This is a genomic window from Pseudomonas sp. GW821-FHT11G12, from assembly GCF_058808055.1.
Genome location: NZ_JBXARH010000002.1, coordinates 169,050 through 226,720, shown reverse-complemented (window position 1 = coordinate 226,720; position 57,671 = coordinate 169,050). Strand labels below are relative to the sequence as shown.

Annotated in this window: 47 protein-coding genes (2 of these 47 cut by a window edge); 27 read left to right on the top strand and 20 right to left on the bottom strand. The window is 61.4% G+C overall.

Annotated elements, in window-relative coordinates; genetic code table 11:
* The 4 genes from AC1RR7_RS08700 to AC1RR7_RS08685 all read left to right on the top strand — a co-directional run.
* Window positions 1-994 carry the 3' portion of an ankyrin repeat domain-containing protein gene (locus AC1RR7_RS08700; RefSeq protein WP_493157132.1) on the top strand. It extends 896 nt beyond the left edge of the window, so the window shows 994 of its 1,890 coding nt (coding positions 897-1,890); the start codon falls outside the window, past its left edge; its stop codon occupies window positions 992-994.
* 164 nt (window positions 995-1,158) lie between these two features.
* The gene (locus tag AC1RR7_RS08695; protein WP_007954279.1) at window positions 1,159-2,184 is read left to right on the top strand and encodes a histone deacetylase family protein; all 1,026 of its coding nucleotides are present in this window, start codon (window positions 1,159-1,161) and stop codon (window positions 2,182-2,184) included.
* Window positions 2,181-3,281, top strand: coding sequence for a polyamine ABC transporter substrate-binding protein (locus AC1RR7_RS08690; protein WP_096817142.1), 1,101 nt, complete (start codon window positions 2,181-2,183; stop codon window positions 3,279-3,281). Before AC1RR7_RS08695 ends, AC1RR7_RS08690 begins: the two co-directional genes overlap by 4 nt.
* Before the next feature lie 117 nt (window positions 3,282-3,398).
* Window positions 3,399-7,997: a dermonecrotic toxin domain-containing protein gene (locus tag AC1RR7_RS08685; RefSeq protein WP_493157130.1), complete on the top strand. Its 4,599-nt coding sequence runs from the start codon at window positions 3,399-3,401 to the stop codon at window positions 7,995-7,997.
* Here AC1RR7_RS08685 and pdxR read toward each other — a convergent pair.
* Complete coding sequence (pdxR, locus tag AC1RR7_RS08680; protein WP_273537368.1) at window positions 7,994-9,547, bottom strand: MocR-like pyridoxine biosynthesis transcription factor PdxR; 1,554 nt, start codon at window positions 9,545-9,547, stop codon at window positions 7,994-7,996. The genes AC1RR7_RS08685 and pdxR overlap by 4 nt on opposite strands.
* A gap of 92 nt (window positions 9,548-9,639) precedes the next feature.
* On the opposite strand from pdxR, the gene AC1RR7_RS08675 reads away from it, so the two are divergent.
* The 5 genes from AC1RR7_RS08675 (at window position 9,640) to AC1RR7_RS08655 (ending at window position 16,243) form a co-directional block, all read left to right on the top strand.
* Window positions 9,640-10,263 carry an FMN-binding negative transcriptional regulator gene (locus AC1RR7_RS08675; RefSeq protein WP_192559339.1) on the top strand — a complete coding sequence of 208 codons (624 nt, stop codon included), beginning with the start codon at window positions 9,640-9,642 and terminating at the stop codon, window positions 10,261-10,263.
* A 10-nt stretch (window positions 10,264-10,273) separates the two neighbouring features.
* Window positions 10,274-10,720, top strand: a complete 447-nt coding sequence (locus AC1RR7_RS08670) for a GNAT family N-acetyltransferase (protein WP_493157127.1) — start codon at window positions 10,274-10,276, stop codon at window positions 10,718-10,720.
* A gap of 12 nt (window positions 10,721-10,732) precedes the next feature.
* Window positions 10,733-11,404 carry a GNAT family N-acetyltransferase gene (locus tag AC1RR7_RS08665; protein WP_273537372.1) on the top strand — a complete coding sequence of 224 codons (672 nt, stop codon included), beginning with the start codon at window positions 10,733-10,735 and terminating at the stop codon, window positions 11,402-11,404.
* A 212-nt stretch (window positions 11,405-11,616) separates the two neighbouring features.
* Window positions 11,617-14,574: an autotransporter outer membrane beta-barrel domain-containing protein gene (locus tag AC1RR7_RS08660; protein WP_493157124.1), complete on the top strand. Its 2,958-nt coding sequence runs from the start codon at window positions 11,617-11,619 to the stop codon at window positions 14,572-14,574.
* Between the two features lie 595 nt (window positions 14,575-15,169).
* Window positions 15,170-16,243, top strand: a complete 1,074-nt coding sequence (locus AC1RR7_RS08655; protein ID WP_493157122.1) for an autotransporter outer membrane beta-barrel domain-containing protein — start codon at window positions 15,170-15,172, stop codon at window positions 16,241-16,243.
* A gap of 104 nt (window positions 16,244-16,347) precedes the next feature.
* Here AC1RR7_RS08655 and oadA read toward each other — a convergent pair whose 3' ends face one another.
* Together oadA and AC1RR7_RS08645 are read right to left on the bottom strand one after the other, a co-directional pair.
* Window positions 16,348-18,156, bottom strand: coding sequence for a sodium-extruding oxaloacetate decarboxylase subunit alpha (gene oadA, locus AC1RR7_RS08650; protein WP_096817122.1), 1,809 nt, complete (start codon window positions 18,154-18,156; stop codon window positions 16,348-16,350).
* A gap of 11 nt (window positions 18,157-18,167) precedes the next feature.
* Window positions 18,168-19,583, bottom strand: coding sequence for an acetyl-CoA carboxylase biotin carboxylase subunit (locus tag AC1RR7_RS08645; protein ID WP_096817120.1), 1,416 nt, complete (start codon window positions 19,581-19,583; stop codon window positions 18,168-18,170).
* 191 nt (window positions 19,584-19,774) lie between these two features.
* Between AC1RR7_RS08645 and AC1RR7_RS08640 the strand changes: the two genes are divergently transcribed.
* Complete coding sequence (locus AC1RR7_RS08640; RefSeq protein WP_096817118.1) at window positions 19,775-20,737, top strand: LysR family transcriptional regulator; 963 nt, start codon at window positions 19,775-19,777, stop codon at window positions 20,735-20,737.
* Here the strand turns inward: AC1RR7_RS08640 and AC1RR7_RS08635 are convergent.
* The 3 genes from AC1RR7_RS08635 to AC1RR7_RS08625 form a co-directional block, all read right to left on the bottom strand.
* The gene (locus AC1RR7_RS08635) at window positions 20,679-20,885 is read right to left on the bottom strand and encodes a PA3496 family putative envelope integrity protein (RefSeq protein WP_096817116.1); all 207 of its coding nucleotides are present in this window, start codon (window positions 20,883-20,885) and stop codon (window positions 20,679-20,681) included. The genes AC1RR7_RS08640 and AC1RR7_RS08635 overlap by 59 nt on opposite strands.
* A 108-nt stretch (window positions 20,886-20,993) precedes the next feature.
* A complete protein-coding gene (gene hexR / locus AC1RR7_RS08630; protein ID WP_007954250.1) occupies window positions 20,994-21,860 on the bottom strand; it encodes a transcriptional regulator HexR in 867 nt (288 codons plus the stop codon).
* A 150-nt stretch (window positions 21,861-22,010) separates the two neighbouring features.
* Window positions 22,011-24,884, bottom strand: coding sequence for a putative bifunctional diguanylate cyclase/phosphodiesterase (locus AC1RR7_RS08625; RefSeq protein ID WP_493157120.1), 2,874 nt, complete (start codon window positions 24,882-24,884; stop codon window positions 22,011-22,013).
* Window positions 24,885-25,143: 259 nt separating this feature from the next.
* Between AC1RR7_RS08625 and uvrD the strand changes: the two genes are divergently transcribed.
* From uvrD to AC1RR7_RS08605, 4 genes are all read left to right on the top strand, one after another.
* On the top strand, window positions 25,144-27,327 hold the full coding sequence (gene uvrD, locus AC1RR7_RS08620) for a DNA helicase II (RefSeq protein ID WP_493157118.1): 2,184 nt from the start codon (window positions 25,144-25,146) through the stop codon (window positions 27,325-27,327).
* An 80-nt stretch (window positions 27,328-27,407) separates the two neighbouring features.
* Window positions 27,408-27,848: an EamA family transporter gene (locus tag AC1RR7_RS08615; RefSeq protein WP_016984014.1), complete on the top strand. Its 441-nt coding sequence runs from the start codon at window positions 27,408-27,410 to the stop codon at window positions 27,846-27,848.
* 175 nt (window positions 27,849-28,023) lie between these two features.
* Window positions 28,024-28,899 carry a Tim44 domain-containing protein gene (locus AC1RR7_RS08610; RefSeq protein ID WP_102620644.1) on the top strand — a complete coding sequence of 292 codons (876 nt, stop codon included), beginning with the start codon at window positions 28,024-28,026 and terminating at the stop codon, window positions 28,897-28,899.
* Between the two features lie 138 nt (window positions 28,900-29,037).
* Entirely contained in the window at window positions 29,038-29,445 is a 408-nt protein-coding gene (locus tag AC1RR7_RS08605; RefSeq protein WP_007995855.1) for an SMI1/KNR4 family protein, read from the top strand.
* A 22-nt stretch (window positions 29,446-29,467) separates the two neighbouring features.
* On the opposite strand, the gene AC1RR7_RS08600 is transcribed toward AC1RR7_RS08605, so the two are convergent.
* Window positions 29,468-31,231 (bottom strand): cation:proton antiporter, encoded by a 1,764-nt coding sequence (locus tag AC1RR7_RS08600; RefSeq protein WP_085708788.1) that lies wholly within the window; start codon window positions 31,229-31,231, stop codon window positions 29,468-29,470.
* 283 nt (window positions 31,232-31,514) lie between these two features.
* Here AC1RR7_RS08600 and AC1RR7_RS08595 point away from each other — a divergent pair, with 283 nt between their 5' ends.
* Window positions 31,515-31,997: an acyl-CoA thioesterase gene (locus tag AC1RR7_RS08595; protein ID WP_003229693.1), complete on the top strand. Its 483-nt coding sequence runs from the start codon at window positions 31,515-31,517 to the stop codon at window positions 31,995-31,997.
* A 43-nt stretch (window positions 31,998-32,040) separates the two neighbouring features.
* Here AC1RR7_RS08595 and pdxY read toward each other — a convergent pair whose 3' ends face one another.
* Window positions 32,041-32,913, bottom strand: coding sequence for a pyridoxal kinase PdxY (gene pdxY, locus AC1RR7_RS08590; protein ID WP_085708787.1), 873 nt, complete (start codon window positions 32,911-32,913; stop codon window positions 32,041-32,043).
* 117 nt (window positions 32,914-33,030) lie between these two features.
* On the opposite strand from pdxY, the gene AC1RR7_RS08585 reads away from it, so the two are divergent.
* The gene (locus tag AC1RR7_RS08585) at window positions 33,031-33,444 is read left to right on the top strand and encodes a DUF3301 domain-containing protein (RefSeq protein WP_096817106.1); all 414 of its coding nucleotides are present in this window, start codon (window positions 33,031-33,033) and stop codon (window positions 33,442-33,444) included.
* A gap of 1 nt (window position 33,445) precedes the next feature.
* Here the strand turns inward: AC1RR7_RS08585 and AC1RR7_RS08580 are convergent, their stop codons facing one another.
* Window positions 33,446-34,417 (bottom strand): CobW family GTP-binding protein, encoded by a 972-nt coding sequence (locus AC1RR7_RS08580; RefSeq protein ID WP_493157115.1) that lies wholly within the window; start codon window positions 34,415-34,417, stop codon window positions 33,446-33,448.
* A gap of 25 nt (window positions 34,418-34,442) precedes the next feature.
* On the opposite strand from AC1RR7_RS08580, the gene AC1RR7_RS08575 reads away from it, so the two are divergent.
* Window positions 34,443-34,799: an NADH:ubiquinone oxidoreductase gene (locus tag AC1RR7_RS08575; protein WP_096817102.1), complete on the top strand. Its 357-nt coding sequence runs from the start codon at window positions 34,443-34,445 to the stop codon at window positions 34,797-34,799.
* Between the two features lie 4 nt (window positions 34,800-34,803).
* On the opposite strand, the gene AC1RR7_RS08570 is transcribed toward AC1RR7_RS08575, so the two are convergent.
* Both AC1RR7_RS08570 and zigA read right to left on the bottom strand, forming a co-directional pair.
* A complete protein-coding gene (locus AC1RR7_RS08570) occupies window positions 34,804-35,454 on the bottom strand; it encodes a DUF1826 domain-containing protein (RefSeq protein ID WP_273541204.1) in 651 nt (216 codons plus the stop codon).
* Entirely contained in the window at window positions 35,454-36,659 is a 1,206-nt protein-coding gene (gene zigA / locus AC1RR7_RS08565; protein ID WP_493157113.1) for a zinc metallochaperone GTPase ZigA, read from the bottom strand. Before zigA ends, AC1RR7_RS08570 begins: the two co-directional genes overlap by 1 nt.
* A gap of 224 nt (window positions 36,660-36,883) precedes the next feature.
* Here zigA and AC1RR7_RS08560 point away from each other — a divergent pair, with 224 nt between their 5' ends.
* Window positions 36,884-37,258 carry a glutamine synthetase gene (locus AC1RR7_RS08560; protein WP_096817097.1) on the top strand — a complete coding sequence of 125 codons (375 nt, stop codon included), beginning with the start codon at window positions 36,884-36,886 and terminating at the stop codon, window positions 37,256-37,258.
* Here AC1RR7_RS08560 and AC1RR7_RS08555 read toward each other — a convergent pair.
* Window positions 37,255-38,454, bottom strand: coding sequence for an N-acetylmuramoyl-L-alanine amidase (locus tag AC1RR7_RS08555; protein ID WP_493157111.1), 1,200 nt, complete (start codon window positions 38,452-38,454; stop codon window positions 37,255-37,257). The genes AC1RR7_RS08560 and AC1RR7_RS08555 overlap by 4 nt on opposite strands.
* An 84-nt stretch (window positions 38,455-38,538) precedes the next feature.
* Between AC1RR7_RS08555 and folE2 the strand changes: the two genes are divergently transcribed.
* Genes folE2 through AC1RR7_RS08525 form a run of 6 tightly spaced genes read left to right on the top strand, consistent with a single transcriptional unit; the run spans window position 38,539 to window position 43,751 of the window.
* A complete protein-coding gene (gene folE2 / locus AC1RR7_RS08550) occupies window positions 38,539-39,435 on the top strand; it encodes a GTP cyclohydrolase FolE2 (protein WP_493157109.1) in 897 nt (298 codons plus the stop codon).
* The gene (locus tag AC1RR7_RS08545) at window positions 39,432-40,100 is read left to right on the top strand and encodes a metal ABC transporter ATP-binding protein (RefSeq protein WP_102620636.1); all 669 of its coding nucleotides are present in this window, start codon (window positions 39,432-39,434) and stop codon (window positions 40,098-40,100) included. The genes folE2 and AC1RR7_RS08545 overlap by 4 nt, the downstream gene beginning before the upstream one ends.
* Complete coding sequence (locus tag AC1RR7_RS08540; protein ID WP_096817091.1) at window positions 40,100-40,966, top strand: metal ABC transporter permease; 867 nt, start codon at window positions 40,100-40,102, stop codon at window positions 40,964-40,966. The genes AC1RR7_RS08545 and AC1RR7_RS08540 overlap by 1 nt, the downstream gene beginning before the upstream one ends.
* Before the next feature lie 11 nt (window positions 40,967-40,977).
* Complete coding sequence (locus AC1RR7_RS08535) at window positions 40,978-41,853, top strand: metal ABC transporter substrate-binding protein (RefSeq protein WP_493157107.1); 876 nt, start codon at window positions 40,978-40,980, stop codon at window positions 41,851-41,853.
* Entirely contained in the window at window positions 41,850-42,410 is a 561-nt protein-coding gene (locus AC1RR7_RS08530; protein WP_493157105.1) for a gamma carbonic anhydrase family protein, read from the top strand. Before AC1RR7_RS08535 ends, AC1RR7_RS08530 begins: the two co-directional genes overlap by 4 nt.
* Window positions 42,411-42,413: 3 nt before the next feature.
* Complete coding sequence (locus AC1RR7_RS08525) at window positions 42,414-43,751, top strand: dihydroorotase (protein ID WP_493157103.1); 1,338 nt, start codon at window positions 42,414-42,416, stop codon at window positions 43,749-43,751.
* Window positions 43,752-43,791: 40 nt separating this feature from the next.
* On the opposite strand, the gene AC1RR7_RS08520 is transcribed toward AC1RR7_RS08525, so the two are convergent.
* Window positions 43,792-44,310: a DUF3617 domain-containing protein gene (locus tag AC1RR7_RS08520; RefSeq protein WP_493157101.1), complete on the bottom strand. Its 519-nt coding sequence runs from the start codon at window positions 44,308-44,310 to the stop codon at window positions 43,792-43,794.
* Window positions 44,311-44,456: 146 nt separating this feature from the next.
* Here AC1RR7_RS08520 and cls point away from each other — a divergent pair, with 146 nt between their 5' ends.
* On the top strand, window positions 44,457-45,896 hold the full coding sequence (gene cls, locus AC1RR7_RS08515) for a cardiolipin synthase (RefSeq protein ID WP_273540399.1): 1,440 nt from the start codon (window positions 44,457-44,459) through the stop codon (window positions 45,894-45,896).
* A 1-nt stretch (window position 45,897) separates the two neighbouring features.
* Here the strand turns inward: cls and cfaB are convergent, their stop codons facing one another.
* From cfaB to hflK (AC1RR7_RS08490), 5 genes are all read right to left on the bottom strand, one after another.
* Entirely contained in the window at window positions 45,898-47,085 is a 1,188-nt protein-coding gene (cfaB, locus tag AC1RR7_RS08510) for a C17 cyclopropane fatty acid synthase CfaB (protein ID WP_096817081.1), read from the bottom strand.
* A gap of 177 nt (window positions 47,086-47,262) precedes the next feature.
* On the bottom strand, window positions 47,263-49,170 hold the full coding sequence (locus tag AC1RR7_RS08505; RefSeq protein ID WP_493157099.1) for a heavy metal translocating P-type ATPase: 1,908 nt from the start codon (window positions 49,168-49,170) through the stop codon (window positions 47,263-47,265).
* Window positions 49,167-50,225: a protease modulator HflK gene (gene hflK, locus AC1RR7_RS08500; protein ID WP_493157097.1), complete on the bottom strand. Its 1,059-nt coding sequence runs from the start codon at window positions 50,223-50,225 to the stop codon at window positions 49,167-49,169. The genes AC1RR7_RS08505 and hflK (AC1RR7_RS08500) overlap by 4 nt, the downstream gene beginning before the upstream one ends.
* Window positions 50,222-51,265 (bottom strand): protease modulator HflC, encoded by a 1,044-nt coding sequence (gene hflC / locus AC1RR7_RS08495; RefSeq protein ID WP_102622619.1) that lies wholly within the window; start codon window positions 51,263-51,265, stop codon window positions 50,222-50,224. Before hflC ends, hflK (AC1RR7_RS08500) begins: the two co-directional genes overlap by 4 nt.
* Window positions 51,262-53,220: a protease modulator HflK gene (hflK, locus tag AC1RR7_RS08490; RefSeq protein ID WP_493065580.1), complete on the bottom strand. Its 1,959-nt coding sequence runs from the start codon at window positions 53,218-53,220 to the stop codon at window positions 51,262-51,264. The genes hflC and hflK (AC1RR7_RS08490) overlap by 4 nt, the downstream gene beginning before the upstream one ends.
* A gap of 193 nt (window positions 53,221-53,413) precedes the next feature.
* On the opposite strand from hflK (AC1RR7_RS08490), the gene lpdA reads away from it, so the two are divergent.
* Window positions 53,414-54,814, top strand: coding sequence for a dihydrolipoyl dehydrogenase (gene lpdA, locus AC1RR7_RS08485; protein WP_096817076.1), 1,401 nt, complete (start codon window positions 53,414-53,416; stop codon window positions 54,812-54,814).
* Between the two features lie 37 nt (window positions 54,815-54,851).
* On the opposite strand, the gene AC1RR7_RS08480 is transcribed toward lpdA, so the two are convergent.
* Window positions 54,852-55,325 carry an Lrp/AsnC family transcriptional regulator gene (locus tag AC1RR7_RS08480; RefSeq protein WP_007954205.1) on the bottom strand — a complete coding sequence of 158 codons (474 nt, stop codon included), beginning with the start codon at window positions 55,323-55,325 and terminating at the stop codon, window positions 54,852-54,854.
* Window positions 55,326-55,469: 144 nt separating this feature from the next.
* Here AC1RR7_RS08480 and AC1RR7_RS08475 point away from each other — a divergent pair, with 144 nt between their 5' ends.
* Window positions 55,470-56,099 (top strand): LysE family translocator, encoded by a 630-nt coding sequence (locus AC1RR7_RS08475; RefSeq protein ID WP_102622622.1) that lies wholly within the window; start codon window positions 55,470-55,472, stop codon window positions 56,097-56,099.
* Here the strand turns inward: AC1RR7_RS08475 and AC1RR7_RS08470 are convergent.
* A protein-coding gene (locus AC1RR7_RS08470) for a tetratricopeptide repeat protein (protein WP_493157094.1) crosses the window boundary here: on the bottom strand, window positions 56,096-57,671 show its 3' portion. The gene runs 563 nt beyond the window's last position; 1,576 of the gene's 2,139 nt are visible here — the last part of the coding sequence; its start codon lies beyond the right edge, outside the window — the gene reads right to left on this strand; it ends in the stop codon at window positions 56,096-56,098. The genes AC1RR7_RS08475 and AC1RR7_RS08470 overlap by 4 nt on opposite strands.

Genomic DNA, 57,671 nt, shown 5'->3' with positions numbered 1-57,671 from the left:
CATTCCGGTCTATCTCAACCTCGCGGATCAGGCCTGGAAAGGCTATGAAAAAGCACCCGCCTACACGACCCAATACGCATTGGCGCAGGAGTACTACCGGATTTACTGCGGTCTGCGCCTGCAGCGAAATCTGAGCGTTCCGGAGCGCGTGGTTCAGAGGCTGGGACTAGCCCGGGCCGAACCTCAGGCCTGCCAGGCACAATGGCCATTGATCGAGGCCGTGGACCAGCAGGACGAGCCGCGTGTACGGCAGTTGCTCGACAGTGGCCTCCAGGCCAAAACCCTGGGCGAGGACGGCCGAAGTGCCTTGTTGCACGCACTGGATGCGCCGAACTTCGCCATCGCCCGCCTGCTGCTCGACCGTGGGGCTGAAACCAGCGGCATCAACGGCAGCGAACCGCTGGTGATGCAAGCATTCAACAAAGACCTCAAAGCCGACAAGGATCCGCAACAGGGCCAGCGAACCGAGTTTCTGCTCAATGCCGGCGCCGCCATCGACGAGCCCGATGCACGGGGTGAGACCCTGCTGATGCAACGTACATCGGGTAAAGATGACGAGCTGTTCAACTGGCTGCTCAAGCATCCTCAGAACCTCGATCGCCGACAAAGCAAAGAACAGAGAACCGCGTTGTACGAAGCGATCTACCGCAACAACTATTCGGCAGCAAAACGTCTGGTTGAAGCCGGTGCGCAACTGAATCTTGTCTACCCTGCCGGACGTTGCCATGAACGAGACCGCCTGGATTCGGTTCTGTACCTCCTCGCCAGCCAGGCCCCCAGAGGCGACATGGATCGAGAGATCGACCACCAGCAGGTCCTTGAGCTGTTCACGCTGATGCTGGAAAAAGGGGCCGACCCAACGCTGGGTGAGCCCTGTACGGACGATGCCTACAGCGCATTGCGCAAGATGCTGGAACAACGACAGCGTCCGGATTGGCTTGAGGTACTTGATCGCCATCAAGCCGCCATTGGCAAAACCGCTACTCGCCTCTGAATCCGAACGGCGCCTCTTCCTGGGGCGCCTTATCCATCCAAGGGGCGAATTTCGGTCAGTTCTTTTGGCCATATCGATCCCCTTTTGGCCGCTCCTGACGTTCTCCGATTCGCCCCGCGCCGCAACACTGGGGTCAACCGAATCAGCCCTGCGGAGAACAACAAATGCTGACGATCTACTCTGACGATCACCACCTGCACCATGGCCGCTGCGAATTGATCGACGGGCAACTCAAGCCTTGCTTCGAGATGCCGTCGCGCGCCGACCACGTGCTGCAACGGGTGAAAAACCAAAACCTCGGCCCGGTCGAGGCGCCGAAGGATTTCGGCCTCGGGCCGATCGAGCGCATCCACAGCCGCGACTACCTCGACTTCTTCAAAGGCGCCTGGGCGCGCTGGACCGAATTCAACACCGACGGCGACTTGCTGCCCTACACCTGGCCGGCGCGCACCTTGCGTCAGGTCAAGCCGACCAGCCTGCACGGCCAGCTCGGTTATTACAGCTTCGACGGCGGCGCGCCGATCACCGCCGGCACCTGGCAAGCCGCGTACAGCGCAGCGCAAGTGGCGCTGACCGCACAAGCGGAAATCCAGCGCGGTGCGCGCGGAGCCTTCGCCCTGTGCCGTCCGCCGGGACACCACGCCGCCGGCGATTTGATGGGCGGCTACTGCTACCTCAACAACGCCGCCATCGCTGCGCAGGCATTCCTCGATCAGGGCCACAAGAAAGTCGCGATCCTCGACGTCGACTACCACCACGGCAACGGCACCCAATCGATTTTCTACGAGCGCAGCGATGTGCTTTTCACCTCGATCCACGGCCACCCGGAAGCGGAATTCCCGTTCTTCCTCGGTTATGAAGATGAGCGCGGCGAAGGGGCCGGCGAAGGCTTCAACTTCAACTATCCGCTGCCGGCGGGTTCCGGCTGGGATGTCTGGAGTGCGGCGCTGGATCAGGCCTGCCAGGAGATCGACAACTACGGCGCCGACATCATCGTCGTGTCGCTGGGCGTCGACACCTTCAAGGACGATCCGATCTCGCAGTTCAAGCTCGACAGCCCGGATTACCTGGCCATGGGCAAGCGCATCGCCGCTCTCGGCAAACCGACCCTGTTCGTCATGGAGGGTGGCTACGCGGTGGAAGAAATCGGCATCAACGCGGTGAACGTGCTCGAAGGTTTCGAACAATGAACAGACTCAAGCACTTCATCGCGCCCGCGCTTTGTGCGGCACTGCTGAGCGGCGCCGCACACGCCGAAGAACGCACCCTGCGCGTCTACAACTGGTTCGACTACATCACCCCCAAGGCACTGGAAGATTTCAAGGCGCAGAACAGTCAGACCAAACTGGTCTACGACATCTTCGACACCAACGAAGCACTGGAGGCCAAGTTGCTGACCGGCAACTCCGGCTATGACGTGGTGGTGCCGTCCAACGTGTTCCTGGCCAAGCAGATCGAGGCCGGGGTGTTCCAGCCGCTGGATCGCAGCCAGTTGCCGAACTGGAACCACCTCGATCCGAAACTGATGAAGCTGATCGAGGCCAACGACCCGGGCAACAAGTTCGCCGTGCCTTACATGTACGGCACCATCCTGATCGGCTTCAACCCGGCCAAGGTCAAGGCTGCACTGGGTGACAACGCGCCGGTGGACAGCTGGGACCTGATCTTCAAGGAAGAGAACATCAGCAAGCTCAAGCAGTGCGGCGTCGCCCTGCTCGACTCGCCATCGGAGATCCTGCCGCTGGCCCTGCAACACCTCGGCCTCGACCCCAACAGCAAGAACCCGGCGGACTATGCCAAGGCCGAAGCCTTGCTGATGAAGATTCGTCCGTACGTGACCTACTTCCATTCGTCCAAGTACATGGCCGATATCGCCAACGGTGACATCTGCGTCGCGGTCGGTTATTCGGGCAGCTTCTCGCAAGCCGCCAACCGCGCCAAAGAGGCGAAGAACGGCGTGGTGGTCGACATGCGCCTGCCGAAGGAAGGGGCGCCGATCTGGTTCGACATGCTCGCCATCCCGAAAGGCGCGAAAAACCCGCAGGACGCCTACACCTTCATCAACTACCTGCTGCAACCGCAGGTGATCGCGCCGGTCAGCGACTTTGTCGGTTACCCGAACCCGAACAAGGACGCCACCGAACATGTCGATCCGGCAATCCGCAACAACCCCAACCTGTACCCGACGGATGCGGCGATGAATACGCTCTACACCCTGCAACCGTTGCCGCGTGATGCGGAACGGGCACGCACCCGGGCGTGGACCAAGATCAAGTCCGGCACCTGACGCGTAACAACTCACCAGACCCGCACCCGCGGGTCTTTTTTTGTCTGCGAGATCTATGTACCGCAGCGTGCCGCGGCCGGGATTTTAGTGTCCGGTTTTTCCTCCGTGGACATGACCATGACTGAATCTGCCGCAGCCACTACGCCCAGTGTTTCCCCACCCTTGTTGAACCAGAGCCGGCTGGTCGAACTGATCGGCCAAGGCTACTCGATGCATCAAGTGGCCTCGGCGCTGTTGCGCGAAGCGCTGAACAAAAGCCATCCCGACCAACACATCGATCCGGATCGCACCATGCTCGCAACCCCCGTGAGCGAAATCGACGCTACACAGAAGACCGGGGTCTTTGCCTTCGAGTCCCTGACCCATGCCTTTATCCAGCACTGTCTGCACAAGACTACGGCCGACTACATCGAAGGCGAGCACTTCCTGACCCGCACACCCGACGCCACTCCGCCCATCCTTCTGCCGGTGAGCATGGACGACGTCACCTCGCTGGTGAACGACCTTGCACCGTTTCTGTTCCTCGAATACCAGCAGCGCCAACTCGATTACTGGAATGAGTCCGCCGGCACCCAGCCGCGCTGGCAAGAGCTGTCCGACCTGTTGTGTTCGGCCGCGAATGTGCAGACGGCCAGTGGCTGGGATGCCGACGAGTGCGCACTGGCGCGATTTGTCGCTCAGCATCCGGAGCGGGCAGAACGCTCGACAGTGAACAGCGATTTCAGCGGGCTGAAAGCCTGCCTGATGGACATCGACCTGGTTGACGACAAGGACAGTACGCACCTGCTCATCGCAGGCGCACTGGTGCTGACTGCCACCGTCAAACAGCGGCAACGGATCCTGATGTACACCGTTGCCGATGGCTATGAGTCCTTCGAGTCGCTGGTCGCGCTGGGCGAAACATTGCCACAGCGACTCGATCCCGAGCTGTCCGAGCGCTCCCTGAAATGGCGCCTGATCGAACCCGAAGGGCATATCTTCGACGCCGTTGCACAGGCGCTGATCAGCAATCAGCTTGGCGCGATCGAGGCACTGGACCCCGCCAACCAGTCGATCAGTGCCCATGCCTCCCCCGCAAGACAGAGCCGCGGCCGTTTCAATCCGCTCGAACGAGCCCGGCTCGACCAGTTGGAAGAGGCCGTTCCCGATTGGCTGCAAGCCGGCTCCCTCCATGATCTGCAGGACTACAGTCGCTACATTGCCGAGCTCGGCACCTTGCGTGACGACGTCGAGAAGGGTGTTTTCAGGGATGACGACATTCCCCTGATCAAGCCCTACGCCGAACGCCGGATGCGCGAAGCAATCATCGCCGACAAAAGTGCCGTGGATGCCACCGACCTACCTTTGGACCACCTGCGAATCACGGTGACCAACAGCTTCGAAACCGGTGGTTTCACCCTGCCCAACCCGTTTGATCGGGTAACCGAGACCCTGGGTGAGTTCGCCCTGCAAAACGCCCCGCCCTATCTGGCCACGGTCGCCTTCGATGATGGCCACGCCGTACCGGCCTGGCTGACTGTGGATTTTCTGACCACCATCGCCGAAAAGGTCGACATCGGCGGTCATTACCCGCAACTGATCAAACGCGCACTGATCGATGACCCGATCCGGGCGGGCGAGCAAAAGACCCGCTACATGCGCCAGCTGCCGACACTCCTGCCGATGCTTGCACTGGAATGCAAGCTCAAGCACCAGGGCGACGTCGATCAGCGAAGTTATGACTACGTCTGCCAATTGATGGATGCCATCACCCGCAAACTTCCAACAGCCGAACACTCGGTGACGATCCGTCCGTTGGCATTCGTCCCTCGCCGCCGCTTGAGCAGGCGTTCGGACGTCGTCACCAACATGTTCATCATCTGTCCGCGAGACCATACCCAGGGCCCTTGCCTGTTGTACCGGCCGCTGCTGGACACACCGTTGATGCAGTTCGCCTCTCTGCAAAACCTGATGTACGCGCTGTATCAGGATGGCGAACTGCGCAATTCGGTATTGGCCTGGCTGGGCAGTGCAGCACTGAGTTTCGAGTACTCGCAGTACGCCTTCCCGGTCGGCCTGCCCTCGCCGTGGATCGTCACTCAACTGGCCACCGAACCGTTCATGCACCTTGACCTGACCGGCCCGATCGAACTGGCGGACACCCCCCTCGTCGGCGACATCCTTGCCTCGCTGTACACCGCCAACAGCCAGGCACTGGTCGATCTTGCAAACCGCCAGTCGCAGTCCAACAGCGAACGACGCTGGGCACTTCTGGCGGACAGCGGCTGGGCGATGTTCAGCGTTGCTGCGAACTTCATGAGCGGCGCGGCGGGTACCGCCGTCTGGGTCTGGCAGACCATCACGCAGATCCAGCAGGCGATCGATGCCCATGAACGCGACGACACCCTCGTGGCCTGGCAATCCACCGCCGATGTTCTGCTGACGCTCGGCATCATCCTGACCCAACGCGTCGTGGCGCGACGCAACCGCTCGTGGCTGCCACACCAGAAGGAATCCCGCGAAACGGCCCGACTGTCGCCGGAGAAAGAGGAGTCCGCACCAGAAGTCACACCGTCAGTCACGCTCGACCCGGTTGCCATCACTGGCGAGGTGCCTGCCGGGCATCTCACTCAACTCGAACAGGGGACACTGCTGCGACCCGACTCCAGCGCACGCTTCATCGCGATGCTCGACCGCTTCAAGATCTCCGCACCTGACTTGAGCGGGAAACGAGCCTCACCGGTCACTCACCTGTACACCCTCGACGGCAAGACCTGCGCCCGGGTCGGCACGCGCTGGTTCCAGGTGATCGCCCGGGCAGACGAGCCGGTGCACATCGTCGATCCGGCCGATCCACTGCGTATCGGCATGGCGCTGACATACGATGAAACTGCCGAGCAATGGCACTGGGACCCGAAACTGCGCTTGCGCGGCGGCATGCCGAAAAGCCGGATCGAGGCGTTCCGCCGCTCCAAAAAGCAGTCAATGGAGGCTGCCTGGTCTGAGCTGGAGCGATTTGAAGCCCGCGAAACCGAGGCGAAAACACAACTGCTGCGAGCGCTGGTGGCCCTTCCACGGGACACCAGCGAAGCCGGATTCGAGCACTCCGCGTCCATCTATCTGGACAGGGCCACAAAGCTGGGCAATGAGTACACCCAGGCGCTGGACCAACTCGAAAACTGGCGTCTGGCGGGTGGCGGTGGCTCGGTACACCAGGCCAGACTGATGAGCCTGACCGTGGGTCAGCACCGCTGTTTCGGCTCGTGGCTGCGGGTGAAAATGCGGATGTACGCCAAGACCACACAGATCTTTGTCGACAGCGCGAACCAACACACACTGGTACCGCGCAAGCAACAGATCGAAATCGCCACCGTCGCCACCGCGTTGAGCGACGAAATGATCACCACCCTGCAAACCCTGGATCACTCGCTGCAGGTATTGAACAGCCATTCGGCCAAGGCCAGAGAAGTGGCCACGAGACTGGAATTGCTGCTGCCAGACTTCAACACACTCGATCTCAAGGCCAATGAAATCGGCATGTCCTACGAGCGCTGTGTGGAGGAGAAACCGGGAGCCGCCATGAACGCCGCCCGCGCCGCGATCGGGATCATCACGGCCACGGCTGCCGATGCCAGTCATGAGCTGATCCTGCTGAGTAAAACCGCGGTGATCGCGGATGGACAGCCGGCGCGGATCGAACGTTTATCGCAGTGGAACGATCTCTTCGCCAGCCTCGGTGAACGCGTGGAGCAATTGCCTGCGGCCCATCCCGGCCAGTTCGTTCAGGCCAGGCTCGACAGGGTTCGCGAGCTGATCGGCGAGTTTCATGCAGTGGCTCGCGAACGCCTGACCACAGAATTGCCCGAACCGGAAGAACGACCCGCCCCCGTCAAGTCCCGGCCGCAGCCTTCAACGTCGCAGCCCAAGGTGAAGGTCACCAAAAGCCGTCCTCGCCCCGAAACAAGTGAACAGACCTCCATGGCCCAGAGCGGCGAGTCGGAGGCCGAGACAACGTTCGTCAAACTCACCGCTCAAAGGCCCGAACCGAAGGCGCCCGCCGATGACGAGGACCTCATTTCAGCGGCAATGGCGCTCGAAGCGAACATCGACAGCTTCAACAGCAAAACCCGCGAGGATGCCAGGCGTTCGGGGCGCATTCCCGCTGACATCCGCGACATGTTCGAACAGCAAGTCGACCGCCTCAAACAGATGGCCATCGATGTCGACAGCGCGATCACCCGAAGAAAAAATGCCAGGAAGGATCCTTGGCCCATCGCCTCCCTCATCCCAAGCCTGCGCGAAGGCGCAACCCGCACCCACGCCGACGGCATTGCGACCTACGCAGCCATGCTCAAACAACGCAAACCTCGGGAAACCTATTTCCACTGGCTGCACGACAACGGGCAGGTCAACGTGATCAAGGACCCACGCGGACGCATTCGCACCCGGCATCGCGGGGACTACTTTCAGGAGTACCGGATTCTCGACAAGGCCAACGCAAACAAACCGCTATGGGTCGCGCACTTTCATTACGACCAGCTCGGGGATGCGGATGAGCTGTACACCATTGCCCATCTGAAATTCGCCGATGCGTATCTGCAAACGCTGGATGACAAAACCCGCCAGACACTGGACACCTTCGACGCCGTCGACAATGCGCTACGGCGTATCGTCGATCCGCAGGTGCGCGACCTGTTCCTCAAACCACAGGCCGACGCTCGACCGAAAGATGATTAACTGCGCCAGACTTCGCGCAAGCGGGCCAGAGCCGACTCGATCGCCGGCTCCGGCACCGCCGCAAAACCGAGCACCAGACCGGCGCGCTGATCGATCGGCGTCGTCGAGTCCGGCAGCCAGTACTTGCTCAAGCCGTGGATTTCCACCTCGACGCTGGCGGCCTGTTCGATCAGTTGCTGTTCGCGGGCCACGCTGTCGACCGCCACCGTCAAATGCAGTCCGGCGGACACGGCCGGCAGTTCGCCGACACCCGCCAAACCCTGGGGCCAACCATTGATGAGCGCATTGCGCCGGCAGAGTGCAGCCCGGCGCATCCGCCGGATGTGCCGCTGAAAGTGCCCGGCCGCCATGAACTCGGCCATCACCGCCTGGGTGCTCACCTCGGAATGCCGGACATCCACCGCGCGCCGCTGTGCAAAGGCCTCCACCAACCCCGGCGGCAACACCAGATAACCCAGGCGCAGCGCCGGGAACGCGACTTTGCCGAAGGTGCCGACGTATAAGACGCGACCCTGGCGATCGAGCGCAGCCAACGGAGCCAATGGCGCGCCGGTGTAGCGATATTCGCCGTCGTAATCGTCCTCGACGATCCAGCCCCCGGTGCGCTCGGCCCAGGCCAGCAATTCCAGGCGTCGCGCCAGGCTCATCACCACCCCTGTCGGGTATTGATGAGACGGCGTGACATAAGCCACCCGGCAATCTTCGGCGGCAGACAGCGCTGCGCAATCGATGCCCTCCTCATCCACCGCAATGCCGTGCAATCGACCGCCGGCCAGCGCGAAGGCATGCCCCGCTGCGCGGTAGCCGGGATTCTCGATGCCCACGCCGGCGCCAGGCTCCACCAGCAACTGTGCACAAAGGCTGATTCCTTGCTGTGCGCCACTGGTGATCACAATTTGCTCAGCGGAGCACTGCATGCCCCGCGAACTGCGCAAATAGGCAGCGATCAGTCCGCGCAGCCGCGCATCGCCCGCCGGGTCGCCGTAACACAGTTGCTGCAAATCGGGTTTACGCCAGAACGCCGCATTCAGCTTGGCCCAGACGTCGAACGGGAACAGATCGAACGCCGGAACACCCACCCTGAAAGCCCGTGGCGGACCACTCGGCGGCGTAGGCAAATGGTTCTGTTCAAGCCGCTGCATCGCACCGCTGTGGATAACTTTGCTGGATAAATCCCCAGTGGAATCGACCGGTTTTGTGGATAAGGCTGTGGGTAAGCCTGTTGAAAACCCTGTGGATACTTTTGTGGATAATTTTTTCGTCGGTGTCGTCGATTGGGGCAACTGCGCCACATAAGTACCGTCCCCGACCCGCCCTTCGATAAAGCCTTCGGCATACAACTGATCGTAAGCACGCACCACGCTGTTGCGGGAAATCGTCAATGCCGCCGCCAGATCGCGACTGGCCGGCAGGCGTGTGCCGCTGGCCAGGCGTCCGTCGAGCACCCGCAGGCGCAAGGCCTGATAGAGCTGACGGCTCAGGCCTTTGCGGCGATCGAGTTCGATGCCGGCAGGGTTGAACGGCAGCGACAGCGTGGTCGAATCGGGCATGGCAATGGACCTATGAAATTGGTCATCAATGGCTCTTACAACAGACCAATAGCCTGCCTACGATGCAGGCATTCGCCAAGGAAAATTTCTCCATGTACACGCCCCGCGCCTTTGCCATCGACGACTTGTCCCAACTGCACGAACTGATCCTCGCCACCCGCCTCGCCATTCTGGTGACTCACGGCGAACAGGGCTTGCAGGCCAGCCATGTGCCAGTGCTGCTGCATCGTGAACAAGGCCCGAACGGCACGCTGTACGGGCATCTGGCCAAGGCCAATCCACAGTGGAAAGACCTGCGCGACGGCGCCGAGGCCATGCTGATTTTTCCCGGTGCCGATGCCTATGTCAGCCCGGGCTTTTACCCGAGCAAGGCCGAGCACGGCAAAGTCGTGCCGACCTGGAACTACGTTGCCGTGCACGCCTACGGTCACGCCGAAACCTTCAGCGATGGCGGTCGTCTGCTGGACATTGTCAGCACCCTCACCAATCGCCATGAGGCCGGCCGCGCCCAGCCCTGGTCGGTCGACGATGCACCGGCCGATTACATCGACGGCATGCTCAAGGCCATCGTCGGGTTTGCCATTCCGATCGACCGTCTCGAAGGCAAGCGCAAGCTCAGCCAGAACCGCAGTCCCGAAGACATCGCCGGCGTGCGCGAAGGCCTGGCCGCCAGCCCCGACTTCAACGATCAAACCCTCGCTCACTTGATGCGTTAAGGAAATCACCATGAGTCAGATCGACATTCGCCCGGTCAGCGCCGCCGATCACGCGGCCTGGCTGCCGCTGTGGCAGGCCTACCTGCGCTTCTACAACACCGAATTGCCGGAGGCCGTCAGCCAAAGCACCTGGCAGCGTTTTCTCGACCCGAACGAACCGACCCACGCGGCCCTCGCCTGGGCCGACGGCAAAGCGCTGGGCATGGTGCATTTCATCTACCATCGTTCGAACTGGAGCATCGAAAACTCCTGCTACCTGCAAGACCTGCTGGTGGAGCCGCAAACCCGTGGCACCGGCGTCGGTCGTCTGCTGATCGAACACGTCTACGCCACCGCCAAGGCCGACGGTTGCTGCAAGGTGCACTGGCTGACCCACGAAACCAACGACACGGCGATCCAGCTCTACGAGCGCATCGCCGAGCGTCCGGGTTTCATCCAGTTTCGCAAAGCCATTTAAGGAGCCACGCGCATGACGATTTCTCTCGCCGACTGGAAAGGCGTGCCGCCGCCCTCCACCACCCTGATCGAAGGCCGCTTCATCCGCCTGGAAAAACTCGACCCGGCGCGCCATGGCGACGACCTGTTCAACGCCCTGCAAGGCCCGGGCGCCGACCCGAAACTCTGGGACTATTTGCCCTACGGCCCGTTTCCGGAGCGCAGCGCTTTCAATGACTGGCTGAACAACCATGCTGCCCACAGCGACCCGTACTTCTTCAGCGTCATCGACCGCGCCAGCGGCCAGGTGCAAGGCATCCTCAGCCTGATGTCGATCGTCCCGGCCCAGGGCCGCATCGAAATCGGCCACGTCACCTTCGGCGCGCCGATGCAGCGCTCGCCGAAAAGCACCGAGGCGGTCTACCTGCTGGCCAAGGAATCCTTCGCCCTCGGCTACCGTCGCCTCGAATGGAAATGCAACAACGGCAACGCCCGCTCCAAATACGCGGCCGAGCGGTTGGGTTTCAGCTTCGAAGGCGTGTTCCGCCAGCACATGGTTGTGAAAGGCCAGAACCGCGATACCGCGTGGTACTCGATCCTGGACTCGGAATGGCCGGCGATTGCGACCGGGTTCGAGCGCTGGTTGAGCGATGAGAATCAGACGGCGGAGGGGCAGGTGAAAGGGTTGGTTGAGTGCCGCGGCTGAGTATGTAAACGCAAAGAAGGAAGCCCCCGACGGCGAGTGCGGCAGTTGAAGGGGTTTCCTGTCTGTTATTGCTTCATCTGCAACGAATTGCAGATGAAGCATCCAACCCGCAGACATATCTGCAAAAGAATGCACATAACCCAGACATCATTCTGTAAACCCCCTCCGCTATACAGAACGCCCTCGCTAATAACTAAAAGGACGTTCTCCCTATGCCGCTCCCGCCTCAGCGCCTGTCGCTCGCTACCGCCCTGTTGATCGCCACCGGCGCCGCCCACGGCAAGACCGTGCAGATCGACACCGCCACCACCGCGTCGCAGACATTGGGCGGCAACGACACCCTGACGATTTCGGCGCCGGGCAGCATTACCAACAGCGGCAAGGCCGTGAGTCTCAAGGATGGCACCAGCGGTGTCGGCGTGATCATCGATAACGCCGGCAAGATCATTTCCAGCGGTGGCCGGGCGATTGATAGCAGCGGCGATTTGACCCAGGCGCGCAATTACGCCATCTACAACCGCAGCGGCGGACAGATTCTCGGCTCCAACGACGCGATTCGCATCGACAGCAACTTCGTCAGCGGCAGCCTGTTGATCGACAACAGCGGCACCATTCGCTCGACCACCGGCCAGGGCCTGGATCTGGATGCGTTGCGCAGCAACGGGGTGAAAACCACCATCATCAACCGCGCAGGCGGGCTGATTCGCGGCGACGCCAGCGACGGCATGAAGACCGGCGCCAACGCGACCATCAGCAACTATGGCGAGATCTCGACCGGTGACTCGCACAACGCCGACCAGAAGTTCGACGGCATCGATATCGACACCGCGACCGGTGTCAGCGTGACCAACTACGGCGTGATTTCCGGCGGCCGACATGGCATCACCACCGACCTCGGGGCGACGCTGGTCAACTACGGGCAGATCACCGGGCGCAATGGTTCCGGTTTCGGTTCCGACGGCGACGGCACGGTGATCAACCACGGCACCATCACTGGTGCGTATTCCGGGTTGCAGCCCAACGGCGACGGTGACGGCGTGGACATCGACAAAATCGCCCACATCGAAAACTACGGCACCATTCAAGGCGTTGGCGCCGGCGGTGTGGACAAGGGCGGTTTCGCCAACGGCAGTGAAGGCATCGCGCTGGGCGGCGGTTACATTCTCAACGCCAAGAGTGCCCTGATCAGCGGTGCCAACAGCGCCATTCTGGTGGACGACGGCAGCGGTGGTTCGGGGCTGGCGGCCACCACGCTGGAAAACTACGGCACCATTCAAGGGCTCGACGGTTTCGGCGTGAAGTTCGTCGGTGAGTTCGCCGACAACGTGATCAACGGCGGCACGATCACCGGCAGCAACGGCCTGGCGCTGGACCTGGGCGGTGGCAACGACAGCCTGACCTTGCGCAACGGCAGTCGTTTTGTCGGCGTGGTCGATGGCGGCACCGGTTACGACCGGGTAGTGATGGACGACGCGGCGGGCGGCAGCTTCGGTGCCAGCCGCAATTTCGAATGGCTGGAGGTCAAACAAGGCGCCTGGACCCTCACCGGCAGCGGCGATTTCAGCGACGGCGGTGCCGTGCGCAACGGCGCCACCCTGATCAACCAGGGCGACATCGCCGGCAACCTGACCGTTGACGCCGGCGGTGTGTATGCCGGCGGTGGTTCTGTGGGCAACCTCAACCTGAATGGCACGTTGCGCACTGACACCCGCCTTGGCACTGCAACCGTCGTGCACGACTTGAACATGGGCAGCGCATCCACCCTCGCCTACGGCGTCAACGCCGATGGCAGCAGCGCGCCGGTCCAGGTCGGCGGCACGGCCAACCTCAATGGCGCGACGCTGGCAGTCAATCCCGGCAGCGGCACGTATCCGTGGCAGAGCCATTACACGGTGCTGCAGGCTGCGCAGGTCAACGGTACGTTTGGCGCGGTCACCAGCGACTACGCGTTCCTCACGCCAACCCTCGCTTACACGCCGACTCAGGTCGACCTGACCTACACCCGCAACGACGTGGCGTTCAATGAATTCGCCGCCACCGGTAACGGCAGCAACGCGGCCAACAGCCTGGCCTCAATGGGCAAGAACAATGCGCTGTACAACGCCTTGCTCAACACTACTCAAAGCAGTGCTGGCGCAGCCATCGAGCAACTGGCCGGCGCCAGCAACGCCAACCTGACCAGCGCCACACTCGGCGCCAGCAGCCAGGTCGGCAGCAGCATGCTCTCGGCGATGCAACAGATGGGCGGCAGTCCCGGCTTGATGGTCGGCCTCGATCAGCGCGACACACCGATCCTCGCCGCCAACGGCGTACCGGCCGCAGCCCGAAACCTGAATGATCCCAATGCTCAGGGCCGGCTCTGGCTGCAAGCCATCGGCGGCTACGGCAAGCTCGATGGCGAACACGGCAATGGCAGTCTGGAGCAGCGCACCAAGGGCAGCGTACTCGGTGCCGACTGGGCGCTGAATCCGCAATGGCGACTGGGCGTGCTCGGTGGTTATTCGAAGACCGATCTGGACGCCACCGGCGTCGATGGCAATGTCGAAAGCTGGCACGCCGGGGTCTATGCCCAGCATCAAAACGGCCCGATAGCCTTGCGTCTGGGCGCGGCCTACAGCGGTCATCAGGGCGAGAGCAAACGCACGGTCGCGTTCAACGGTTTCAGTGACCGCCCCAAAGGCGAATACGACGCCAACAGCCAGCAAGCCTTCGCCGAACTAGGCTACGCCATGGGCAGCGGGCGGCTCAGCGCCGAACCGTTCGCCAGCCTCGGCTACCAGCGCTATCACCGCGACCGCTATCAGGAAAAGGGTGGCGCGGCGGCGTTACAAATCGACAGTCAGACTCAGGACAACTTCAGCAGCACCGTCGGTCTGCGCCTGGCGCACCTGAACTCGCTCGAAAACGGTATGAGCCTGACCCCGCGCATGGCGGCAGGCTGGAAACACACGTATGGCGATGTCAGCAGCTCGACCCGTCAGGCGTTCGTCGTCGGTGGCACCGCGTTCAGCGTCGATGGCAGCTCGCTGGATCGTGACAGCCTGGTCCTCGAAGCGGGACTGGATCTGGGCGTTTCGGCGCGGCATACGCTGGGGTTTGGTTACAGCGGCGAGATTGGCAATAACAGTCGCAATCACGGGTTGATCGGGCAGTGGCAGATGAGTTTCTGAGGTTTCGCCAATCGATACTTCAGCGGGGGTTGTAGGCAAAGGCATCTGGTCGACCGGGTAAACCAGGGCAGGCTCATCACTCGCCACCGACCGGGCTACAAAAGCAGACGTCATCCCCTGCGCCCGGCTCGGAATCGCCCGGCATCGGTGTACCGGCCTCGACTTTTACAGTTTGGCCTCATCCTTCATGAGGCCAAACTGAATGCCCATTCAATGCAAATACAAGCTCCAACATCTTGTCCTGGCGGTTGCGCTGGCTATCGGTTGCGTAGAGTTTTCACTGGCGGAGCAATCAGAACCCGACGCGCACGTCGATATCGAGGTGAAGGTCAAAAAGCCGCGCAAGAAGAAGGAAATACCTGCTCCACTCAGTCTCGCCGAAGAAATACCGCGTGAAGAAAGGATCGTTCCGACACCCGAAACAAGCCCCGTCAGCACTGAGGTTCCGGCAGTACCCGCTCACACATCCGATGACATTCAACCCAAGAAAGTCGCCACGACAGAGAGCGGCAGCGCGCTCGAAGAAAGCATCGAAAAACCAACGCCCTTACCGGAACCGGTTCTGGCCGAAACGCCCGCAGCTCAACAAACCCAAGTGGTTGACCAACCACCGTCAACGGATTCCCCTCCACCTCCAGGCAATGCAGCCATCGCAGCCCTGCAAGCTACCGACGAGGCCACAGCCGCCCTCGCCTACGATCAACTCGCTGGCGGCAGCAACGCCAACCTCGCCAAGGCAACCCTGAGCAGCGTCACGCCGGTCAGCGCCAGCCTGCTGTCGGCCATGCACCCACTCGACAACATCCACGATACCCAAGGAAACGCACCTCGCCATGCAGCCGGAAGTGCCGACAGCGGCAGGGTCTGGCTGCAAGCCCTCGGACACGGCGGGAAACTGGATCGCGATGAGGAACCCATGCAGCACGCCACCAAGGGACTGCTACTCGGTGCGGACTGGCGCCTCGATGAAGCATGGCGCCTGGGATTGATGGGCGGCACCTCCGACACGCGCATCGACAGCAAAGAGCTGGACGGCGATCTCGACAGTTGGCACCTGGGCGCTTATGCCTTGCGCCAGACAGGTCCGTTGTCACTTCGGCTCGGTGCAATCTGGAGCAGCCATGAAGGCAGCACACGCCGCGAAGTCGCGTTCGGTCGCTTCCATGACCGGCTCAAGGGCAGCTACCACGCCAGCACCCAGCAAGCGTTCATCGAGTCGGGATACAACCTTGGCCGGGCCAACGTCAGCATCGAGCCGTTTGCCGGCCTCGGCTACCAACGCTACCAGCGTGACGGCTACACCGAGAAAGGTGGGGCTGCGGCGCTCAAGGTTCACGCCCAATCCCAAGGCAACTTCAACACCACTGTCGGCCTGCGCATGGCGAAAGTCAGCACGCTGGATAACGGCATGCGCCTCACGCCACGATTCAGCGCGGGGTGGAAACACGTTTACGGCGAAACCTACACCAGCACCCGCCAACGGCTGGCCACCGGCGGCCATGACTACACCGTTTACGGCGCCGAACTGGATCGCAACAGTCTGCAGCTCGACACCGGGCTGGATCTGGCGATCTCGAACAGCCACGCTGTGGGTGTCGGTCTGACCGGAGAAATCGGCACCGACAGTCGCAACCACGGCGTATCGGGCCAGTGGCGAATGGCGTTCTGAGCCCCGGTCGGGCGCTGCCGCTCACTGCGGCAGCGCCTGAAAGGCAAAAAAAAGGGGAGCACATGCCCCCCCGAGGTTTAAAGCGTTGTATCGAGGCCGTTATCTCAGCCTTCGATCTCGATCAGGATTTCGCCCGGGTTCACCCGGTCACCCTTGGCAACATGAATGGCAGTGACCTTGCCGGCAATCGCGGCCTGGACTTCGGTTTCCATCTTCATCGCTTCGGTGATCAGCACAGCCTGGCCCGCCTTGACGGTGTCGCCTTCCTTGACCAGCACATCGACGATGTTGCCCGGCATGGTGGTGCTGACGTGGCCCGGTGCCGAAGCCTGCTTGCGCTTGCTGCTGCCGCCACCGACGAATTCGTTGAGCGGTTCGAACACCACTTCTTCCGGCATGCCGTCGATGGACAGGTAGAAGTGACGCTTGCCTTCGGCCTTGACGCCGACACCGGTGATGTCCACGCGGTAGGTTTCGCCGTGGACGTCGATGACGAACTCGGTTGGCACGCCTTCGCCGCCGGCCGAAGCCACCTTGCCTGCTTCCGGGATCGGCAGCAGCACTTCCGGGGTGAGGGTGCCAGCGGCACGCTCTTCGAGGAATTTGCGGCCGATGTCCGGGAACATGGCGAAGGTCAGCACGTCTTCTTCGGACTTGGCCAGTGCGCCGATATCGGCACGCAGCTTGGTCATTTCCGGTTTGAGCAGATCGGCCGGACGTACGTCGATCACTTCTTCGCTGCCGATGGCCTGACGACGCAGCTTCTCGTTCACGGTGCCCGGCGCCTTGCCGTAGCCGCCTTGCAGGTAGAGCTTCACCTCGTTGGTGATGGTCTTGTAACGCTCACCGGCCAGCACGTTGAAGAACGCCTGGGTGCCGACGATCTGCGAAGTCGGGGTCACCAGCGGCGGGAAGCCGAGGTCTTCGCGCACGCGCGGGATCTCTGCCAGCACTTCGTTCATGCGGTTCAGCGCGCCCTGCTCTTTCAACTGGTTGGCCAGGTTGGAAATCATCCCGCCCGGTACCTGGTTGACTTGAACACGGGTGTCGACGGCGGTGAATTCGCTTTCGAACTGGTGGTACTTCTTGCGCACGGCGTAGAAGTACAGGCCGATTTCCTGCAGCAGTTCCAGGTTCAGACCGGTGTCGAACTCACTGCCCTTGAGGGCTGCGACCATCGATTCGGTACCCGGGTGGCTGGTGCCCCAGGCGAAGCTGGAGATCGCGGTGTCAATGTGGTCGGCACCGTTTTCAATGGCCTTCAACTGGCACATTGCGGCCAGACCGGCGGTGTCGTGGGAGTGGATGAACACCGGCAGCGATTGCTCGGCCTTGAGGGCTTTGACCAGCTCACCGGTGGCGTACGGGGTCAGCAGGCCGGCCATGTCCTTGATCGCCACCGAGTCGCAACCCATGGCTTCCATTTGCTTGGCCTGGGCGACGAACGCGTCGATGGTGTGCACCGGGCTGGTGGTGTAGGCGATGGTGCCCTGGGCGTGTTTGCCGGCAGCCTTCACCGCTTCGATGGCCACGCGCAGGTTACGCACGTCGTTCATCGCGTCAAAGATGCGGAACACGTCGATACCGTTGACTGCGGCCTTGGCGACGAACGCCTTGACCACGTCATCGCTGTAATGGCGGTAGCCCAGCAGGTTCTGGCCGCGCAGGAGCATTTGCAGACGGGTGTTGGGCAGCGCGGCGCGCAGTTGGCGCAGGCGCTCCCACGGGTCTTCTTTCAGGAATCGTACGCAGGCGTCGAAGGTCGCGCCGCCCCAGACTTCCAGCGACCAGTAGCCGACCTTGTCCAGCTTGTCGCAGATCGGCAGCATGTCTTCGGTGCGCATGCGGGTGGCGAGCAGCGATTGATGGGCGTCGCGCAGGATGGTGTCGGTTACGAAAATCTTTTTAGTCATTGTTCTATTCCTCACAGGCCTGCGTGGGCGGCGATGGCGGCGGCGATGGCCAGGGCCAGCTCTTCGGGTTTGCGCTTGATCGAGTAGTTGGTCAGTTCAGGATGACTTTCAACGAAGCTGGTATTGAACTGGCCGCTACGGAATTCCGGGTTGCGCAGGATTTCCTGGTAGTAAGCGGCGGTGGTCTTGACCCCTTGCAGACGCATGTCGTCGAGGGCGCGCAGACCACGGTCCATCGCCTCTTCCCAGGTCAGTGCCCATACAACCAGTTTCAGGCACATCGAGTCGTAGAACGGCGGAATGGTGTAGCCGGTATAGATCGCCGTGTCGGTGCGAACGCCCGGGCCGCCGGGGGCGTAGTAGCGAGTGATCTTGCCGAAGCTCGGCAGGAAGTTGTTCTTCGGATCTTCAGCGTTGATCCGGAATTGCAGGGCAAAACCGCGATGCTGGATGTCTTCCTGTTTCACCGACAGCGGCAGGCCGGAGGCGATGCGGATCTGTTCGCGAACGATGTCGATCCCGGTGATTTCTTCGGTGATGGTGTGTTCCACCTGCACCCGGGTGTTCATCTCCATGAAGTACACCTCGCCCTCGGCGAGCAGGAACTCCACGGTGCCGGCGTTCTCGTAACCCACGGCCTTGGCCGCGCGCACCGACAGGTCGCCGATGTAGGCGCGCTGTTCCGGGGTCAGTTGCGGGCTCGGGGCGATTTCGATCAGCTTCTGGTTGCGGCGCTGAATCGAGCAGTCGCGCTCGAACAGGTGCACCACGTTGCCGAAGCTGTCACCGAGGATCTGCGCTTCGATGTGTTTCGGATTGACGATGCATTTTTCCAGGAACACTTCTGCCGAACCGAAGGCCTTGGTGGCTTCGGAAATGACCCGGGGGAAATTCTGTTCGAGTTCTTCGCGGCTGTTGCAGCGACGGATACCGCGACCGCCACCACCGGAGGTGGCCTTGAGCATCACCGGGTAACCAATGCGATCACCTTCGGTCAGCGCCTCTTCAATGCCCGAGACGTTGCCTTCGGTGCCCGGCGTCACCGGTACGCCAGCCTTGATCATGCTGCGGCGTGCTTCGGTCTTGTCGCCCATGCGGCGGATGACTTCCGCCGACGGGCCGATGAATTTGATACCGCGTTCGGCGCAGATGTCTGCCAGCTCGGCGTTCTCCGAAAGGAAACCGTAGCCGGGGTGCAACGCATCGCAGCCGGTTTCCACGGCCAGGTTCACCAGCTTGCGCGGGTTCAGGTAACCGGCCAGCGGCTCGGCACCAATGCTGTGGGCCTCGTCCGCACGCTTCACATGCAAGGCATGCCGGTCGGCGTCGGAAAAAATCGCAACCGAGCGAATGCCCATCTCGGCGCAGGCACGCACGATTCGTACGGCAATCTCACCACGGTTGGCGATCAGGATCTTTGTTATCACTTGGAGGTTCCCTTGAGCCGGTGGTACCCACGACCTGCTAGACCCAGGTCGACGCGTGACCAAATGTTTCAATCTGGTCGCGCCTTCACACTAGCGCTCACAAGGGATTAACAAAAATGAATAAAAATTGGGTCAGGCATAAGTAAAGACTTATAGTCATTGCACCAGCCAGCGGCCAGAGCCTGTAGAAAATGCGTAAGTCCTTGATGCGTATGACATTGCGTCAATTGCAGATCTTCAACGAAGTGTGTGATTTGCGCTCCTACAGCCGCGCAGCCGAGGAAATGTCTCTCACACAACCGGCCGTCAGCCTACAGATTCGTCAGCTCGAAGAGCTGATCGGGCAGCCGCTGTTCGATTACGTCGGCAAAAAACTCTACATGACCGAGGCGGCAGAAGCACTCCAGCGCGCCAGCCGCGACATCTTCGGCCGCCTGGAAAACCTCGACATGCAGCTGTCGGACATGCAGGGCTCGCTACAGGGCCAGTTGAAACTGGCGGTGGAATCCAGCGCCAAATACTTCGTGCCGCACTTGTTTGCAGCCTTCAAGCGCCAGCATCCGGAAGTGAACCTGCAACTGACGGTGGTCAACCGCGGCCAGGTGATTCGCCGGCTCTCCGACAACCGCGACGACCTGGTGATCATGTCGATGGTGCCGCAGGACATGGGCCTGGAATTCCTCCCCTTCCTCAATAACCCGATCGTGGCGGCCGCGCGACCGGACCATCCGCTGGCACACATGGGGCCGCTGCGTTTGCAGGATCTGGAGCCCTACACTCTGCTGATTCGCGAACCCGGCTCGGGAACGCGACTGGCTTGCGAGGAGTACTTCAAGGAGAAGCGCGTGCACTTCACCCAGACCCAGGAAGTGGCGTCGGCGGAAGCTCAGCGTGAGTGCGTATTGGCGGGTCTGGGCCTGGCACTGTTGACGCGCCACGCCCTGAACCTGGAGCTGGCGACCGGCGGCCTGGTGGAGCTGCCGGTCGAAGAGTTGCCGCTGTTGCGCAGCTGGTGCCTGGTGCAAGCCAAAGCCAAACGGTTGTCACCGGTGGCCCACGCCTTCCTGGCGTTTATCCGCAGCGAACGGGTGCAGATCAGCGCGCTGGTTGAGCGCTTCGACGGGAAGCTGAAGGCGCTGCCTGCCAGTGATTGATGTCCTCGGGAAAATCGCCGATTTCGGCCTGAAGCTGACGGAGTTCGAAGCGATCTTCGATAGCGCGGCGAAATTCCATGCGGCGCTGGTCTTCCTGCTGACGACGGGTTTTCGCGGCGCTGTTGCGTTCTTCGTAAGGCTGAGCCATTTCGAGTCTCCCAAGGCGATTACGGGAGTTTCACGATAGGCGCGAGGGATGACGGTTTGGCTGCGTCGGGGTTACAGGCAGATGAAGATTGCCTTCACCCCATGACCATCAGTCATCCAGCGCTTTCACCGATTTTGGCGACAGCCGCAAGCTGCGCAGACTGCGTTTGACGCTCTTGAGGTGGTTGACCAGACTCGGCCCGCGCGCCATGGCCACGCCCATCGCCAACACGTCGATCACCACCAGGTGGGCGATACGCGAGGTCAGCGGCGTATAGATTTCGGTGTCTTCATGAACATCGATCGCCAGGTTGACGGTCGACAGCTCGGCCAGCGGCGTCTGGCTCGGGCACAAGGTGATCAGCGATGCACCGCTCTCGCGCACGAGGTTGGCGGTGATCAGCAGGTCTTTGGAACGGCCGGACTGGGAAATGCAGATCGCCACGTCGGTCGGCTTCAGCGTCACCGCCGACATCGCCTGCATGTGCGGGTCGGAATACGCCGCCGCAGTCAGCAGCAGGCGGAAGAACTTGTGCTGCGCATCCGCCGCCACCGCGCCCGACGCACCAAAACCATAGAATTCGACGCGCTGGGCCTGGGACATCAGCGTCACCGCTCGCTGCAATTCCAGCGGATCGAGCTTCTCGCGAACCTCCATCAGCGTGTGCAACGTGGTGTCGAAAATCTTCAGGCTGTAGTCGGCGACGGAATCGTCTTCATGGATCGCGAACTGACCAAAACTGGCACCGGCCGCGAGGCTTTGCGCGAGTTTGAGTTTCAGGTCCTGAAAACCGGAGCAACCGATGGCGCGACAGAAGCGCACGATGGTCGGCTCGCTGATGCCGACGCTGTGGGCCAGGTCGGCCATGGAACTGTGCATCACTGCCGCAGGGTCAAGCAGCACGTGGTCGGCGACCTTGAGCTCCGACTTGCGTAACAGGTGACGTGACTGGGCGATGTGTTGCAGCAGATTCAAGGGGCTGGACTCTTGTTATGGAAAGATGTGCTTTGGCCAGATGCCAAGGATGTAGCAAGCTTGTAGTTATACTACATGAATCCGCATTTTGCCTGCTCAATGCGTAACTGGATCGCCCCGGATCAGGCGACATGCGCTGCATGTAGCCCTTTACCGGGGATTTTCCTGCTGGCGCAACAACCCGGCCAGACCGGCAGCCTCCACCGGACGGCTGATCAGATACCCCTGCACCTCGTCGCAGCCTTCGGCCTTCAAGAACTCAAGCTGCTCCGGCCGCTCGACGCCTTCGGCCACCACTTTCAAGGACAAGCCATGGGCCATGGCGATAATCGCGCGGGTGATCGCCGCGTCCTCGCTGCCCTCGCCCAACCCGCGGATAAAGGCCTGATCGATCTTCACGTAATCCACCGGAATCCGCTTCAGATAGCTCAGCGATGAATAGCCGGTGCCGAAATCGTCGATCGCCAGTTTCACCCCCAGATCCCGCAGCTGCTGGAACGTGGCGATGATGTGTTCGACGCTGTCGAGCAACTGGCTTTCGGTCAGTTCCAGTTCGAGGTAGTGCGGAGCCAGGCCGGTTTCCTCCAGCACTTGTCGCACCAGGCTGACCAGTTTCCCCTGACGCAGCTGATGCACCGACAGGTTCACTGAAACCCGGATCGGTGCCAGCCCCTGACGCTGCCATTCGCAGGCCTGCCAACAGGCCTGGCGCAACACGAACTCGCCAATCGGACCAATCAACCCAGTCTCTTCAGCCAGACCGATAAAGTCCCCCGGCGGCACCCGGCCCATGGTCGGGTGATCCCAGCGCACCAGCGCTTCGGCCGCATTGAGACGACCAGTCGCCAGACACAGTTTCGGCTGGTAGAACACGTTCAGTTGCTGGTCTTCGATGGCTTTGCGCAGCTGGTTTTCCAGCTGCAAACGCTCCAGCGTGCTGGCTTGCAGGCTGTCGGTGTAGAACTGGAAGTTGTTGCCGCCCAGATGCTTGGCATGTTGCATGGCCATATTCGACTGGCTGACCAGCGCGGAAATCTCCCGGGCGTTGTCCGGCAACATACTGATGCCCATCGAGGCGCTGACCACCAATTCATGCCCCTCTACCGTCAGTGGCAGGCGCAGTTTGGCCGACAGCCGCGTGGCGACCCGCGCCAGGCTCGACAGGTTGCCATAGGCATCGAACAGCACCGCGAATTCGTCGCCGGACAACCGGGCAATCGTGTCGGCTTCCGGCAAGGCACTGACCAGACGCCGCGACATCCTTTGCAGCAACTGGTCGGCAATCTCGTGGCCAAGGCTGTCGTTGAGCAGCTTGAATCGATCCAGATTAATGTGCAGCAGCGCCAGACTCCGCCGCCCGCCCTGCCGCACGCGCTGATGGGCTTCGTGCAGGCGTTCGCGGAACAGCGAGCGGTTGGCCAGGCCGGTGAGTTCGTCGTAGTGGGTCAGGTAGCGCATGCGCTCTTCGGATTCGCGGCGCGCCGACAGATCGGCGAAGAAGCCGACGATATGACTCACATTTCCCCGGCTGTCGCGCACCGCATTCAGTTGCAGCCACTGCGGGTACAACTCGCCGTTCTTGCGGGTCTCCACCAGTTCGCCCTGCCAGCTGCCGTGCTGCTCCAGCGCATGACGGATGGCGACATAGTGTCGGCGGGCATCACGACTGCATGGCAGTTCAACGACGTTGCGCCCGAGCATGTCGTCGATGTCGTAACCGGTGACCCGGCTGAAAGCCTGATTGATGGCGATCAGCGAATAATTCGGGTCGAGGATCACGATACCTTCGCTGGCGGCCTCGAATACCGTGGCGGCCAGTTGCTGCTGGGCCTCCAGACTTTTGCTGACACTGATGTCGCGCCGGGTGCCGACCATGCGGATCACCCGTCCGCTGTCGTCACGCTCCACCGCACGGCCACGGTCTTCGATCCAGACCCAGTGGCCGTCACCATGACGCACGCGGTACTCGATCTGATAATCCTCGGTGCGCCCCTTCAAATGCTCGATCAGTGCTCGCTTGAGGGCCGGAACATCTTCCGGGTGCAAGCGTGGGCGCAGATGCCTGAGCAGCCCGGTGACGTATTCCGGGTCAATGCCGAACAGCTCCTGAATCTGCGTGTGGTGAACCTCATCGGTCTGCAGATTCCAGTCCCACAGCCCCAACTCACTGGCCTTCAACGCCAGCGCCAGGCGCGCTTCGCTTTTGCTCAGGGCCTGATTGGCGGCGTCCAGCTCACGGCTGCGTTGGGCCACACGATCTTCCAGTTCGACCTGGGCTTCGCGCAATTTGCCCTCGGCGCAGCGGCGGTGTTCGATTTCTTTCGCCAACTCCTGATTGAGCTGTTCACTGCGCGATTGCGCCTGTTGCAGATGCTCGATCAGGTGCTGATTCTGGAAGCGACGCAGCAAGCCACGGTCGATCAGCCGATTGACCTGCCACGCCACCACGCTCAGGGAGCCGAGCAAAATCAGCCCGAGCCAGCCCCAGCCACGCGCCTGTTCGTCACCGCCCCAGAACAGATAGCCGATGGCCGGCAGCAGGCACGGCAAGGTAAAGGAAAGAAAGGCCGGGATGCTCACGGCATAAGCCACGCTGGCCGACAGGGTCGCGGCACCGATCAGGCCGAACACCCAGGCTTGCTGCATGAAGTTGTCGGCCGGGACCAGGGCGATGCCGGCGCCGGCCAGGGTCAGGCCGGTCATGGTCGAACCGAGCAGGAACATCCGCCCCCAGATCGGCTGGGCCTGGCGATCGGGAATCGCCGAGTCGAAAGCCGCGACCTGAATCACCCGCAGTGCCACCAGCGACAGCAGCCATACCATCCAGACGCTGACCACGAAATAACGCTGCGGGCTCCAGAGCAAACCGGCGCAGACCAGACCATTGATCAACATGAACAGGGTGGGCAACAGCGAACCCTGATAAAGAAGGCGCGTGCGCTCGACCGCCATCTGGGTGGCGTAATGCTTGCGGATCACCCGGGGTTCCACAGAGGGGCCCGACAGGTCGAAGCTGAGGGTCATAGGCAACGTTCTTGTTCTTATAAGTGTGAGCATGCGCCCGGAAACGTGGACGGAGCATACACAAGCCCAACCACTTGCCAAACTGCTCCAGATCATAATTTCGCCGAAACTTTTCGGCCTCCCGACACCCGCGAAAGCCCCGAAGCGAGGCGGGCCAACGCCTGTAGCCGGTGACCGACCGGTCGTCATTGGCAGCACTTTCATCGGCTAATGCAAAGCTCGGTTTGCCCGGGCCTGCGGCGCACCCTAGAATGCCCCGATGCGCGATGATCTCTCCCTTCTGCTGAACTCCCTCAACGATGCCCAACGCCAGGCCGTAGCGGCTCCCGTTGGTCGTCAATTGGTCCTGGCCGGTGCCGGCTCCGGCAAAACCCGAGTGCTGGTGCACCGTATCGCCTGGTTGATCCAGGTCGAAAACGCCTCGCCCCACTCGATCCTGTCGGTGACCTTCACCAACAAGGCCGCTGCCGAGATGCGTCACCGCATCGAGCAATTGCTGGGAATCAACCCGGCCGGCATGTGGGTCGGTACCTTCCACGGCCTGGCGCACCGCCTGTTGCGGGCGCACTGGCAGGAAGCCGGGCTGAGCCAGACCTTCCAGATCCTCGACAGCGATGACCAGCAACGACTGGTCAAACGGGTGATCCGTGAGCTGGGGCTGGACGAACAGCGCTGGCCGGCCCGTCAGGCCCAGTGGTTCATCAACGGGCAGAAAGACGAAGGTCTGCGTCCGCAACACATTCAGGCCAGCGGCGATCTGTACCTGGCCACCATGCGCGGCATCTATGAAGCCTACGAGGCTGCCTGCCTGCGCGCCGGCGTCATCGATTTCTCCGAACTGCTGCTGCGCGCCCTCGACCTGTGGCGCGACCATCCGGGCCTGCTGGCGCATTACCAGAAGCGTTTCCGGCACATTCTGGTGGACGAGTTCCAGGACACCAACGCCGTGCAGTACGCCTGGTTGCGTCTGCTCGGCAAGGGCGGCGACAGCCTGATGGTGGTTGGCGACGACGACCAGTCGATCTACGGCTGGCGCGGCGCGAAAATCGAGAACATTCACCAGTATTCCTCCGACTTCCCGGACTCGGTGACCATCCGTCTGGAGCAGAACTACCGCTCCACCGCCGGCATCCTGAAAGCCGCCAACGCCTTGATCGCCAACAACACAGGGCGTCTGGGCAAGGAACTGTGGACCGACGGCGGCGACGGCGAAGCGATCAACCTGTACGCCGCGTTCAACGAACACGATGAAGCACGCTACGTTGTCGAAACCATCGAAAGCGCGCTGAAAACCGGCCTGGCTCGCAGCGATATCGCGATTCTTTACCGCTCCAACGCCCAATCCCGTGTTCTGGAAGAAGCCTTGCTGCGCGAACGCATTCCGTACCGCATCTATGGCGGCCAGCGCTTCTTCGAGCGGGCGGAAATCAAGAACGCCATGGCCTACCTGCGTTTGCTGGAAGGTCGCGGCAACGATGCGGCGCTGGAACGGGTGATCAACGTCCCGGCCCGCGGCATCGGCGAAAAAACCGTCGAAGCGATTCGCGACCATGCCCGCCACAGCGATGTGTCGATGTGGGAAGCCATGCGCCAACTGGTGGCCAATAAAGGCCTGACCGGTCGTGCCGCCGGCGCCCTCGGCGCGTTTATCGATCTGATCGAGAACCTCGCCGCCAAATGCGCCGAGATGCCGTTGCACCTGATGACTCAGACTGTCATCGAGCAATCCGGCCTGATCGCTTACCACGAAGCGGAAAAAGGCGAGAAAGGCCAGGCCCGGGTGGAAAACCTTGAGGAACTGGTCAGCGCCGCGCGCAACTTCGAGAACACCGAAGAAGACGAAGACCTGACGCCACTGGCGGCGTTCCTCGGCCACGCTTCGCTGGAGGCCGGCGACACCCAGGCCGACGAGCACGAAGACAGCATTCAGTTGATGACCCTGCACAGCGCCAAGGGCCTGGAATTCCCTTACGTGTTCCTGGTGGGCATGGAAGAAGGCCTGTTCCCGCACAAGATGAGCCTGGAAGAACCGGGACGTCTTGAAGAAGAACGGCGCCTGGCCTACGTCGGCATCACCCGGGCGATGCAGAACCTGGTGATGACCTACGCTGAAACCCGACGCCTGTACGGCAGCGAAACCTACAACAAGGTGTCGCGATTCGTACGGGAAGTACCGAAAGGCCTGATTCAGGAAGTGCGCTTGTCGAACAGCGTCAGCCGACCGTTCGGCGGCAACCAGTCGATGAGCGGCAGCAACTTGTTCAACGGCGCCGAGATCCCGGAAACCGGTCTCAGCCTCGGCCAGGCCGTACGGCACTCGATCTTTGGCGACGGCGTGATCCTCAACTTCGAAGGCGCCGGCGCCCAGGCGCGGGTTCAGGTGAACTTCAGCGAAGGCAGCAAGTGGCTGATGCTGGGTTACGCGAAGCTGGAAGCGATCTAAAGTTGCTCATCGTTCCCACGTCGAGGCGTCTGCGTGGGAACGATCACACGGCAACGGTTCAATCCTGAAAGGTACGAAACATGGGCTCTGGCTTCTTTTCCTCCTGGACATTCTGGGCCCTGCTCTCGGCCACCTTCGCCGCGCTGACGGCGATCTTCGCCAAGGTCGGCATCGAAAACGTCAACTCCGACTTCGCCACCCTGCTGCGCACCATCGTGGTACTCGTCAGTCTGGCCTTGATTTTGTACGCCACGGGCCAATATCAGTCCTTGGGATCGATCTCTGCCAAGAGCTATCTGTTCCTGCTGCTGTCGGGCCTGGGTACCGGGGCTTCGTGGCTGTGCTACTTCCGGGCATTGAAAGTCGGACCGGCCTCGCTGGTCGCCCCGGTGGACAAGCTCAGCGTGGTGCTCGTGGCGGTGCTCGGTGTGATCCTGCTGGGCGAGAAACTCGACCTGCGCCAATGGGGCGGCATCGGCCTGATCACGGCTGGCGTGGTGATGTTGGCGTTTCGACGCTGATCAATTTCCCACTGAACATACCTACTTTTCCTACAGACAAAAGTACATGGCCTTATTGCCTCGACCGAGCTGAACGTAACCTGTCAGGCAAAAGCCCGAAACACTCTCTCGCTAGCCAGTGACATTTCAGCTGTGCAACATGGCGCGCGTGTCTCCACAAACGGGAATTCCCTTTATGAAACGTTTTCTTAGCATCGCCATGGCGTTGTGCATCGGCCTGACGATGAGCCTCGACGCCAACGCCAAGCGCTTTGGTGGTGGCAAAAGCGCCGGCGCTGCGCCGACGCACCAGACCAGCCAGATGGCTCCTTCTTCTCCAAGCGTCGGCGGCGCGGCAGCGACCGCGGGCGCTGCCGGTGCCGCTGGCGCCGCCGCCAAGGCCGGTGGCGCTTCCAAATGGCTCGGCCCTCTGGCCGGCATCGCCGCCGGTGGCCTGCTCGCTTCCATGTTCATGGGCGGCGGCTTCCAGGGCATGCAGATCTTCGACATCCTGATCATGGCCGTGATCGCGTTCGTGATCTTCCGCTTCATCGCCGCTCGTCGCCGCAAGCAGCAGGAGCAATTCGCTCCGGCCGGCGCGCCGATGCAGCGTGAAGTGTTCGAGCAGAAGCCGGCTGCCATGGGTTCGATCTTCGGTGGTTCGGCCGCTCCGGCTGCCGCCCGTCCGGTGATCAACGCACCGGCCTGGTTCAACGAGCAGCGCTTCCTCGAAGCCGCCCGCAGCCACTTCCAGGCGTTGCAGCAGCACTGGGACGCCAACGAAATGGACAAGATCGCCGAGTTCGTGACCCCGCAAATGCTCGACTTCCTCAAGCGTGAGCGTGCGGATCTGGGTGATGGCTTCCAGTCCACCTACATCGACAACCTTCAGGTTCAACTGGATGGCGTGGATGATCGTGCGGACAAGACCATCGCGACCCTGACCTTCACCGGTGTGTCGAAAACCTCGCGTTTCGACCAGGGCGAAGTGTTCAGCGAAAGCTGGAACATGGAACGTCCGCAGGGCGACAACCAGCCTTGGCTGGTCGCCGGTATCCGCCAGAACGGCTGATCACCTCCGACGTTTTACCCGCAGCAATAAAAACCCCGGCCTCGGCCGGGGTTTTCTATTTCGCGGTTGCATCTATAGCGAGCTACTGTATAAACCGCCCCATATAAACCGCGCCATTCAAGCAAGAGGATCCCGGACGTGGAAGAAATCATCGAACAACTGCGCGAAGCCAACGAACCCGTACCGGTTCCCCTGGAGTTGCCTGACGAAGACCAACTGGTGGAAGTCGAAGAAGAGCTCTTCATCAACATCCCGTTTGTCTTCAAGGAATTTCTGCTGACCGTCAGCGACGTGGTTTACGGCAGCCTGGAGCCGGTGACCGTCACCGACCCGCAGTCCCACACCTACCTGCCGGATGTGGCGGCCAACGCCTGGGACGCCGGCGTGCCGCGCGACCTGATCCCGATCTGCCAGGACGGCGACAACTACTACTGCGTCGAAGAAGACGGCACCGTGGTGTTGTGGTCCGGCGAAGAAGAGCTGATCACCGAAGAGTCCTGGGAATCGGTCTGGCACTGGGCACGGGACGTCTGGCTGGAAAGCTGATCCCCCCAGCCGCCCCGCCGGATCAATGCCCCGACGATTCCTTGTGGTTGTCGAGGGTTTCCAGCAAGGCCACCTGCATCCGCGTGTGCACCCGGATGAACCAGCGCCAGAGTAGCGCCGCCACGGCGGCCGCGACGACAGCGACCAGCACCAGCAACTTGTTGGTCGGCAAGATACTGGCCGACAAGGCTGCCAGCAGCAGGAAAATCACCAGCAGCGAGAGGATCGGGATCACTTCGGCGATCACCCGGCGCACTCGCTGTGTGTGACGCCCCGCCATCTCCGGCTTCACGCCCATCTCGGCCAGCAGCATCGACAGCGCCTTGAGCTTGCGATAGGCCGCGATCAGGAACGGCAGCGACAGCAGCAACGCCCCGCCCCAGATCAACGCCTTCTGCCAGCTCGGATCGCTGATCCAGTCCTGCAGCCACGTCGAGAGGCGCCCGGCAAAGAACGCGCCGGCAAAGAAGATCGCAATCACCAGCGCCAGATTGACCCCGACCTGCAACAGAATCCGCCGGATCATCGACGCCAGCATCGCGCCCTCGCCCTGCGGCTGAATGCTGCGCAGCCATTCGCCATACATCCCGAACACCCGCCCGAGACGCTGCGGCATGGCAGCAGACAGCTTGATCGACAGCGGATCGGCCGCGCGGATCAGGTACGGCGTCAGCAACGTAGTGATGACCGAGACCGCCACGGCGACCGGATAAAGAAAGTTGCTGGTCACCTGCAGCGTCATGCCCAGCGCGGCGATGATGAAGGAGAATTCGCCAATCTGCGAAAGGCCCATCCCGACCCGCAGTGAGGTGCGTCCGTCATTGCCGGCGATAAACGCACCGAGGCCGCAGGACAACATCTTGCCCAGCACTACGGCGACGGTGATCACCGCAATCGGCCACGCGTATTGCAGAAGGATCATCGGGTCGAGCATCAGGCCGATGGCGACAAAGAAGATCGCGCTGAACAGGTCGCGAACCGGTTCGATCAGGCGCTCGATCTTCAGCAATTGCCGCGACTCGGCCATGATCGCGCCGATCAGGAATGCGCCGAGCACCATGCTGTATTCAAGCTTGACCACCAGCAGGCAGAAGCCGAAGCACAGGCCGAGCACAGTGATCAGAAGCATCTCGTTGCTTTCGAACTTCGCCACATAGGCCAGCAATCGCGGGACCAGCAGAATACCGATGACCAGCGCGACGATCATGAACAGCGAGAGTTTGCCGACCGTGGAAAACACTTCACCGGAGCTGACCGTGCCGCTGACCGCGATGCTTGAAAGCAGCGCAATGATGCCGATGCCGAGAATGTCCTCGACGATCAGCACACCGAAGATCAACTGGGCGAAGCGCTCGTTCTTCATCTTCAGGTCGTTGAGCGCCTTGACGATGATGGTGGTCGAGGAAATCGCCAGGATAGCGCCCAGGAACAGCGAGTCCATGGTGTTCCAGTCGAACCAGCGGCCGATTTCGTAGCCGATCCAGATCATCAGGATGATTTCCAGGAACGCCGCGATAAACGCCGTGGCGCCGACCTTGAACAGCTTGCGCAGGCTGAACTCAAGGCCCAGGCAGAACATCAGGAAAATCACCCCCAGCTCGGCGAGGGTCTTGATGGTTTCTTCGTCGTGGATCAGGCCGAACGGCGGCGTGTGCGGGCCGATGATGAAGCCGGCGACGATGTAGCCGAGCACTACCGGCTGTTTGAAACGGTGGAACAGCACGGTCACCACGCCTGCGACCAGCATGATCACTGCCAGATCCTGAATAAAGCTGATGGCATGCATGGCGTGGGCTCCTTGAATGACGATGCTCGCGGCAGGCGTCTGAAAACGTCTGGGCGAGCTGAGTAAAAATCCGCTTTAGATGTAGGAATCGCCCTTGGGGTGGGCTTTTGCAGGGTAACACCGCGACTTCCGGCTGAAAGGCGGTGCAATATATGGAAACAGATCGATCCGGGCGTGACGGCGGCCAGTTGCCCGGCGTCCCGATAACGGTGGTTTTGAAAAGCGACCAGGCACCCGCAGAGGTGCTTCTTCCAGCAACCCTGCCTTGACCCGTGAGAACGTTATGGAACCCGGAAACGCCCAGCTGTCGATGACGGTACTGATGACCCCCGACATGGCCAACTTCTCTGGCAATGTCCACGGCGGCACCCTGCTCAAATACCTCGACGAAGTGGCCTACGCCTGCGCGAGCCGCTACGCCGGCCGCTACGTGGTGACCCTGTCGGTGGATCAGGTGATTTTCCGCGAGCCGATCCATGTCGGCGAACTGGTGACCTTCCTGGCGTCGGTCAACTACACCGGCAACACCTCGATGGAAGTCGGCATCAAAGTGGTCACCGAGAACATTCGCGAGCGCTCGGTGCGCCACACCAACAGCTGCTTCTTCACCATGGTTGCGGTGGACGATCAGCGCAAACCGGCCGCCGTACCGCCGCTGCAACCGCAGAACAGCGAAGACAAACGTCGCTACATGCAGGCCCAGCAGCGCCGGCAGATTCGCCAGGAGCTGGAAAAGCGCTATCAGGAAATCAAGGGCGACGCCTGAGTGACAGAGCGCTCGCGGGCCATGCCTGCGAGCGCTGCAATGATCAGAGGCTGATCGCTGTCGCCTCGAACTTCACCCGCGGATGAGCGATCCGGTCCTGCGCCCGCACCAGTTGCAGTTCATAGCTGGCGCAGGCCTGGGTTTCCAGCAGCACTTCATGCACCGCCGCTGCGGTGAATTCAAACGCCGCCACCAGACTGTCGCCGAGCAGCACCCGCGCCAGGAACAGGCCGGACGTCAGATCGCCCACACCGACCGGCTGACGTGGGAACGCCAGAAGCGGACGACGCAGGTGCCAACTGCCCTCAGCCGTCACCAGCAGCATCTCGAAGCCATCCGCCGGTTTCCCCGGGTAATCCAGATGTTTGACCAACACCGCCTTCGGCCCGCGCGCCAGCAGCGCGCGCGCCATCGCCAGGCAATCGAACAGCGACTGCGGCTTGCGCCCGGAGAAGCTGTCCAGCTCGAGCTGGTTCGGGCACATGAAGTCCGCTACCGCTGCGGCTTCGTCGAGCAGGAAGTCGCTGACTTCGGCCGGCACGCTGCAACCTTTCTCCGGATGGCCCATCACCGGGTCGCACAGGTACAGGGCTTTCGGATTGACCGCTTTGATCCGCTCGATGCCACTGAGAATCGCCCGGCCCTGCGCCGCACTGCCGAGATAACCGGACAGCACCGCGTCGCAATTGCCCAATTCACCGATGGCGGCGATACCTTCAACCAGTTCCGGGATCCGCTGCGGTGCCAGCACTTCCCCGGCCCACTGGCCGTATTGGGTGTGGTTGGAAAACTGCACGGTGTTGAGCGGCCAGACATTGACCCCGACCCGCTGCATCGGAAAAACCGCAGCGCTGTTGCCGGCGTGGCCGAACACCACATGGGACTGGATGGCGAGCAGATGAGGCGTACGTTTCATTCGGGTTTTTCCGTAAAACGATTGAAATTCAAGCCGCGCAGTATGCGACGAAACGCAGCCTGTACGACAGACCGGCGACGCAGTTAAGCTGATGCCAACTTTTGGAGTTTCTTGTTGATGCTGACCCTGGAAAACATTTTCGTGCTGATGCTGTTCGCCGTTGCCGGCGCGTGGCTGTGGCACAACCACGGCCTGCGTGAGCGGGCGCTGGAACGGGTCAAGCAGCATTGCGTGAATGTCGGCGTCGAATTGCTCGACGGCAACGTGGCGCTGAAGAAGATCGGTTTCATCAAGGATGCCAGTGGCCGTCGACGTCTGGCCCGGGTCTACAACTTCGAATTCACCGTAACCGGCGAAACCCGTCACAACGGCACCATCACCCAGTTCGGCCCCCACAGCGCTCAGATCGAACTGGCGCCCTACCCGGCACCGTTCGACGACACCCCACCGGTGGTGGAAGTGGCCAAGCCGACCGCGCAAGTGATCGAGCTGAGCCAGTGGCGCCAGGAACACACCAAGTGGAAGCCTTGAGTCAGGCCGCTTGAATCCGACAGCCGGCCAATCCTGCCTGCAACTCGTCGATCGCCTGCGGCTGGTCGAAAATCAGCTCGATCCGTGAATCCTTGCGCCACTCGCTGGGCTGCCAGTCCAGTTGGGTGTTATCCAGCGCATTGGCTGACCGCCAGTCATCCTGGCTGTGGATAACCAGCTTCGCCCGGCGCCAGTTCAGGGATTCCAGCCACTGAGTGATGCGAATCACGTCAAACGTCTGGCTTGGGTGCCAGCGCCAGCCGATGCTCCAACCGCCCTCCTGCGCCTGACTCAGGCAAATCGGCAAAACCGGATCGCTCCAGACGGCCGGCATCTGCGCCAGCCCCTTGGGCACGATCAACTTATCCACACCGGCTTGCGCTTGAGCCGCCACTCCTGGCAATTCGCTCAGGGGTAACGTCGCCTGCTGCGTCCAGATCAGCCTGACGGACGGCAACTGGCGGGCGATCAGCTCACGCTCGGATTCATCGAGGTTTTCTGCCTTGTTCAACACCAGCAGGCCGGCATTCGGGATCGCCTCCTGTTGAGCCGGAGGCAGTGTCTTGCCCGCCACCAGTGCCTGGGCGTCCAGCACCAGAACGCAGGGCTGAACGGCGAGAACGCCTTGCCATGGCGCCTCGCTCAGTTGTTGCAGCAACTGCACCGGATGCCCCAATCCGGAAGGCTCGATGAACAGGCGATCCGGCTGAGACTTGCGCAATAAACGTCCCAGCCCGATCTGAAACGGCGCACCGTTCACGCAACACAAACAGCCCCCGGCCACTTCGCCCAGTGCGATACCATCGGCGTCCCGGGTCAACAGCGCAGCGTCGAGGCCGATCTGGCCGAACTCGTTGATCAGCACCGCCCAGCGCTCACCGGCCGGTCGCTGCGCCATGAGCTGGCGGATCAGGCTGGTCTTGCCGGCACCCAAGGGACCTGCGATGACGTGGGTGGGAATGTTCTGCAACATGATCAAGGTTTTCTGGAGGTCGGGAATGCGGTGGATGGGATGGTCGTTGCTGTTGGCGTTGGTGTCGGGCGAAGCACTGGCCCAGGCCTGTGTGGTGCACAGCCAGGCGGAACGCCTCGACGTGAAGGTCTGCCAGCAGAACCGCAACATCCCGGAGAAACTGTTCAATGACGGCTTCTGCAAACCCACTCTGGCGGGGCAGACAGTCGACGTGCAGTACGTCGATCAGTGCCCTACCGGGGCTTTTGGCGTGTGCAGCAACGCGCAAGTCGCCAATATGCCTTATCGCCAGGATATCCACTATTACGGCGTAGCCACCGATGCCGCCTATTTGAAGCCGTACTGCGAAAGCCAGAGCCAGGGCAACTGGCTCAAGCCTTGAGGCATCAGCCCAGCCAGTCGAGGGTCAGCATCAGACGCCGTTCACCCGAAGCCGGTTGCGGAGAACGATGGATCAGGCCGAAACCTTCGTTGCCGTGCCACTTTTCTCCTTTGAGCAGCGCCACTTCGCCGCTGACCAGTTGCTGAATCCGCGATTTTTCCTGCGGTTCGGCGAGTGGTTTTCCCAGTTGCCGGCGATCCATTTCCCCTTCCTTCAGCCACTCGCTGCCAATACCGGCGTAGGTGGTAATCAGCCGGACAGGCACATGATCAACGTGAAAACGCGGGCACATCGCCTTGTCCAGCACACGCAAGCGCAGGCCGATCCGCCGTGCCCCGAGCAGGCAGGCGAAGGCGCCGACCAGCCATTTCAGGTCGGCGATAAAACCTTCATAGCCTTCCAGATCACGGAATCCACTGGCCAGTCCCGTCAGGTCCGGTTCGGTGTCTTCGTCGTGTAATTCGAGGCTCAGCGCTTCGGCGTAGGGCTCATCCAATGAAAGCAACAATCTCGCGAAATCGGCGACATGCAGCGGAAGCTGCCGCTGCCAGACGGCAAGGTTGATTTCATCTTCCAGGATGCTCGCCAGCGCTTGTGGGGTCGGGCCGAGGACTTGCTGACGCGTTCTGTTTTGCAACGGTTTGAGGGCAAGCATCACGCGGCCTCGTCATGCCAAGGGCCGAACGGATCGGCCAGTAATCGCCATCCTTCAACACCGAGCGCCATCTCGGCATCGGTGAGCAGGCAGTCATCCAGGGCTGACTTGAGTTGTGCGAAATCGATGTTCTGGCCGATAAACACCAGCTCCTGACGACAGTCTCCTACGCTGGCGGTCCAGTTCTCCATGATCGCAGCGGTGCTTTCCTGATCCTGTGGCCACTGATTCTTCGGCACGAAACGCCACCAGCGCCCGGCGAAACCGTGGCGCATCAAACCGCCCGCCTGGGACCAGCTGCCGGCATCCGTGGGTTTGCTCGCGAGCCAGAAGAAACCTTTGGAGCGCAGCAGCTTGCCGTTCAGCCAAGGCCGATCGATGAAGTCGAAAAAACGCTGAGGATGAAAGGGTCGACGCGCGCGGTAAGCCGTGGACGCGATGCCGTACTCCTCGGTTTCCGGCACATGTTCGCCACGCAATTCCTGTAGCCAGCCCGGGGCGGTTGCGGCCCTGTCGAAGTCGAAGCGGTGGGTGTTGAGGATCTTCTCAAGCGGCACTTCGCCCATCACCATCGGGATGATTTCGGCGTTAGCGTTGAGCCGCTTGAGGATCGCCATCAGCTCTTCCCGTTCGCTGCTGCTGATCAGATCGATCTTGCTGATCAACAGAACGTCGGCGAACTCGATCTGTTCGATCAACAGATCGGTGATCGAACGCTCATCTTCTTCTCCAAGAATTTCGCCACGGGAAGCCAGGCTTTCGGCGGCCTGGAAATCAGGCAGGAAATTCAGGCCGTCGACTACAGTGACCATGGTATCGAGGCGAGCGATGTCCGTGAGGCTTTGGCCCTGCTCGTCGCGGAAGGTGAAGGTCTCGGCAATCGGCAGTGGCTCGGAAATGCCGGTGGATTCGATCAGCAGATAATCGAATCGACCTTCCCGGGCCAGTTTGGCGACCTCCTCCAGAAGGTCTTCGCGTAACGTACAGCAGATACAGCCGTTGCTCATTTCCACGAGTTTTTCTTCTGCGCGGTTCAGGTCGACATCACGCTGAACTTCGCTGCCATCAATGTTGATTTCGCTCATATCATTGACGATCACCGCCACACGCAGATTGTCTCTGTTACGTAGTACGTAATTCAAAAGTGTACTTTTTCCGGCGCCGAGAAAGCCGGATAAAACGGTCACGGGAAGCGGGGAAGACATGGGGTAAACCTCATCAAACGGTAGCTAAACGCAGGAAACGCTCTCGGCGGCAGGCGTTCTTGGGCTTCGACGAGACCGTCAGAGAAGCAGACGCTTGAATACAGGAGCCACGGAAAGCCCGATTGAATTTATGTTATAGTATAACAATATTAAAGATCCACTTTCTTCTTGCCGGAAATGACAAAGGGCTGGAAGCTGGAAACACTTCGCCCTTGAGCCGCCTCATGAAAACTGCGCTGAAATGCTCACTCCTCGGTCTCGCCTTGCTGGCCTTCGACGTATGGGCACAAGTCCCGGGGCTCGCTACCTGCACGCGCAGCGCTAACCTGCTGGCGTGTGTCGATGCCAATGGCAACGCCTATAGCGTCAACACCGCCGGCAAGACGATTTACCTACGGGGTTTCGAGAAGATTGGCCAACGTTACTGGGCGCAAACCAACAGCATTTACGGGCAACTGACGTTCTTCACCGGGATCGCTTCCGACGGCGAAGCCTGGGTCGGCTACAACCGCCGGGTGGGCTGGACGACGATCAACCGCTTCTCCAGCTCCGGCGGAAGCACCGGGAAGTTCACCTGCAGCCGACTCACGGGCTGCTAGACACGCGCTTGTTGCCGCTCCTGCTGCCAGGCGATGTAGCTGTCAGCCGGTGGGTTTTTCTGGAAATATCGCTGCAACCCTTCAAACAATCCATCAGCCACCGCTTGCTGATGGCGTGCCGTGACCAGCCGCTGACTGTCCCGCGCGTTGGAAATGAACCCGGTTTCCACCAGAATCGACGGCACATCGGGTGACTTCAGCACCGCAAATCCTGCTTGTTCCACACGCTTTTGATGCAGCGTGGTGATGCCCGCCAGACTCCCCAGCACCGTGCTGCCTAACTGCAAACTGGCGGCGATCGTGGCGTTCATCGACATATCGAGGATGACCCCGGCGAGCATCGGGTCCTTGTCCTTCAGATTCAGCAGGCTGGTTGCACCGAGCAGATCCGCGCCGTTTTCCCGCTGTGCCATGAAGCGCGCAGTGGCCGACGTCGCGCCACCTTCAGACAAGCAATACACAGATGCGCCGGAAGCGGTCAGGCGCGGTGCGGCATCCGCGTGCACCGAAATGAACATGTCGGCCTTGTGCTGACGGGCAATATCAACGCGCTTGCGTAGCGGCACAAAGAAGTCGTCGTTGCGTACAAGCTTCACATCGAAGCCTTTTTCCCGCTTCAAGCGACGCGCGAGCAGCTGTGAAATCGAGAGCACAACGTCTTTCTCACGCTCACCTTTTGCACCGACTGCACCAGGGTCTTTACCGCCATGGCCAGGGTCGACCACGACAATAATGTCTCGTTTTGGATGATTGGTTTTCCCGGGTGTTTCACGTGGAACGCTCGGCGCTGCCACTTTTGAATTGCTCAAAAGATCCAGAACCAGGCGATGCCCCTGCCCATCCTGAGGTTCCAGCAGGAAGGTATTGAGCTGAACCGGACCACTCAAATCCAGAACGATTCGGGTATCACCCTTTCCAAAATGCCCTGAGCGGATGCTGCGAATAACCGTTTCGCTGAGCGCCAATTGGCTGAAATCGCCACTCAAACTGGCACCACTCAAATCGATGATCAGACGATCCGGTGCACTCAGTGTGAACGTCTTGTAGCTCACTGGCCCGCTCAAATCGAAGACCAACCGAAGCTTGTCATCCGAACGCCAGAGGCGTGCATTGCGAATTTGTGTGGCGCTGACACTGAAAGGAAAAGCCAAAGCAGCGCTGGCCAACATCAGGTTAAGCAAATGGCGTCTGTGCATATGAAAGCCCGTTCATGAAAAAGGCATCGTGATTTGAATTGTTATAATGTAACATCAAATTCAATCAACACGATGGTACTGAACATGAATGCGCTGACGCTGCCGGATATCGCCGCGCAAGCCGCCCGCCAAGCTTTGCCGCTTGATTGGGTGGGAATGCGTGGCATCGCTCTACCTGTCTTTATCGAGGGCCAACGCCTGGCAGCAAAAGCCGATGCGGGTGTCAGCCTCGATGACGGCGAAGCCCGTGGCATTCACATGTCACGGTTGTATCTGGCGCTGGAAACGCTGGAACAACAGAACCTCACTCCCGCACTTCTGCACCAGGTTTTGCAGCGTTTTCTCGACAGCCATGAAGGTCTGGCCAACAGCGCCTATTTGAATATCCATACGGATTTGCTGCTCAGAAGGCCCGCATTGGTCAGCCCATTGGCAGGATGGAAAACCTATCCGGTGACTATTGCAGCCACTCTGAAAAACACAGTGTTCCACGTGGAACTGAAAATCGAGGTGGCCTATTCCTCGACTTGCCCCTGCTCTGCCGCTCTGGCGAGGCAATTGATCCAGCAGCAATTCGTCGACGATTTCGCCAACAAGCCGTTGCAACATGCCGAGGTTCTGGCCTGGCTGGGCTCGACTCAGGGGATCGTCGCAACGCCCCACAGCCAACGCAGCACCGCGCAACTGCATCTGCACCTGGATGAATTCGTCGATGGTTTGCCACTGACCTCGACCATCAACGATGCCGAAGCGGCCCTCGGCACCGCCGTGCAAACCGCAGTGAAACGCGCCGACGAACAAGCCTTCGCCCTCGCCAATGGCCAGAACCTGATGTTCTGCGAAGACGCCGCGCGCCGCCTGAATCTGGCGCTACGTCGCTCACCCGGTATCCGCGAGTTCCACCTCCGCGTGATCCACGCCGAAAGCCTCCACGCCCACGACGCGGTCGCAGAAAGTCACTGGCGCCGGGAGACCGCATGATTCGTTTCCAGTCCTTGAGTTGGGGATCACCCGGCCAACCCCTCACTCCACCCCTGAGCCTTCAATTGGAACGCGGCAGCCTGACCGCCATCATCGGTGTCAACGGCAGCGGTAAAAGCAGCCTGCTGAAAGTCATCGCCGGACTGCAGAGACCTTTGGCCGGCGCCGTTGCATTAGGCGTCCCTCGCCAAAGCGGCTTGTCATTCCTCCCTCAGCAACAGCACCTGGACCGACAATTCCCGATCAGTCTTCAGGAATTGGTAGCCGCCGGTTTCTGGGGGCGTCGACTGTCAACGCAATTGCGCGCACAACGCCTCACCCAGGCACTTGAAGATTGGCACTTGAGTGGCCTTGAACAGCGCCCGTTGATGGCCCTCTCCGGCGGTGAACTGCAACGCGCCCTGCTCGCTCGACTGAGTCTCGCCGACACGCCTTTGCTGCTGCTCGACGAACCCCATGCCGCTCTCGATGAATTGGGTCAGGCATTGCTCTGGCAACACCTGCATACCTGGCATGAGCAAGGCCGGACACTGGTCATGGTGGGCCACGACCTCGCCGCTGTCCGCCAACACATTCCACAAACGCTGCTGATCAAACACAGCGGCTGCGTGTTCGGCCCCAGTGTCGAACTGATCCAGCAAACACCCAACGTGCAGGTGGCCTGATGCACGCCGCCGCGCATTTCTGGCAACCGTTCCTTGAGTTCGTGTTCATGCGCCGGGCACTGCTCGGCGGTTTGCTGCTGGCGTGCAGCACTGCGCCATTGGGCGTGTTCCTGATCCTGCGACGCATGAGCCTGATCGGCGACGCCGTCGCCCACGGCATCCTTCCCGGTGCCGCGCTCGGCTTCTGGTTTGCCGGCCTGAGTCTTCCCGCGCTGACCCTCGGCGGCCTCGGCGCCGGTCTGAGCATGGCCGGACTCGCCGCATGGATCACTCGCCGTACCGGCCTGCGCGAAGACGCCAGCCTCGCGGCCATTTACCCGATCTCCCTGGCCAGCGGCGTGTTGATTCTGGGCATCGCCGGCAAACGGCTCGATCTATTGCACTTGCTGTTCGGCTCGGCACTGGCGGTCGACGGACCGACCCTCAACGGCATGTTGGGCGTTTCGCTGCTGAGTCTGATTGCCATGGTGCTGATCTATCGCCCGCTCCTGCTCGACACCCTCGATCCGCTGTTCCTGCGCACCGTCAGCCGACTCGGCCCGATCGCCCATGGGGTATTTCTGACTCTGGTGGTACTGAATCTGGTCATCGGTTTCCAGGCCATCGGTGCGCTGATGGTAGTCGGACTGATGATGCTGCCCGCCGCCGCTTCACGCTTCTGGAGCCGGCGCCTGCCAATCCTGATCGCCATCGCCGCAGTCATCGGTTGCCTGTCGGTATGGCTCGGTCTGTTGCTGTCGTTCTACTACTCGCTGCCCAGCGGTCCGGCCATCGTGCTGGTCGCGGGCATCGGTTACCTGTTGTCCGTCGTGCTCGGGCCGGTACACGGCCTGCTGCGCCGCCCGCCCTTGCTCACATCCCAATGAGGTGTTTCCCGATGCGCGCTCTACTTGTGTTGTTCAGCCTGATGCTGTCGATGTCATTGTCGGCGGCGGAGAAACTGCCGGTGGTCACCAGTTTCAGCATCCTTGCCGACATGGTGCATCAGGTCGGCGGCGAGCATATCCAGATCACCAACATGGTCGGCCCGGACGCCGACGCCCACACCTACGAACCGACGCCGGACGATGCCAAGGCACTTCTGAAAGCCAAACTGATCGTCAAGAACGGGCTGGGTTTTGAACCCTGGCTGGACCGACTGGTGACCAGCACCGACACCAAAGCCACCGTCATCAGCGCCAGCCACGGCGTGATTCCCCGCTCTCTGGATGAAGATGGCGAAACCGTTCCCGACCCTCACGCCTGGCACAACCTGGCCAACACCGAGCTGTATGTCGCCAACATCACCAAGGCACTGATCGCCGCCGACCCAGCGAACAAAGCCGACTACGAACGCAACAGCAAGGCCTACCTGAAACAGATCTACGCCCTTCTCGCTGAAGCCAAGGCCAAGCTCGGCTCCCTGCCGCCGGGCAACCGCAAGATCGTCACCAGCCACGACGCCTTCGGTTATCTCGGGCAAGCCTACGGGATCGACTTCATGGCGCCGCAAGGTCTGTCCACCGAGCGCGAACCTTCCGCCGCCGAAGTCGCTGCACTGATCACCCAGATCCGCCAGGCCAAGGTCAAAGCGGTGTTCATGGAAAACATCAAAGACGCGCGCCTGCTCAAACAGATTGCCGATGAAAGCGGCGCACACATCGGCGGCACGCTGTACTCCGACGCCCTCGCCGCGTCAGGTCCGGCCAGCAAGTTCACCGGCCTCTTCGAATACAACCTCAACACCCTTTACGACGCCCTGAGCCAACCATGATCCGCAAAAATCCTTCCGGCGATCTGCCGCAAATTGCCGAGTCTGCCTACGTCGATAAAACCGCGATCATCTGCGGCAAAGTGGTGATCGGCGAAAACGTGTTCGTCGGCCCCTACGCCGTCATTCGCGCCGATGAAGTAGACGCTTCGGGCGAGATGGAGCCGATCACCATCGGCGCCAACTCGAACATCCAGGATGGCGTGGTGATTCACTCCAAATCCGGCGCGGCGGTGACCATCGGTGAGTTCAGCTCCATCGCCCACCGCTCGATCGTGCATGGCCCGTGCGAGGTCGGCGACCGGGTGTTCATCGGCTTCAACAGCGTGCTGTTCAACTGCGTGGTCGGCAACGGTTGCGTGGTGCGGCACAACTCGGTGGTCGATGGCCGGGATCTGCCGGATGCGTTCTACGTGCCCTCCACCACCCGCATCGGCCCGAACACCGACCTTTCGCAATTCCCGCCGGTGAGCGTCAGCGCTTCGGAGTTTTCCGAAGACGTGGCGCGCACCAACGTCGATCTGGTGCGCGGCTACAAAGCCCTGCAGAACGAGTTCTGAACCATGAACAGTGTGCTGATTCGCAATGCGCGCCTGGTTGATGACGGGCATGAGTTCTACGCCGATCTGTTGGTCAGCCACGGTCGCATCGTCAAGATCGGCCGCAGCATTGAAGGCGAAAACGCCACGCTGGAAATCGACGCCAACGGCCAATGGCTGTTGCCGGGAATGATCGACGACCAGGTGCATTTCCGTGAGCCGGGCTCGCCAACCAAAGGCAGCATCTACACCGAATCCCGCGCAGCCGTGGCTGGTGGCATCACCAGTTTCATGGACATGCCCAACACCAACCCGGCCACCCTCACCCTCGAAGCGCTGGCCGACAAAAAGCGTCGAGCGGCGATCAACTCGGTGGCCAACTACGGATTTCACTTCGGCGTCAGTCACAACAACCTGGACACCGTCGCGGCGCTCAATCCCAGTGAAGTGGCCGGGGTCAAAGTGTTCATGGGGGCGTCGACCGGCAACATGCTGGTTGATGACCCCAAAACGCTGGAACGATTGTTCGCCGAGGTGCCGACGATCCTGCTGGCCCATTGCGAACACACGCCGAGCATCGAGGCCAACGCCGTCAGGTTGCGCGAGCAGTTCGGCGAGCATCTTCCACCCGACGCCCACGCATTGATCCGCAATGCCGAGGCCTGTTATCGCTCCTCTTCGCTGGCGGTGGATCTCGCCAAACGCCATGGCACTCGCCTGCACGTGCTGCACCTGACCACCGCCCGGGAACTGCAACTGTTCGAGGACAAACCTCTGGCGCATAAACGCATCACGGCGGAGGTTTGCCTGCATCACCTGCTGTTCGATGATCGCGACTATCCGGACTTCGGCAACCAGATCAAATGCAACCCGGCGATCAAAAGCCAGGCTGATCGCGATGCGCTGCGTCTGGCCTTGTCGAGCAATCGACTGGATGTGATCGGCAGCGATCACGCTCCGCATACCTGGGCGGAGAAACAGCTGTCGTATGCCCAGGCACCATCCGGCCTGCCTCTGGTGCAACATGCGTTGCCGGCGTTGTTGGAACTGGTAGCGGATGGCGTGCTGCCGATCACCACGCTGGTAGCGAAGACCAGCCATCGGGTGGCCGACCTGTTTGCCATTCCGGATCGCGGTTATTTGAGGGAAGGTTATTGGGCGGATCTGGTATTGATTCAGCCAGAGCCCGAGGGTGTCGCGGTATCACGACAACCGATCCTGTCACAGTGCGGATGGACGCCGTTTGCTCGTCGAAGCTTTCGCCATCGGGTGAGTACGACGCTGGTGTCGGGACAGGTTGCGTGGCACGACAATCGGCTGCATGACGGGTGTCAGGGATTGCCGTTGCGGTTCATGCGCTAGAAAAAACCGCCCACACACTGTTGTGGGGGCGGTTCGATTTTCAGGCTCTTGGTTTGACGGTGCCGCAGTCCTGGCCCAACCACACGGCGCGGGTTTCCAGACTGCCCTTCCGGTTGATGCCGATGGCATTGAACGTGCCGTTGGCGATGGTGGTGAACTCACGATCGCTGACGAACGTCGCCACACCGGTGCCCGAGGCTCGCGGGCAACTGAAACGGAATTTCCATTGGTTGCCGCTGCGCTCGGTGATCTGCTGTTTGCAGCCCGACTGCGGGTCTGCCAGCGGAATATCGTTGGTCGCCACTTGCTGCGGCGTCAGGCAGGCACGGATGCCTTTGCCACCGATGTTGATCCCTTGCTTCTCCAGCGCCGCCCGCTGTTGCGGGGATATCTGGCCCTGAATCTGGCCGAGGATCGATTGCACGTCCATGGCCTGATCATCGACCTTTACGTTGCTCGACGTCATTTCCCACAACCCCGGCTGCAGCATTTGCGCCTGAGCAACCAACGGCAAGGCCAACCCCAGACCCAGCGCCAAACCCAGCAGACGAACGTTCATTGAAAAACTCCTGATCAGTAGTGGCCGTTAGACGCCGGCCGCTTGTTTCGGTTCATGGCCTGCTTTCATGGCTAAAAAGAAAATAGCGACAACCGCAAAGGAACATGGTCTGTTAAGCATTGAATCTTCAGGAGCAAGGTTGCCCCATGGATTATTTTGGACCGCACATCTTCGGTTATCTGATCGCTCTGATACATAGTCTGGGCACGATTGCCGCCATCCATGCGGTGTTGACCGTCCGTACCGCGCAAGGCTCGATCGCCTGGGCGCTGTCGCTGATCTTCATTCCCTATCTCACCCTCATTCCCTACCTGGTGTTCGGTCGCAGCACCTTCGACGGTTATATCAAGGCCCGGCGTCAGGCCAACGAACAGATGCGTCAGGCCGTTTCCGAACTCAACTGGCGGCCGTGGGTAGAGGAAGCCCTGACCGCTCGCGCCTCGAATGCCTACGACTCACTACGGGCGATGCCGAAGCTGGGCCGCATGCCGTGCCTGGCCAACAATGAAGTGCAATTGCTGATCAACGGCACCGCCACCTTCGACGCGATTTTCCACGCAATCGACCAGGCTCGGGAAGCCGTGCTGATTCAGTTTTTCATCATTCACGACGATCACCTCGGCCAGCGCCTGCGCGAGTTGCTGCTGAAGAAAGCCGCAGAAGGCGTTGCGATTCATCTGCTGTACGACCGCATCGGCAGCCACGCCCTGCCCCACAGTTACGTGCAGGCCCTGCGCGATGGCGGAGTCGAAGTTAAAGCGTTCGCTACCCGCAGCGGCTGGCTCAATCGCTTCCAGGTGAATTTCCGCAACCATCGCAAGATTGTCGTGGTCGACGGAATGATCGGCTTCGTTGGCGGGCATAACGTCGGCGACGAATACATGGGCGAAAAACCACCCCTGGCACCCTGGCGCGACACCCACGTTCAGGTGCGCGGCCCGGTGGTCGCGTGTATGCAGGAGTCATTTGCCGAAGACTGGTTCTGGGCCGCACGTACGCTGCCGCCGCTGATCCTGCCGGACGTCTATCCGGAAGACGGCGTGCTCTGCCAACTGCTGGCCAGCGGCCCGGCGGATGCCTACGAAACCTGTTCGCTGTTCTTCGTCGAAGCCATCCATGCCGCGACTGAACGTGTGTGGATCACCAGCCCTTACTTCATCCCCGACGAAGCGGTGTTCGCCGCATTGCGCCTCGCGGTGCTGCGCGGTGTCGATGTGCGATTGCTGCTGCCGTCGCGCCCCGATCACCGCATCGTTTACGCAGCATCGAGCCTTTACGCGTTCGAAGCGGTGCGCGCCGGGGTGCGGGTGTTCCGCTACGAACCGGGTTTCCTGCATCAGAAAGTGGTGTTGGTCGACAGCGAAATCAGCGCCATCGGCAGCGCCAATCTGGACAACCGTTCGTTCCGGTTGAATTTCGAAGTGATGTTGCTGACGGTCGACAGCGAATTCGCCGGCCACGTGGAACAGATGCTCAATGAGGACTTTGCCCAGGCCTACGAAATCGCCAAGGAAGAAGGCCGGGAGATCCACCGCCTGCAACAACTCGGCATGCGGATCGCCCGGCTGATTTCACCGATTCTCTAGCTCAAGGGTTATAGATGTCGTCGCGGGTCCACGGCAGTTCATGGCTGCCATCGGGGTGGGCCTTCACCGCGAGAATCTGGTGCAGATTGATCCAGCCCCGGGCAAACGCGTAGGCGCAACCGGCCAGGTACAGGCGCCAGATACGCAGGGCCTGATCCGGCACCAGTTTGCCGGCCGCTTCGAGGTTGTCTTCCAGCCGTTCGCTCCAGTGGTCCAGCGTGCGCGCGTAATGCAGACGCAGGCTTTCGACATCGACGACCTCCAGACCGGCCTCGCTGATCTCGGCCGAGATCATTGCCAGGTGTGGCAGCTCGCCGTTGGGGAACACGTATTTTTCGATGAAGTCCCCGGCACCGCGTCCCACCGGACGGCCATCGGTGTGCTTGGCGGTGATGCCGTGGTTCATCACCAGACCGCCCTCTTTCACCGCACCGAACAGGGTTTTGCAGTACTCGGCCAGGTTGGCGTGACCCACGTGCTCAAACATGCCGACGCTCACCACTTTGTCGAAACGCCCGTCCTGCGGCAGATCGCGGTAATCGAGCAGTTGCAGTTCGATCTGGTCTTCCAGGCCTTCGGCTTTGACGCGCTCCCGAGCCAAGGCCAACTGCTCCTTGCTCAGGGTGATACCGAAGACTTTGGCACCGAACTCACGGGCGGCGTAACGCGCCAGACCGCCCCAACCGCAACCCACATCCAACAAGTAGTCACCCGGTTGCAGGCGCAGCTTGCGACACAGGTGCCGGAACTTGGCCTGCTGGGCCTGCTCCAGGGTTTCGCTGCCGGTTTCGAAATAGGCGCAGGAATACGCCATGTCGCTGTCCAGCCACAGCTGATAGAACGCGTTGGACAGGTCGTAGTGGTAGGAAATGGCTTTGGCGTCGGTTTCCTTGTCGTGCACGGTTCGCACCGGCTGACTGTCTTCGTCCTCGTCGAGCAACGCGTTGCTCAACTCATCGCAGACCCGGATGACCTCGCTGATCGAGCCCTCGAGTTCGAGCTTGCCCTCGACGAACGCCGCCCCCAGCGCATCAAGACTTGGATGGGTAAACTGGGTCACCATCGACGGGTCCTTGACCACGATGGTGACGCTGGGCGTCGGGCCCAGATTGAATTCATGGCCGTCCCAGAGTCGCAGGCGAAGCGGAAGCTGCAGATTCTGTAAGGCCGGTGGAAGTTGCGCGAGCATGGAATATCCCCCTGGTTTCAGACGTCTGATCTGAGGGTAGACCATCCTTGAAAATTAGCAGGCTATCGATTCGATAGTCGCCACCTATCAGCCAACGTGGCTGCAACGGCACCGATCTCCGTGCTTCAGTGCGCCTTATCTGAAGACTTCAAGACCGGCGCACAGTTCGAAAAATGATCAATTCTGCTCGTTCAGCTTCAACAGGGGCTCCTGGAATCGCAACAAGCGACCGGCATTGCCCAACACCAGCAGTGTGCTGAGATTGTGCAGCAACGCTGCGATCATCGCCCCGGCGGCGCCCAGCCAGCCGAACGCGGCGAACACGACGATGGCCAGCGTCCAGCCCAGACCGATGATCACGTTCACCTGCAGCGTGCGCCGACATTGGCGGCTCAGGCGCACACAGGTGCCGAGCCTGCGCAGGTCGCTGCCGATCAGCACGATGTCGGCGGACGCCAGTGCGATGTCCGCACCGCCCGCCCCCATCGCGACCCCCACCACACCCGCCTTGAGTGCCAGCGAATCGTTAATGCCGTCGCCGACCACCATCGGCCGGAAACCGTTGTCGATTTCCTTCAACACGCGATTGAGTTTGTCTTCGGGCAAGGCCTGAGCTTCGACTTCATGCAGGCCGACATCCCGCGCCAGGGTTTGCGCCACGCTCTGACGGTCGCCGGTCAGCAACAGTTGCCGACCGAGGCCCAACTCGCGCAGTTCGCTCAAGGCGAATCGTGCTTCCGGTTTGACGCTGTCGGCGAGCAACAGCCAGGCGAGAAACTCACCGTTCAAGGCCAGGCCGGCGATCGGGCCGTCGTGATCGGGAACCGATGTGGTCGGGATGCCCAGTTGCGCAAACAACTCCGGGCGACCGAGTGCCGCTTCACCCTGCTCCGTCTTGGCGACCACACCCAAACCTTGCCGTTCGTGAATGTCGGTCAGTACCAGCACGTTGTCCGCATGAACCAGACCCGCCAGTGCACGACTGACCGGGTGACTGCTGGCAGCGCCAAGACTGGCAGCCAGCGCCATCACCGAATCGTGATCCGCCTGCGCGCTGTTGATCGACTGCAAACGCAACGTGCCGTAGGTGAGCGTGCCGGTCTTGTCGACCACCAGGGACGTGAGGTCAGCCAACTCTTCAAGGAAGGCCGAACTGCGGATCAGAATCCCGTGCCGCGCCGCGACCGCCACACCAGCAATCGCCGTGGCCGGTGCCGACAACACCAGCGCGCAAGGACAGGCTGCGACCAGCACCGCCAACATTGCCTGCGCATCATTGGTGACAAACCAGGTCACCGCCGCCAGCAGCAACACCAGCACCATGTAACTGCCAGCGTAACGTTCCAGCAACCGGGTGATCGGTGGCTTAGAACGCTCGGCGTTCTGCATCAACGCGATGACCTTGCCCAAGGTCGATTCATCGCCGGTGCGGGTCACTTCGATACGCAGCAAACCATCGAGGTTGATCGCCCCGCCAAACACGGTCATTCCGACGCCCGCCTCCACCGGCACCGACTCACCGGTGATCGACGCCGTATCGAGGCTGGCCTGGCCGGACAACACCCGACCGTCCGCTGGCACCCGATCGCCGGCCCGCACTTCAACGGTATCGCCGGCCTTGAGCGTGCCGTTATCGACTTCGATTACAGTGCCGTCCGCCTGGATTTTCCGTGCATGGCTGCGAGTAAGTTGACCCAACGCGTGAATCGCCTCCTGCGAGCCAATCACGCTGCGCTCCTCCAGCACATGGCCGAAGATCATGATAATCGGCAACAGCGCGGCGGTGAGCAGATCACCGGTGGCCCAGGCGCCGAGCATCGCCAGTGCGATCAACTGATCGGTGATGCCGTGCAGGCTTGGGTAACGCAGGCTGAACCACGCCGAACGCATCACCGGCACTGCGACCAGCAAAGAAGCAACACCGAGCAGCAACTGACTGACACCGGTTTGCTCCGGCATCATCCAGCGCCAGATCAAACCAAGCCCGAGCAAGCCAAGGGCGAGCATCGCCAGGGTCAATTGGCGCGCAGCGCGGCGTTGCTCGGCCGAGGACAACAGGCTCGGTGCGGCGGTAGTGGCGGTCATTTACTGGCTCCCTGAATGATCAGGCGGGAATCGTCTTTCGGATCGACCGTGGTGACCGAACCGGCCTGGCCGAGAATCTTCGGTATCCGCTCGCGGTAAAGGCGCAACAGCATTTGCGGGTCGGTGCCCTGTTGTCGGGCCTGGGCCAGACTCAATACGGTCGCGGTATCGGCGGAGGCTTTTGCCAACCGCTCACCGGCCTGGGCATGGGCGACCTGCAAGGTACGGTCGGCCAGTTCGTTGGCGGTCTGGGTGATTTTTTCAGCGTCGGTGCGGGCATTGGCCACCGCTTTGTCGGCCTGCTGGCTGGCAGTCAGTACGGCATTGAATGCACCGACCGCCGGCTCGGGCAGACTCGATTGCACATCGACCCGCGCCACTTCGATACCGATGCCCTGCCCGCTCGCCTTCAATTCGGCCAAGCGACGATTGATGCCCTGAACCAGATCGCCGCGCAGGCGTTCACGTCGTTCGGCGGCTTGATTGTCGGCGCCGATCAGTTCCGGTCGCGCCACCAGAATGGTGTCCAGATCCCGCGCCGCCGTCAGGGCCACCGCACTGCGGGTCACCAGTCGATCCAGTGCCGGCAGCACATGGTCGCCTTGCAGCACGAAGTCATAGGGATCGGTGACCTTGTAGAACACCCGCACATCCAGCTGCACCACCCCGGCATCACCGGTGAGCAAATAGCCTGAACCGGCCAATGCATCGCTCAGCGGTGTGGCGAACGTCGCAACGCGATCGGCCTGTATTGCAGCAGGACTGCGCAATAGGTTTTCCACTCGACGCTCGATGACCCGATCCGCCGCCGGCAGCAAAACAACCTGTTCGAACGGCTGCGGCCAAGCCAACAACAACCCGGCATTCTGGATGCGATTCAGTGCACCGAAATGCATGACCACCGCGCGATTCTGCGGGTCGATCTGCCGCACGTTGGAAAACGCCCAGGCCAACGCCGCCAGCACCGTCACCGCGTACAGGGCAAAAAACGCCAGACGTCCCGCCTGAATCCACGGACTGTTCAACGAATTTGTTCCACGTGGAACTTCACTCATGGCTGCGTTCCGGTCTTGCTGTCCATATTCGGCGGACCGTCCACCAACACACGGAATGGCGCGGCGTCGGTGCGCAGGATCAATTTGGTGTCCGGCGTGACGATAGTGCCGAGGGTATCCAGCGAACGCAGCAGGTTGTACAGCTGCGGCGATCCGGCATAAGCACGACCATAGATCTGCGCCGCTTCGACCCGTGATTGCGCCTCGATTTCGGCCGCTTTCACCGTCGCGTCAGCCTGGACGATTCGCGCATCACGTTCAGCGCCGGAACGAATCTGCGCGGCTTCACGCTTGCCGATCGCCGTGCGTTCGGTGGCGATGGTTTCACGCTCGGCGCGCATCCGGTCAACCGTCGCGGTGAGCGTCACCGACGGCAAGGTCAGTCGCTCGATACCCACTTGCACCACGCGCACACCGTAAGTGGCGAGCAACTGCTGATCGATCTGTTGACGTAACTGCGCTTCGAAATCGGCGATGTGCACCTGGTTGGCATCGGTGTTGACCAGATTGGCCAGGTCGAAACTGCTGGCGGTGGTCTCCAGTGCCGAGCCGACAAAGGTACGAATCTGCCGCGCCGCCTCATCTGGCTGATTCTGCACTGCGCGCATGAAACGCTGAACATTGTCCGCGTCACCCTGCACCTGCCACGCGACATACGCTTGCACAATGATGCGCAAACCGTCGCGGGTGCCGACGTCCTGCAAACCACTCGATGTGGTGCGCAGACGCAGATCCACCGGGATCGCTGCTTCGAACGGTGCCGGCCAACGCCAGCTCAGTCCCGGATCCAGCAACACCCGGGACGGATTGCCGAAACGGGTGATGACTGTGGCTTCGCCGGAGCGCACCTGCACCAGACTTGCCGCTGCGATGGCAAACGCCACCAGCAACACAGCCCAGCCCATGCGTCGCCACGGGAAAGGCCCCGCCTCTTCCGGTGCACCATGATGGTGGTGGTGATGCCCGTGATGGTGATGGCCGCCATGAGCATGGTCGTGACCGCTGTGGTCAGGGTGATCGTGTGTATGCGACTGGCTCAATGGGTGGCTCCTGGTTGAGCGGTGGTGCGCGCCGGCGTCGGGTCAGCCGGCAGCGTGAACGTACGCAGGTCGATGGTCGGCGCGTTGCTGCTGCCGCCCAGACGATGGTCGAGCACCAACAGTTTGGCTTTGCCCAGTCCCTGACTGAGCTGGCTTAGGTATTGCTCCAGAACGAAGGCCTGGCCAGCGCTGGCGTAGGCTTTCTGCTCGGCGCTGAATTTCAGATCCGCCGCGCGGGCGGTCGAGCTGGTTTCGTGGGCATTGGCACTGGCTTGATCGCGCGCGAGGCTGGCCTGCAACTGAGCCTGATTGCTCGCTTCGGCCGCCGCGCCACGTTCCCGGGAGATCAATGCCTGAGCTCCAATCTGCGCTGCTTGCACGCTGTGATAAGCGTTGGCAGCACCGGCCGGCGGGTGAATCGCTTCAACCACGGTGGCGAGAATTTCTACGCCGCTGTCGAGTTTCTGCAGATCGTTTTGCACCGCGCGGCCGATCTCGTCAGCCAGCCCTACCCTGTCCTGCCCCAGCAAACCGTCGAGGGTGCGTGACGCAAAATCGTGGACCAGAATCCGGCTCGCGGTGCTGCGGATCAGCGTCGGCACATCCGCACTGTTGTAAGTCGCAGCCAACGCCGCCTGATCGCTGAGACCAATGCGGTAGACGAAACGCACATCCATGTTGACGATCTGGAAGCTCTGTTGCTCGCCACGGCTGCTGGCGATGACCTGGGATTTATCGTTGACGTGGCTGGCATCCCAAAGACGATTAGCGGTGATCGGTGCCGGACCTTCCGCCGGATCCGGCTGAACCGGCGCCGGGTTTTCGCCGACGCTGGTCGCCAGTTCGTGCACTACGCCGTTCTCCACGTTCAACACCCGGCCCAGCGGCCACGGCAGACCGGCATGCAAACCGGGGCCGAACACCTGCACCGGTTTGCCGAAGCGCTCGTAGATGCCACGGCTTTGCAGCGGGATTTCATGAATGCCGGTAAGCAACCAGCCCACCGCGGCCACCAGCACCAGCACCGGCAGGAACGCGCGGCGCATGTAGCTGAAAGCCCAGATCTGCCGCAGATCGATACCGAAGCGGTTGTGCAATTCGTGCTGCAAGGCGAGCAATGGTTGCGGCGGCCAGCGCAGCAGATCGGCGACGAAACTGCGGGCCAGCAGCACCGGTTCAAGTTGTTCGCGGCGCGGACTGAACAGCGACAGCACGGCACGCAGCAACAACTCCAGCGCGACCAGCCCCGGCAGGATGCCGATCAACACCGCCAGCCGCACAGGCCAGACCGAATTCTCGCTGGCAAACAGCAAGCACAATGCACCCAGTACCAGACTGATGATGACCACTCGAACCAGCTGCGCCAGCGCTCCCGCCTCGGGCCATTGCGCCGGGTTTTCCTGAGCCAGTTGCCGCTCCAGCACCAGCAGACCGAACGCCAGCAGCAGCGCAATCGCCGCGCTGACGGAAGCGGACAAACCCACCGCAGCCGAAGGCAATGCCAGGTTCCACACCTGCTCGATGCCGAGCAACGCCAACAGCGCCAGACCGCCCAGCCACAAGGTTGCCGCGCCGATCTGTCCCAGCACATGCAGGCTGCGTCGGCTCAATCGATCCAGCAGTCGCTCGTACCAGCCGTCCGGCCCCGGCGTTTCTGCCTCGACAGTCACCGGCACCACCGGGTTGATCACCCGCGCCCGCCAATCGGCCACCCACCACGCCGATTGCAGCCCGGCGACCAGCACCAGCAACGCCGCGCTCTGATTGACCAGCAGCGCCGGCCACAGCGATTGCGAGGCGAACAGGCCAACAAAAAACGCCAGCACCCCTCCGGCCACGGCCAACCCGCCGAGTCCGATGGCCAACCGGCGCAATCGGCGACCCTGAGCCGCCGCCTGCTGAAAGCGCGGCAAACCGGTCACTTGCGTGCCATCAACGTCCAGATCGACTTGCATAACCCCCCAAAACCCTTGGCTCACTGCACAACTCGTTACGATATAACGAAATCCGTGAAATATTTGTACTCAATTTCACATTCAAGGATGCCCAACCTGTCGCGTTCCTGAAGCCTTGACCGAAATGTCCGGAAACGCACATATTACGTACGTAATTTTTAGCGATCCGCATTCTTCAGCCAGGAGTAAGCGCATGAGCAACTATGACGTAGTGATTCTGGGCGGTGGGCCCGGCGGTTATAACGCGGCGATCCGCGCCGGCCAGTTGGGCCTCAAGGCCGCGTGCGTGGAAGGGCGCGCCACGCTGGGCGGCACCTGCCTCAACGTCGGTTGCATGCCGTCCAAGGCGCTGTTGCATGCGTCCGAACTGTACGATGCGGCGATGGGGGCGGAATTCGCCAACCTCGGCATCGAGGTCAAACCGACGCTCAACCTCGCGCAAATGATGAAGCAGAAGGACGAAAGCGTCGCCGGCCTGACCAAAGGCATCGAGTTCCTGTTCCGCAAGAACAAGGTCGACTGGATCAAGGGCTGGGGCCACATCGACGGTCCCGGAAAAGTCAGCGTGACCGGCGATCAGGGCAGCCGCATCGAACTGACCGCCACCGACATCGTCATCGCCACCGGCTCCGAACCCACTCCCCTGCCCGGCGTGGCAATCGACAACCAGCGCATCCTCGATTCCACCGGCGCCCTGTCCTTGAGCGAAGTGCCCAAGCATCTGGTGGTGATCGGTGCCGGCGTGATCGGCCTGGAGCTCGGCTCGGTCTGGCGGCGACTCGGCGCGCAAGTGACGGTGGTGGAATACCTCGACCGCATCTGCCCGGGCGTGGATGGCGAGGCCGGCAAGACCCTGCAACGCTCGCTGAGCAAACAGGGCATCAGCTTCAAACTGAGTTCGAAAGTCACCAGCGCCACGTCTTCGGCCAACGGCGTGCAATTGAGCATCGAACCGGCAGCCGGCGGCACCGCCGAGCTGCTGGAAGCTGATTACGTGCTGGTCGCCATCGGTCGCCGTCCTTACACCCAAGGCCTGGGCCTGGAGAACGTCGGCCTGAGCACCGACAAACGCGGCATGCTCGCCAACAAACACCATCGCACCGAAGCACCCGGCGTCTGGGTGATCGGCGATGTCACCTCAGGGCCGATGCTTGCGCACAAGGCCGAAGACGAAGCCATGGCCTGCATCGAGCAGATCGTCGGCAAGGCGGGCGAGGTCAACTACGACCTGATCCCCAACGTGATCTACACCCGACCGGAACTGGCCAGTGTCGGCAAGACCGAAGAGCAGCTCAAGGCTGAAGGCCGGGCCTTCAAGGTCGGCAAGTTCCCGTTCACCGCCAACAGCCGGGCGAAGATCAATCACGAAACCGAAGGTTTTGCCAAAGTCCTCGCCGACGCGCACACCGACGAAGTCCTCGGCGTGCACCTGGTCGGCCCGAGCGTCAGTGAAATGATCGGCGAGTACTGCGTGGCCATGGAGTTCAGCGCGTCGGCCGAAGACATTGCGCTGACCTGCCACCCTCACCCGACCCGTTCCGAGGCGTTGCGTCAGGCAGCGATGAATGTCGAGGGCATGGCAACGCAGATGTAAGCACTTCGCGGATACTTCCCGCGCAATGCGGGAAGTATCAGGACGGCAAATGCCCCAGGGGCAACGCTCCCGGGGTCTTCACCGTGTGAATCGCAAAGTTGCTGCGGATGTCGCTTACCCCCGGCAACTTCAGTAGACAACCGGTTAAAAAACGGTCGTAGGCGCGCAAGTCCGGCACCACCACTTGCAGCAGAAAATCCGATTCCCCTGAGACCAGAAACGCCGAAATCACCTCCGGCAACGCTGTCACCGCCCGGTGAAACGCCTCGGCCTGTTCATCGTTGTGTCGTTCCACCTTGACCCCGACGAACACCGTCAGCCCCAGCCCCACTTCGTCACGGTCCAGGTTCGCCTGATAACCGCGAATCACCCCGGCCTCTTCGAGCATCCGCACCCGGCGCAGGCACGGCGACGCGGACAAACCGATCTCGTCCGCCAGTTGCACATTGCTCAGGCGCCCGTCCCGTTGCAGCGCGGCGAGAATCTTGCGATCGAAGGCGTCGAGTTTCATGGTTGGCAGATCCTGATGGTGTAACCGCAAAAAGAAAGCAGGTTATGCCAATCTCAATAGTTATAGAAGCGAACTACGCAAGCACCTGCCCTGCCCCTCGGTCATAGACTGGTTGCACCGAATCGACAACGAAAGGGGTGCGACATGGCGAGTCTCTGGCTGTTTTTCCTGGCTTTGGCGGTGGTCTATCTGCTGCCCGGCCCGGACATGATCCTGCTGTTGCAGACCGGTGCCCGCCAGGGTCGCGGCGCAGCACTTGCCACGGCGGTGGGGCTGGCGGTTGCCCGAGGCTGTCATGTCGCACTCGCGGCGCTGGGGCTGGCGGCGCTGTTCAAGGCTGCACCGTGGACGTTCGATGCGGTGCGGATGGCCGGGGCGGCGTACTTGCTGTGGATCGGCATTCAATGCCTGCGCACCACGCTGCTGCCTGATCTGAACGCCGGCACCGTAACAGACGGCCATGGGCAGTGGCGCGCCGCGATCCGTCGTGGCCTGCTGACCAACCTGCTCAACCCGAAAGCCTTGCTGTTCTGCTCGGTGCTGCTGCCGCAATTCATCGTGGCGAATGGCGCACCGGTGCTGACGCAGTTTGCGGTGCTCGGTGCGATGCTGGTGGCCGCTGGATTGCTGTTCGACAGCGCCTATGCCTTGCTCGGCACGGCGCTGGGCCGCTGGCTGAAACACAGCCCAACGGCCCAGCGCGTGCAGCAGTGGTTGTTCGGCAGCCTGTTGATCGGCTTCGCTGTGCGCCTGACGTTCGTCCAGCAGGCTTAAGCTTTGCGGGCCTTGCGTTGGCGGCGGGTGATGATCACCAGCGCAATGACGGTCAACCCAATGATGGCGCCGATCTGCACTGCACGCTTGTAGGGTCGCAACACCCCGCGAACAGCGTCGACAACCTGGGTGACGTAGCGTTTGTCGGCGTTGGCGAAGTCCGGATAAGGGCATTGTTGGCCGAAATAGCCGCCCCAGCCCATGTACGGACCTTCTTTCACATATCGCTGATACAGCGCGCTTTGCTCTTGCAGGCTGCTATTGAAACCGGCGGCCGAACACAACACGGCGGCGAACGCCTGGCTGGTGTGCGGCAAGTTATCCGCCGCACGGCTGGCCAGCGCTGTGGCAACAAACCGATAGTGATAGCGCTCATCCGGCTGCGCTTCACTGGCTTTCTGCCGTTGCACTTCAGCCTCGCTCACCAGCGGCCCGACTTTCAGCTCGGTGTTTTCCAGGCTGTAGTTACCGCCGAAGGTCGCGTAATCCGGGGCCATTTCGTAACCCAGGATGTCCATGCCCCACTCGCGAGCCGTCCACGCCGCATTGAACAGCGCACTGGCACGCTTGGTCGGCCACCACGCCGAATCAGCCTTCAGGCGTTGCTCGCCATAGAGCCGAGCCTTGTGCTGCAAATCGGCATTGTCGAAATAGCCGACCGCCTCTTCGTAGTGCCCTTCACGCAACAAACGCCGGCCCAGCAGATTGCGCAGGCTCGCGGCCACCGGCAGCGGCACGTAATTGTCACGATCCTGCTGGCTCAGCGCGGGCGGTGCCGGGACGTTGGTATCGACGTAGTTTTTCAGCTCCTCGACCGTCAGCACTCGCTCGGCCACCGTCGCGGCGTCGAACCAGTAAATGCTCTGGCTGCGATACAACTGATCGAAGGCCTGCAGGTACTCGCCACGTTGCAGCGCAAGAATCGCGCTTTCACCCTCGACCCGGCATTTGGGCTGAAGGGATTCAAGATTCCAGTCGGCGGTACGCCGCTCGCCCCAGGATTCACCCTGCGGGAACGCTTGCGCAGCTTTCGCATAGGCCGCAGCCGCCGCGACCTTGTCGCCATCGCGCACCGCCAGTTTCGCCCGCAGCCACCACGCCAGGCCGCTGTCGCCGGCGTGTTCGAGGAACGCCTTGGCGCTGGCGTAGTCGCCCTGTTGATAATTCATGGCCGCCAGACGATCAGCGTTATCGAGGCTGCCGCGCGTGCTCTCCTGCAACGCCTTGATCAGTTTTTTCTCGTTCGGCGGCTCGTCGCCGAATGACCAGCCGATCCGGCTGATCAGCGACGCGGTCACCAGCTGCTGCACGGCTTTGCCGCGCAACAACTTCTCCAGTCGATCCTCGGGTTCTTCGGCCAGATCGTTCATCAACAGCTTCAGCGAGGTGTAGCCGACGTTCGAGCCATGCAGGTTTTGCGTGGCATAGAGTTCGATGGCCTTGTCCCAACTGCCCGCCGTGCGCAGCGCTCGTGCTTCTTCGCCGAGGCTGGCCACGCCGAGTTCCAGCGGATCGCTGAAACCGTCGATGCTCAGTTGTCGCGTCTGGCGGAAGGCTTCGATGGCGTTTTCC

Bases quoted from the DNA above. Each gene is read 5' to 3' on its own strand.
- AC1RR7_RS08695 (WP_007954279.1), top strand. From the start codon at position 1,159: ATGCTGACGATCTACTCTGACGATCACCACCTGCACCATGGCCGCTGC.
- AC1RR7_RS08690 (WP_096817142.1), top strand. From the start codon at position 2,181: ATGAACAGACTCAAGCACTTCATCGCGCCCGCGCTTTGTGCGGCACTG.
- AC1RR7_RS08685 (WP_493157130.1), top strand. From the start codon at position 3,399: ATGACTGAATCTGCCGCAGCCACTACGCCCAGTGTTTCCCCACCCTTG.
- pdxR (WP_273537368.1), bottom strand. From the start codon at position 9,547: ATGCCCGATTCGACCACGCTGTCGCTGCCGTTCAACCCTGCCGGCATC.
- AC1RR7_RS08675 (WP_192559339.1), top strand. From the start codon at position 9,640: ATGTACACGCCCCGCGCCTTTGCCATCGACGACTTGTCCCAACTGCAC.
- AC1RR7_RS08670 (WP_493157127.1), top strand. From the start codon at position 10,274: ATGAGTCAGATCGACATTCGCCCGGTCAGCGCCGCCGATCACGCGGCC.
- AC1RR7_RS08665 (WP_273537372.1), top strand. From the start codon at position 10,733: ATGACGATTTCTCTCGCCGACTGGAAAGGCGTGCCGCCGCCCTCCACC.
- AC1RR7_RS08660 (WP_493157124.1), top strand. From the start codon at position 11,617: ATGCCGCTCCCGCCTCAGCGCCTGTCGCTCGCTACCGCCCTGTTGATC.
- oadA (WP_096817122.1), bottom strand. From the start codon at position 18,156: ATGACTAAAAAGATTTTCGTAACCGACACCATCCTGCGCGACGCCCAT.
- AC1RR7_RS08640 (WP_096817118.1), top strand. From the start codon at position 19,775: ATGCGTAAGTCCTTGATGCGTATGACATTGCGTCAATTGCAGATCTTC.
- AC1RR7_RS08635 (WP_096817116.1), bottom strand. From the start codon at position 20,885: ATGGCTCAGCCTTACGAAGAACGCAACAGCGCCGCGAAAACCCGTCGT.
- AC1RR7_RS08625 (WP_493157120.1), bottom strand. From the start codon at position 24,884: ATGACCCTCAGCTTCGACCTGTCGGGCCCCTCTGTGGAACCCCGGGTG.
- uvrD (WP_493157118.1), top strand. From the start codon at position 25,144: ATGCGCGATGATCTCTCCCTTCTGCTGAACTCCCTCAACGATGCCCAA.
- AC1RR7_RS08615 (WP_016984014.1), top strand. From the start codon at position 27,408: ATGGGCTCTGGCTTCTTTTCCTCCTGGACATTCTGGGCCCTGCTCTCG.
- AC1RR7_RS08610 (WP_102620644.1), top strand. From the start codon at position 28,024: ATGAAACGTTTTCTTAGCATCGCCATGGCGTTGTGCATCGGCCTGACG.
- AC1RR7_RS08600 (WP_085708788.1), bottom strand. From the start codon at position 31,231: ATGCATGCCATCAGCTTTATTCAGGATCTGGCAGTGATCATGCTGGTC.
- AC1RR7_RS08595 (WP_003229693.1), top strand. From the start codon at position 31,515: ATGGAACCCGGAAACGCCCAGCTGTCGATGACGGTACTGATGACCCCC.
- pdxY (WP_085708787.1), bottom strand. From the start codon at position 32,913: ATGAAACGTACGCCTCATCTGCTCGCCATCCAGTCCCATGTGGTGTTC.
- AC1RR7_RS08585 (WP_096817106.1), top strand. From the start codon at position 33,031: ATGCTGACCCTGGAAAACATTTTCGTGCTGATGCTGTTCGCCGTTGCC.
- AC1RR7_RS08580 (WP_493157115.1), bottom strand. From the start codon at position 34,417: ATGTTGCAGAACATTCCCACCCACGTCATCGCAGGTCCCTTGGGTGCC.
- AC1RR7_RS08575 (WP_096817102.1), top strand. From the start codon at position 34,443: ATGCGGTGGATGGGATGGTCGTTGCTGTTGGCGTTGGTGTCGGGCGAA.
- AC1RR7_RS08570 (WP_273541204.1), bottom strand. From the start codon at position 35,454: ATGCTTGCCCTCAAACCGTTGCAAAACAGAACGCGTCAGCAAGTCCTC.
- zigA (WP_493157113.1), bottom strand. From the start codon at position 36,659: ATGTCTTCCCCGCTTCCCGTGACCGTTTTATCCGGCTTTCTCGGCGCC.
- AC1RR7_RS08560 (WP_096817097.1), top strand. From the start codon at position 36,884: ATGAAAACTGCGCTGAAATGCTCACTCCTCGGTCTCGCCTTGCTGGCC.
- AC1RR7_RS08555 (WP_493157111.1), bottom strand. From the start codon at position 38,454: ATGCACAGACGCCATTTGCTTAACCTGATGTTGGCCAGCGCTGCTTTG.
- folE2 (WP_493157109.1), top strand. From the start codon at position 38,539: ATGAATGCGCTGACGCTGCCGGATATCGCCGCGCAAGCCGCCCGCCAA.
- AC1RR7_RS08545 (WP_102620636.1), top strand. From the start codon at position 39,432: ATGATTCGTTTCCAGTCCTTGAGTTGGGGATCACCCGGCCAACCCCTC.
- AC1RR7_RS08540 (WP_096817091.1), top strand. From the start codon at position 40,100: ATGCACGCCGCCGCGCATTTCTGGCAACCGTTCCTTGAGTTCGTGTTC.
- AC1RR7_RS08535 (WP_493157107.1), top strand. From the start codon at position 40,978: ATGCGCGCTCTACTTGTGTTGTTCAGCCTGATGCTGTCGATGTCATTG.
- AC1RR7_RS08530 (WP_493157105.1), top strand. From the start codon at position 41,850: ATGATCCGCAAAAATCCTTCCGGCGATCTGCCGCAAATTGCCGAGTCT.
- AC1RR7_RS08525 (WP_493157103.1), top strand. From the start codon at position 42,414: ATGAACAGTGTGCTGATTCGCAATGCGCGCCTGGTTGATGACGGGCAT.
- AC1RR7_RS08520 (WP_493157101.1), bottom strand. From the start codon at position 44,310: ATGAACGTTCGTCTGCTGGGTTTGGCGCTGGGTCTGGGGTTGGCCTTG.
- cls (WP_273540399.1), top strand. From the start codon at position 44,457: ATGGATTATTTTGGACCGCACATCTTCGGTTATCTGATCGCTCTGATA.
- cfaB (WP_096817081.1), bottom strand. From the start codon at position 47,085: ATGCTCGCGCAACTTCCACCGGCCTTACAGAATCTGCAGCTTCCGCTT.
- AC1RR7_RS08505 (WP_493157099.1), bottom strand. From the start codon at position 49,170: ATGACCGCCACTACCGCCGCACCGAGCCTGTTGTCCTCGGCCGAGCAA.
- hflK (WP_493157097.1), bottom strand. From the start codon at position 50,225: ATGAGTGAAGTTCCACGTGGAACAAATTCGTTGAACAGTCCGTGGATT.
- hflK (WP_493065580.1), bottom strand. From the start codon at position 53,220: ATGCAAGTCGATCTGGACGTTGATGGCACGCAAGTGACCGGTTTGCCG.
- lpdA (WP_096817076.1), top strand. From the start codon at position 53,414: ATGAGCAACTATGACGTAGTGATTCTGGGCGGTGGGCCCGGCGGTTAT.
- AC1RR7_RS08480 (WP_007954205.1), bottom strand. From the start codon at position 55,325: ATGAAACTCGACGCCTTCGATCGCAAGATTCTCGCCGCGCTGCAACGG.
- AC1RR7_RS08475 (WP_102622622.1), top strand. From the start codon at position 55,470: ATGGCGAGTCTCTGGCTGTTTTTCCTGGCTTTGGCGGTGGTCTATCTG.